The organism is Cryptosporangium aurantiacum (assembly GCF_900143005.1).
In the GTDB taxonomy this organism is placed as follows: domain Bacteria; phylum Actinomycetota; class Actinomycetes; order Mycobacteriales; family Cryptosporangiaceae; genus Cryptosporangium; species Cryptosporangium aurantiacum.
The window spans coordinates 1-57671 of the sequence record NZ_FRCS01000013.1; the positions used below are offsets into that span (position 1 = coordinate 1).

The following is a 57671-nucleotide window of genomic DNA, read 5'->3' on the forward strand; positions in this document are numbered from 1 at the left end:
CACCACCGCCGGTGAACAACCCCACCTCACCGTGCTGGTCCACGCCAGCGACCTGCGCCGCACCCCGGCCGGCCGCACCGTCCTGGCCGACACCCGAGTTTCCGGCCCGGACGGCCCGCTGCCGAACAGCGGTGTGTCCGGCTGGGATCTCGGCTCGGATGCCGACCGGGGCTTCGACCGGATGTGGGACCCGGATACCGACTGCGCCGCGGACCCTGATCAAGCCGCCGACGAGATCCGGGCTGGCGACTGGGACTGGGACGTGGTCACCGACTGGCTCACCGACCCCCAGCACCAACCCCAACCCGCAACCCCCACCGGCAACCACCCCGACACCGGACCCAGCGGCCCCGACACGCACCCCGGCGCCTCCGGCAGCGGGCCCGGCGGCCCGGGTGGCCCCGGCGGCGGCCCGGGTAACGGTGACCTCGGCCGCTCCAGCAGTGGCTCCGGCGGCGACCGGGGTAACAGCGCCAGCCGTGGCTCCGGCGGCGGCCCGGGAAGCGATGGCCTCGGCGGCTCCGGCGGTGGCTCGGGCGGCTCGGGAAGTGGCTCCGGTCGTGGTCCCCGGGTCTGGGTTCCCGGTAGCCGGTGGGTCCCCGGACCCGGCGACGGCGGCCGCACCGACTTCGGCGACACCCTCCCCCTCGAAGCCATCGACCGCATCGCCTGCGACGCCGCGATCAACCGCATCATCCTCGGACCCGACGACGTCCCCATCGCCGTCGGACGCCGCACCCGCCTCGTCCCACCCACCATGCGCCGCGGCCTCGTCGTAAGGGACCAGGGCTGCCGATTCCACTACTGCACCCGCCCACCCCACTGGACCCAAGCCCACCACATCATCCCCTGGACCCACGGCGGACCAACCGACATGAACAACCTCATCCTCCTGTGCGGCTTTCATCACCACCGCGTCCACGACGAAGGCTGGACCCTCCAACTCGACGGACAAGAACTCACCATCCGCCGACCCGACGGCACCATCCTCGACCCACCCGACTAGCGAACCCAACAGCCGAAACAGCCGGGCGGCACCCCGTCACCCGGCCCATCGGCATGCCCACCGACGCCGCGCGGCCATCGGCATGCCTCGAATTGCCAGGCCAGGCGGGTTCTCACATGGAGCGGACCGTCGCGGCGGCGCGGGCCTCGGCGGCGCCGGGGCGGGTGAGTAGGTCGGCGACGAGGGTCGCCGCGTCGGCGACGGAGGTCTCGCGGACGGCCTGCTTCACGCCGGGCACCTGCGCCGGTACGACGCTCAGCTCGCGGGCGCCGAGTCCGACCAGGACGGACGCCGCCCCCGGCGCCGAGGCGAACTCACCGCAGACGCTCACCGTCACCCGCTCCCCCGCTGCCCGGCACACCACGTCGACGAGGCGGAGCACCGCGGGGTCCCACGGATCGCCGAGCGACGCGACGCCGCCGTCGCCGCGGGCGGCGGCCAGCGTGTACTGCGTGAGGTCGTTCGTTCCGATGCTGAACACGTCCACCAGCGGCGCCAGCGCGGACGCCTTGAGCGCCGCGGCAGGCACCTCGATCATCGCGCCGACCCGCAGCCCCGCCGGAATGCCCCTGCCGATACCCCGGACCGCGTCGTCCAGCGCCTCGCGGGCTGCGCGCAGCTCGTCGACGGTGCTGACCATCGGGAACAGCACGCTCACCGGTGTCTCGTGTGCGACCCGGACGATCGCGGTGAGCTGCGCCGCGAACAAATCCGGGCGCAGAAGCGAGAACCGCAGCCCTCGGACGCCGAGGAACGGATTGTCGCCCGGCGGCACCGGCGCGTACGGCAGTGGCTTGTCGCCGCCCACGTCGAGCGTCCGCAGCGTGAGACGCCGTCCGCCGAGCGCGTCGGCGAGCGCGCGGTACGCGGTGACCTGCTCGTCCACGTCCGGGGCGGCGTCCCGGTCGAGGAACAAAAATTCGGTGCGGACCAGCCCGGCCAGGTCGGCGCCGGCCGCTGCGGCAGCGGTGGCGTCGGCGAGACCGCCGAGGTTCGCGCCGACTTCAATCTGGACGCCGTCCCGGGTGCGGGCCGGCCGGTGGGCCTGGGCCGCCGCGGCGGACGCCGTCCGCACGGCGTCGGCGCGGGTGCGTTCGAGCCGCTCCCGGACGTCAGGGGCCGGGTCTAGCACCAGCTCACCGGTGTCGCCGTCGAGCGCGACCGGCGTGCCGTCCGGGACCGCGAGCACCGTGTCCCCGGCCGCCACGACCGCTGGGATGCCGCGGGCCCGCAGCAGGAGGACGCTGTGTGCGGTGGGGCTGCCGTGCGCGAGGACGACCCCGGCGATGCGCGCGGGATCCACCGCGACCGCCTCCACCGGCGTGAGGTCCTCCACGATCAGGACGACGCTCGCATCCGCAGAAGCGTCTCGCCCGGCGCTACTCACCAAGCCCATCCCGGACGCGGCGTCGGCGGGCGCGGCGTCAGACGCTGCCGAATCATCGGCAGGCGCCACCTCACCAGTCGAGTCGAAGCCCGCCGTGGTGGCGGCGGTCGCGACGTCGGCGCGCACGACCTCGCCAGGCGTAGTGGGAGCAGGCGTAGCGGCGGAAGACGCGACCTCGGGGCGCACAACCTCGCCAGGCGTAGTGGGAGCAGGCGTAGCGGCGGTAGGCGCGGGGCGCGTGGTGGCGGCAGATGTGAGGGCGGCCATTACCTGGTCGCGCAGGGCTGCCAGGTCGGCGGCGCGGGCTCGCAGGTAAGGGTTGGCGAGCGCGCTCCAGGTGGCCTCGGCCGCGCCGATCGCCTCGGCCCAGGCGGTCCCGGCATCGGCTCCGGACGTTATCCGCGCGGACGCCGCCGTCCGTAGCTCTGGATCGTCCAGCAGCAGCAGGTGAGCGTCGAAGATGCCGGCTTCGGCAGCGCCCAGTTCGGCGGCGACGCGCTCGCGGACGGTGGTGATCTCCGCGGCCACCGCTGCCAGCGCGCCCTCGAGCCGCTGCTGCTCGTGCTCCGGGCTGCGTGCCGCGGCCACTGGATCTCCCGCAGCAGGACGCAGGGCCCGCTGCCGCACGACCCCGATGACGATCCCTGGGGATGCGGCCAGGGCTCCTGCGCCCGCCAGCAGCGCCACGGTCTCGCCCGACTCAGATGGCCCCTGACCAGCCGGGACCGCCGCAGGCATCCCTGCGGCAAACGGCTCCGCAGCAGACGGCTCCGCGCTAGACGGCACCGCGGCGGAAGGCCCTGCTGCAGGCGATACCCCTGCAGGCGATCCCGCTGCAGGGGAGCCCGCTGCGGACGAGCCCACTGCAGGCGTGCCCGCTACGGGCAATCCCACCGCGGGGGATCCCGCTGCGGGTGGCAGCGCGGACTCGGGTGGAGCCCAGCGCGGACCGGGGGGCGCGCCGAAGATCTCGTGGGCCGCGCTGAGGACGCGGCGCAGTGCGTCCTCAGCGCCCGCTGGGACGCCGACCTCCACCTCGTGTCCGGACAGCGCCTCCAGGGTCGCGACCCGGCTCAGGCTCTCCGCGGGTACCGGCCCGGCACCGGTCGTCAGGTTCCGCAGCGTCACCGGCACCCCGGTCCCGCGCACAGCCCCGATCAGCGCCGCAGCCGGACGGGCGTGCAGCCCTTGCGGATCGGTCACCACGAACGAACCCCGCAGCCCGCCGACCGTCGACGGCGCGTCCGCGCCCCCGGACACCGGCCCAGGCCCCGCGCCTTCCGGCGCCGATCCATGTCCGGCGCCTCCCGGCACCGACGACGGCCCCGCACCCCCCGACACCAACGGCGACCCCACATCTCCCGACACCAACAGCCCCGCCCCCTCCGACACCGACGGCGGCCCCGCACCCCCCGACACCAACGGCGACCCCACGTCTCCCGGCGCCGACAGCCCCGCCCCCTCCGCCGCTGGCGGCGACCCCGCGTCTCCCGGCGCCGGGCGCGACCCGGAGCCCTCCGGCGCCGACGGGGACGCGGCGGGCGGCGGCCCGGCCGCTACCGGCGCACCGAGGTGTTCGGTCTTCGCGATCAGTCCGGCCGCCGCCTCGGCCGCTACTTCGGCCCGTGGCGCTCCTCCGGCCGCTGCGACCACGGCCGCGACCAGCCCCTCGACGAGCGGCGCCGGGCTCAGCGTCACCCGCTCCGCGACGTCCGGATCGAGCAGGTCGAGCGCGAGCTCGGCCGACAGGACCGCGGAGCCGAGGTCCATCAGCACGACCACGCCTGCCGGTCCGGAGACCTCGCCGATCGCCTCGGCGATCGCGACCGCGTCGGTCCCGAGCCCCACTTCCCCGGCGGGCCCTGCGTCGTCGAGACCCGCCGCGACCGCGATCCGCACCGGCGCATCCTGCGCCATCTCCCTGGCCAGCCCCACCGCCGCCCGCGCCAGCGGACGGCTGTGGGACACGGCCACCAGACCGACGATCTCAGCCACCGGCCGAGCCTCCCGCGGTCAGGATGCCACCGGCCGTGCCCGCCGCCAGGACGGCCGCCCGCGACGCCACGACGGTCACAGCCCTCGACCCGACCCGCCACGCCTGCGACGACGACTCCCGAAGCCGCGGCTCTCCGCCTGGCGACCGGCACCCGCGTAGCCACGACGACCTCACGCTCGCGACGGCCACCCCCAGAACGATGGCCACTCCAAGAACGACAGCCACCCCAAGAACGACAGCCACCCCAAGAACGACAGCCACCCCAAGAACGACAGCCACCCCAAGAACGATGGCCACCCCAAAAACGATGGCCACCCCCAGAACGACAGCCACCCCCAGAACGACAGCCACCCCCAGAACGACAGCCGCCCACGCCCCTGACGCCACGACCTCAGCCACTTGCCCCGAGGGTCACCGCGGCCGCCGTGACCAGCAGCGCCGCCGAGGTCGCCCCCGGATCGAGGTGACCGGCGCTGCGCTCACCCAGGTAGCTGGCTCGGCCCTTGCGGGCGACGAGCGGGATCGTCGCGTCCCGGCCGGCGTCGGCGGCGTCCACCACGGCGGCCCAATCCTTGCCCGCTGCCAGCGCCTCGGCGGCCGGGACCAGCGTGTCGAGCATGGTCTTGTCGCCGGGCGCGGCTTTGCCCCGGGCAGCGACGCCGTCGACGCCGGCGCGGAACGCGGCCGGGAAGCCGTCGCCGATTGAACCCGCGGCTCGCAGGAAGAACGTGCCGTAGAGCGGTCCGCTGGCGCCGCCGACGGTGCTGACCAGCACCATCCCGACCTTTTTGAGCAACGCCCCGTCGTCGGGGAACGACGAATCCTCGAGCGCCGCGACCACCGCGGTCAGCCCCCGCGAGAGGTTGGCGCCGTGGTCGGCGTCGCCGATCGCGGAGTCCAACTCTGTCAGCCGCGGCGCCTCCGCCACCACCGACCGCGCGAACTCCCGCACCCAGGCCTCGACGTCACTCACGCGCCCCACCGCAGCCCGGGCGTGTCGACCGGGGCGTCCCACAGCCGGAGCAGCTCGTCGTCGAGGGCCAGCAGCGTCACCGACGCTCCGGCCATGTCGAGGCTGGTGATGTACGACCCCACCAACGATCGCACGACCGGTATGCCCTGCTTGTCCAGCAGCGCGGCGACCTCGCCATAGAGCAAATACTGCTCGATCAGCGGGGTTCCGCCGAGGCCGTTGACGAACGCCAGCACACCCTGGTCCGGCTGGAGCTCGGCCAGTACCGGCTCGACCAGCATCGCGGCCGCCTCGTGCGCCGACGCCATGGGCACCCGCCGCCTGCCGGGTTCGCCGTGGATGCCGACGCCGAGCTCCATCTGGTCGTCCGGGAGGTCGAACGTGGGCTTCCCGGCGGCCGGCACCGTGCACGACGTCAGCGCGAGCCCCATGCTGCGGCCGCGGTCGTTGACACGCTGCGCGATCGCGGCGACCTCGGCGAGCGGACGGCCCTCTTCGGCGGCGGCGCCGGCGATCTTCTCCAGCAGCACGGTGACGCCCACGCCGCGCCGGCCCGCGGTGTAGAGGCTGTCTTCCACGGCGACGTCGTCGTTCGTGATCACGGTGGCGATCTCGACGCCCTCGGCCAGTTCCGCGGCCATCTCAAAGTTCATGACGTCGCCGGTGTAGTTCTTGACGATGTGGAGCACGCCGGCACCACCGTCGGCGAGTTGGGTCGCGGCGAGGATCTGGTCGGGGACGGGAGAGGTGAACACTTCCCCGGCGCAGGCGGCGTCGAGCATGCCGCGCCCGACGAAGCCGCCGTGCATCGGCTCGTGCCCCGACCCGCCGCCGGAGATCAGCCCGACCTTGCCCCGGACCGGCCCGTCTCCCCGGTACACGACCCGGTTCTTGAGATCGACCGCCAGCTTCGGGTGAGCGGCGGCCAGGCCCGCGAGTGCCTCGACCACGACGTCGGCGGGAGCGTTGATGAGCTTTTTCATGCCGATGCTCCTTTGCAGCAGCAGAATCCAGTGTGGTCGTCCGCAGCCCTCGCTCGCTACGGCAGATCGTCGGGGAGCCCGCGGGACGCGACGGCGGCGGCGAGGTCGGCGCCGAGCGCGGGGGCGAACTTGAACAGGTTCTCGCCCCAGACGGCGAGCACCGGTCCGGCGCGCGCGACCTGGATGCCGTCACCCAGCTCGGGCGTCACCGCGCAGTACACGGTGTCGACCGGGGTGGGGTCCACGACGTCGCCGAGGAATTCCGCGACGTAACCGGTGACGACGGGCTCGGCGCGGCGTCTGGCCTCGTCCGGTCCGATTTCCCAGGCGGTGTCCTCCTCGGGTAAGTGGCCGCCGATCGCCCACTGGCCGGGCGCGGCCAGGTGGCCGTAGGTGGTGAACCCGTCCTTCCAGGCGCCGCTGCGTTCGATCCAACAGCGCGGCGGCGGCAGCGCGCCTCCGTCCGGCCCGGCGGTGGCCACCAGCGGAAACGTGAATCGGACGTGGTGCTCCAGCGCGGCGGGGACCGGGAGGCCCAGCGGTGCGGCCAGTGCCGCGGTGCCGGTGCCCGCCGCGATCAGCACCGAGTCACACTGCCAGCTGCCGCCGGTCGAGTGGATCGTGGCCGTGTCCCCGTGGACGGTGATCCGCCGCACAGCGTCCACATGCACGGAGCGACGTACCGCGGCGGTGAGGAACTCGCCGGTGGCCTCGGCCCGGATGACGCCGCCCGCGGGGTCGACCAGGAACGGCCCCGGCGTTCCCGGCCGGGCCGGAAGGCCCGGGACGTCGGCGACGTCGGCATACAGTCCACAGCGGACCCCGGCGGACCGCATCGCGGCGTACCACTCGTCCGCGCCGACGCCGCTGACGACCGTGCTCTCGGCCCCCACCAGCGTGCGGCCCGCCGTCCGCTCCCAGCGGCGCCAGCCGGTCCGGGCCCTGGCGGCGTACCGCACGAGCGCCGGGGTGCCGTGCGCCAGGCGGAAGATCCGGGTGCCGCCGCGCGACCGGCCACCCATCGGCGCACCGGATTCGTAGCACCGCACGCTCACCGGGTACCGCCGCAGGGCGTAGGCGGTCGACAGTCCGACGATGCCGGCCCCGATCACCCCGATGCGCACGGTCCTACCGTAAGCGGCTCACCCGACGGGCGGCAGGGTCGACCACGGGAAGTTGATCCAGCGATCGGTGCGCCGCCAGACGTACTCGCAGTGAACGACCGATTGCGGCTTTTCGTACAGCACCGCGGTGCGTGCCTCGGCGACGTGCGCGGAACAGAACTCGTAGACGACCTCGAGCGTGCGGCCGGTGTCGGCGACGTCGTCCACGATCAGGACCCGCGCGCCGGCCAGGTCGACGATCTCGGGCACCGGCGGCAGCATCACCGGGACCGCGAGCCGCTCGTCCACGCCGGTGTAGAACTCGACGTTGATCGTGGCGACGTTCTTCACGTCGAGCGCGTAGGCCAGCGCGCCGGCGGGCAGCAGGCCGCCGCGCGCGATCGCCAGGACGATCTCCGGGCGGTACCCGTCGGCCGCGACCTGAGCGGCGAGCTCACGGGACGCCGTGCCGAACAGATCCCAGGTGAGCACTTCACGGGCACCAGAAGTCACGCCGAATCGTAAACGCGGCTGGCGGGAAGCCCGCGACCGAGCAACAGTTGCAACAAGGTAATCAACCAGCGAGGAGGCCCTCATGACCGAACTCGACGCCTACTCGCAGATCGTCACCCGGGTCGCCCGGACGGTCGGGCCGCACGTCGCCGCGCTCGCGGTGCGGAGCAGGCGCGGCGAGGGCGCCGGTTCCGCGGTCGTCGTGGACTCCGACGGCCTGATGCTGACCAACGCGCACGTCGTCCACGGCGCGGAGAGCGGACGGGTGGCGTTCGCCGACGGCTCGGAGAGCCGCTTCTCGGTGATCGGCGCGGACCCACTGTCCGACCTGGCGGTCGCCCGGGCGGACGACGCGCCGATCGACGGGATCGAACTGGGCGACGCCGACGCACTGCAGGTCGGGCAGCTCGTCGTGGCGGTGGGCAACCCGCTGGGGCTGTCCGGCACGGTGACGGCCGGGGTGGTCAGCGCGCTCGGCCGGTCGCTGCCGGCCCGCAGCGGTGGCGCGACCCGCCTGATCGAGGACGTGATTCAGACCGACGCCGCACTCAACCCCGGCAACTCCGGTGGTGCGCTGGCCGATGCGAACGGACGAGTGGTCGGGATCAACACCGCGGTCGCGGGCATCGGCGTCGGCCTGGCCGTCCCGATCAACACGACGACCCGGCGGATCCTGACAGCCCTCCGCGCCGACGGCCGGGTCCGGCGGGCGTACCTCGGCCTGGTCACCGCGCCGTTCCCGCTGCCCGACGTGCTGGCCAGGCGACTCGCGGAGCGCAACCAGGGCCGGGCGCCGTCCCGGGGCCTCCGGGTCGTGGAGGTGGTAGCGGGCAGCCCCGCCGACCACGCCGGCGTCCGCACCGGTGACCTGCTGCTGGACGCCGGGCGCGCCCCGGTCCGGGACGCCCAGGGGTTACAGAAGCTGCTGTTCACCGACGCGATCGGCGTGCCGCTGCCGCTGACCGTCTACCGCAACGGGGCGATGGTCGACGTCATCGCGGTGCCCACCGAGCTCCCTAACTGAAGTGCGTCCGGGGCCGTTCCTGCCGCACGCCGTCGAGCGTGACGTCGACCTTCTCGTCGTAGAACGCGGCCAGGCCGGTCACCTTCTGGCTCTCCGGCAGCGGTGACCGGTAGGCCCAGACGACGTTCGAGTGGACGACCCCGGACTCCAGCACCACGTCCCAGTACGTCGCCGCGCCCTTGTACGGGCAGTGCGTGACCAGCGTCGACGGGCGTAGCAGGTCCAACCGCACGTCGGTGAGCGGCAGGTAGTACCGCGGCGGCAGGCTGGTCTCGAACAGGATCCGCGGCTGATGGGAGTCGGCGACGACGACGCCGTCGATGCTCACCTGGACGTGCCGGCTGCTGCTCAGGATGTCCACCCGCTTGTACGGGTCGCGGGGGTGGACGTAGACCGGCTCGTCCTCCTCCAGCCACTCGTCCATCGACGCCCAGTCCAGCCGCACCAGGTCCCGCAGCTCCGGCACCGGGGAGTCCGGGAACAGCACGGCGGCCGACCCGAGCGTCCGGTCGGGCAGCACCACGTCCTGGACGGCGCCGTCGCCGCGGCTGGGCGACCGGCTGACCTCGCCGGTCGGCACCAGCTCGGCGAACACGTCGGCTCGCGGCACGTAGTAGGTCGGGTAGTACGGCTTCTCCCAGACGAAGAACGGGCGCCGGGTGTCGGCGACCACCCGGCCGCCGACCAGCGCCCGGACCCGCTTGAGGCCCGGCTCCACCCGCACCCTCCCGCGCTTCTGTTCGGTCTCGGTGGTCATGCGGCCGCCTCCTCGTCGGGTCGCTCACCGCATTCAACCCCGATTCGGCTCAGCGCACCCGTTTCAGGTCGAGCACGTGCTGGAACCCGGTCTCCCCCGGCCAGGAGACGACCCGGTCCCCGAGCGTGACGCCCATCAGCACGGACGGCGCGTTCCGGACCCGGCCGAGTTCTACCGTCCGGTTCTCGACCAGGTCGATCAGGTCGAGGACCTGCGTCCCGTCGGGGGCCAGGGTCTTGCGGAAGAGCGGTAGGTAGCGGTCGCGGATCGGCGTCAGGGAAGCGAAGTCCGTCCGGTGCTCGGGCCAGGACCGCCGGTCGGTGCCGTCGACGCGGACGGTCGTGACGTGCATACCGTCGTGGCCGAGCGCGACGCACCAGACCGGGCTGCACGAGTCCCGGAAGCTCGTCGCGGTGAACACCGCCGTGCGTCGTTCGCCGGTGCGGGTGTTCCACAGCGTCGTCGGAGTGCCGGCCGGGTGGTGGGGCGCCTCCTGGTTGTGCACGAGCCAGGGCCAGAACACGGTGAAGTACTGATCGGTGCCGGGCAGCAGCGTCGGCGTGCCGCCGACCGCGGGGATGATCCGGATCCCCTCGGGCGTCGGGCCGTAGATGACCCGGTCGCCGTCCAGCGTGAGCGAGAACGTTCCGAGCGTGTTGCTGACGGTGGCGATCTTCTGCAGGTGCGGTGCGTCGAGGCGTGCGCTCCAGATCTCTTCCGGTCCCGTTCCGCGGCTCAGCTGCCAGACCACCCACCTCGAGTTGGCCCGCACCTGGCTGATGTGGACGCTCGCGCTACTGGTCTGCGGGTACTCGACGATCGTCTCGACGCTCTCGGAGTCGTCGCTCAGGATCACCAGCTGCGCGGTCCCACCCGACCCGGGCGTGCTGGCGATCGTGCGCCCGTCCGGGAGCACGGCGTTCACCGAGAGCGGGCGGACTCCGTCGAGCGTCGACGGCACCGTCCGGACCGCGTCCGGCCACCGTTCCTCGGCGGTGGCGGGTGTGGTCGGCGCCGGGGTGTCCCGCCAGGCCCGCAGCGCTCCGACGGCGCCGGTCAGCACGGCGAACACGGTGACGGCGGCGGCCGCAGCCACCAGCGTGCCGCGGCGTCGTGCGTGGCGCCGGGCGACGGTCCGGTGCAGGTCCGGCGGCGGCGGTGGTGCCGCGTGCGCGGCCCGGTTCAGCGTCCGGGTGAGGACGACGTCCAGCGCGACGCCGTCCGGGTGATCACGGTCAGACATGGCGCCTCCGCTCGGTGGTGAGGATTTCGGGCTGCGGTGGTGCGGCGCCGGGCGTCAGGTGCTCGCGAAGCGTCCGTAAGCCGCGCAGCGCCTGGCTGCGGACGGTCGCGCGACTGACCCGCAGCCGCTCGGCGATCGCGTCGTCGCCGAGCCCCTCGTAGTAGCGCAGCACCAGCACCGCCCGCTGCCGTGGGGGCACGACCGACAGTGCCCGCCAGACCCCGATGTCCTCCTCGGCCCGCTCGATGCCGGGATCGGTGGCCCAGCCCTCCGGGACCGCTTCGACCAGCCGTTCTCGCCGGCGTTTGCGCCACCAGCTGACGTGTAGCCGGGCCATCGTCGTGCGGACGTACGCCTCGGGATCGTCCCGGCGGCGGACTCGCCCCCACGCACCGCGCAACCGGACCAGGGCCTCCTGCACCAGGTCCGCCGCGTCGTGCGGGTTGCCGGTGAGGACGAAGCCGTAGCGGGTCAGCGCGGTGGCGCGCTCGGAGACGAACTGTTCGAAGCCATCGGGCTCCGCCACTGGACACACCTTCCCCGTCCTGAGAACTCAGTCCTTCCCAGGACGCGCGGGGCCTCACATCTGTTGCACAGTTTCAGCCGGTGATCTCTCCGACCGTGACCGAGATCGTGGTGGCGTCCCCGCCGCGCTGCACGACGACGTCCACCCGGTCGCCGGGCTCGACCGCGCGCAACGCCACGTAGACGTCCTCCACCGCCTCGACGTTCTCCGCGCCCAGCTTCGTGATCACGTCACCGGCCCGGATCCCGCCCGCCGCGGCGGGAGAACCGGAGGCTACCCGCACCACGACCGCGCCCTTCTCGGCGTCCACGCCGAGCGCGTTGCGCACCGCGTCGGTGAGCTCGGTCAGCGAGACGCCGAGGTACGGGTGGGTCGCCTTGCCGCTGGCGAGCAGCTGGTCGGCGACGTCGACGACCGTCGCGCTGGGGATCGCGAAGCCGAGCGACACCGCGCCGGACGTCGGCGGGATGTAGGCCTCGTTGATGCCGACCAGCCGGCCGCGGGCGTCGAACAGGCCGCCGCCGGAGTTGCCGGGAGAGATCGCCGCGTCGGTCTGGATCAGGTCGACGAGCGGCCGCCCGCCGGTCTGCTCGGCCGGGATCTGGCGTCCGACCCCGGAGATGATGCCCTGGGTGACCGTGTTCTCGAACCCGAGCGGGCTGCCGATCGCGAGCGCCACCTCGCCCGCCCGCGGCAGGTCCGACCGGATCGCGACCGCCGGAAGGTTCGTCCGCTCGGTCCTGATCACCGCGAGGTCGGCGATCTCGTCGGTGCCGACCACGGTTCCGTTGACGGTCGCGCCGTCGGCCAGCGTCAGCGTGACGGCGCGCGTGGTGCCGACCACGTGCTGGTTGGTGACGACCGTGTCCTTGCGGTAGACGACGCCGCTGCCCTGCGACTGCCCCGCGGTCACGGTGACGACGCTCGGCTCGACGACCTCCACCACGTCGGGGATCGACGCCCCGGTCGGCGCCGCCGACACACTGGCGGACGTCTCCGCGGCCGGTTCGGTGTCCGGTGAGCTCTCGGTGCACCCGGCCAGGAGCCCCGCACCGCACACGACCAGCGTGAACACCGCCCACTTCCGCTGCCGGATCATCCGCCGCCTCCCTCTGCGTAATCGCGCAACTACGCTACGCGCGCGTAAACGCTAACCCGGGAGACCCCCTGACGCAGCGGAGGCTCAGCGCCGGCCGGAGGCGACGGCAGCAGCTCAGCGCCGTCGGCGGATGCGGTGCCAGACCGACGCCGCGGCCACCGCGACCCGGGCGATCACCAGGTCGGCGCGGGTGGCCGGACGCCCGTGCGCCACCGCGGTCGCGACCACCGGCACCGGCTCCGGGCCGGGCTCGTCCGGCACCGGACGCGCGGGCTCGACCTGCCGCAACGACGGACGCGGCGCGAGCGCGGCGAGCGAGCGGGCCACCGAGAGCGCCCGCGGGTCGGGCCCGGTCGTCTCGGCGTCGTCGGCCAGACCGGCGAACAGGTCGGCCAGCGCGACGCGCAGTTCGTCGTCGCGCAGGTCCACCTCGGCCGACTGCCGGAAGCGCGACGCCGCGGCCCGCAACTCCGCGACGCCGGTGTCGTATCCGGCCCGGTACTGGTCCCGCAGCGCGTTCCAGTCGACGTCCGTCATCTCACCCTCCGCCGGGATCCTCGACAACCCTCGGTTCCCAGGTAACCACCTTCCGCGGCGGACACTCACCGTCCATTGCGGATCTTCCGGGACGAAAAACCCGACACCCGGCGCATACTTCACAGAAGTGCGCGGGAAGATAGGAACATGACGTCGACACCACCCGACACCGCAGGCACACCGGGGGTGGACGCCCCCGACGGCCGCGGCCGCACCGGGCTCCACCTGACCGGCCGTGACCTGCGGGGCAACCCCCGGGTCGAGATCCTCGACGTCGAGCTGCTCTCGTCGAGCTGGTACGTGCTGCGCCGGAACACGTTCACGTACCGGCACAGCGACGGACGGGTGACCACCGAATCCCGGGAGACCTACGACCGCGGCAACGGCGCGACGATTTTGCTTTACGATCCCGGGCGCCGCACGGTGCTGCTGACCAGGCAGTTCCGCTTCCCCGCGTACGTCAACGGCCACCCGGACGGGATGCTGCTGGAGACCGCGGCCGGGCTGCTGGACGGCGACGACCCGGAGACCGCGATCCGGCGCGAGGCCGCCGAGGAGACCGGGCACACGGTCGGCGACGTCGAGCACGTCTTCGACGCGTACATGAGCCCGGGATCGGTGACCGAACGGTTGAGCTTCTACGCGGCGCCGTACAGCGCGGAGAGCCGGACGTCGGAGGGCGGCGGCGTTGCCCACGAGGGCGAGGACATCGAGGTCGTCGAGTTGCCGTTCGAGGACGCGCTGGCCGCGATCGAATCCGGCGAGATCGACGACGCGAAGACGATCATGCTGCTCCAGTGGGCGGCCCTGCGCGGCCCGTTCCGCCCGGCCTGACGTCCACGCGCCGCCCCAAGCTCGTGGGATGCACTCGACTGCTCGATGCCGGCGGCCTGAGCGCGCGATCAGATCTCGAGGCGGCGGAGCTGGGTGACGATCTGGGCGCGGGCCCGGCGCTGACCGCCACGGCGTTCGATCGCGCCCTCCAGCTCACGGAGCGTCCGCGCGAGCAGCGTCCGGTCGACCGGCCAGCCGAGGCGCTCGCACTCGTCGGCCCATTCGGCGGCGCCGCGGTGCCCGCGCGCCCGGTTGCACCGCCCGCAGGCCGCCAGTTCGTTCTCCAGCCAGGACGGGCCGCCCTTCACCCGCGGCACCAGGTGGTCGGTCGTCGCGCGCACCAAGCGCCCGAATTCCCGGCCGCACCACACGCAGGAGGCACCGTCCCGCGCTATCCGGGCCGCCAGCCGATCGGCACGGCCGACACCGTCGGTCACCACCGGCATCACTTCTCGTCCAGCGTCCATCACGTCCATTAACGCTCACCCGATCCACCCTTGTCCTCTGCTCTTGACAGGAGCGATTCAGGCTCCGAATCTGTTGCGTAGGACGCACAGCGTTCTGTATCACGCACCACCCCCTGCACCCCCTTCCCCGAGGTGCCGCGATGATCCCGGTCTGCCGACTCGCCGATCTGCCCCGTGGGGAGAGCCACCGCCTGGACGACCTGACGCCGCCGATCAGCGTCTTCCACACCGAGGACGGCGAGCTCTACGCGCTCGACGACACCTGCACCCACCAGGACGCCTCGCTCGCCGACGGCTGGGTGGAGGGCTGCGCGGTGGAGTGTCCGCTCCACGCGTCCCGCTTCGACCTGCGGACCGGCGTTCCGGAGGGCCTGCCCGCGAAGGCCCCGGTGCGCACCCACGAGGTGCGGGTCGTCGACGGAACGATCCACGTCGTCCCGTCGACGGCCGCCCCGCACCTGCCCCCGGGCACCCGGCTGCCCGGCGTCCACCAGTAGTTGGAGGTAGCGATGCGAGTGATCATCGTCGGCGCGGGCGTCGTCGGGAGCGCGATCGCCGACGAGCTGACCCAGCGCGGCTGGTCCGACGTCCTGGTGCTCGACCAGGGGCCGCTCTACGCCACCGGCGGGTCGAGTTCGCACGCACCCGGTCTGGTGTTCCAGACCAACCCGAGCAAGACCATGACGAACTTCGCCCAGTACACGGTGGAGAAACTCGGAGCGCTCGGCCCGCACTGCTTCAACCAGGTCGGCGGCCTGGAGGTCGCGACCACCCCGGCCCGGCTGACCGAGTTGCACCGCCGGGCCGGGTTCGCGGCCTCCTGGGGACTGCCCGGCCGGGTACTCGACCCCGAGCGCGCCGCCGCACTCCACCCCCTGCTGCGCCCCGAACGGATCCTCGGCGGCTACCACACCCCCACCGACGGCCTGGTGAACGCCGTCACCGCGGTCACCGTCCAGGCCGAACGCGCGATCGCGCACGGCGCCCGGTTCCTCGGCGGCCACACGGTGACCGCGGTGCTCCGCGGCCCGGACGGCCGGGTCGCCGGTGTCGAGACCGACCGGGGCCGGTTCGACGCCGAGATCGTGATCGGTGCCGCCGGGTTCTGGGGGCCGCGGTTCGGCGCGCTCGTCGGCCTTCCGGTCCCGCTGCTGCCGCTGGCCCACCAGTACACGAAGACCGGGCCCGTCGCCGCGCTCGCCGGGGCCACGAACGACGCGACCGCGCCGATCCTCCGCCACCAGGACGCCGACCTGTACTTCCGCGAGCACGGCGACCGCGTCGGCATCGGCTCGTACGCGCACCGCCCGATGCCGGTCGCCGAGATCCGGACTCACGCCGAGGCAGCGGTCATGCCGAGCGTCGAGGAGTTCACCCCCGCCGACTTCGACCCGTCCTGGGACGACGCGGTCGCGCTGCTGCCGGCGCTGGCCGAGACCAAGGTCGAGGAAGGCATCAACGGGATCTTCTCGTTCACCGCCGACGGGTTCCCGCTGATCGGCGAGCACCGCGACCTTCCCGGACTCTGGATCGCCGACGCGGTCTGGGTGACCCATTCGGCCGGGGTCGCGCGCGCCGTCGCACGGTGGATCGTGGACGGAAACCCCGGGATCGACGTCCACGAATGCGACCTGTACCGGTTCGACCGGGTGCAGCTGACCGAGTCCTACGTGCGGGAACGCGCCGGCCGGAACTTCATCGAGGTGTACGACATCCTGCACCCGCTCGACCCGCCGGCCAACCCGCGGCCGCTGCGGGTCAGCCCGTTCTACCCGCGCCAGGTCGAGCTCGGCGCGGTGTTCACCGAGGGCGCGGCCTGGGAACGGCCGCTCTGGTTCGCGGCCAACGACGGGCTGCCGGAGGTCCGCACGATCCCGGATCGGGACCCGTGGTCGGCGCGGCACTGGTCGAAGACCGCGGGCGCCGAGGCGCTGGTCACCCGCGAGCGGGTGGCGATGTACGACATGACGCCGCTGATGCGGCTCGAGGTGGCCGGGCCCGGCGCGCTCGGGTTCCTGCAGCACATGACGACGAACAACGTCGACAAGCCGCCCGGCGCGGTCACGTACACGCTGCTGCTCGACGAGGCGGGCGGCGTGCGGAGCGACCTCACCGTGGCCCGGCTCGCCCCGGCCCGCTTCCAGGTCGGCGTCAACGGGCCGCTGGACCTGGATCGGCTGCTGCGCCACGCCCCGGACGACGTGCACGTCCGGGACGTCACCGGTGGCACCTGCTGCGTCGGGCTGTGGGGGCCGCTGGCTCGCGACGTGCTGCAGCCACTGACGTCGGCCGACGTCTCGCACGCGGCGTTCGGGTACTTCAAGGCACGGCACCTGACCGTCGGTGACGTTCCGGTCGACGCGCTGCGGCTGTCCTACGTCGGCGAGCTGGGCTGGGAGCTCTACACGTCCGCCGACCTCGGCCTCCGCCTCTGGGACACGCTCTGGGACACCGGTCAGCGGCTCGGCGTGATCGCGGCCGGCCGCAGCGCGTTCAACAGCCTGCGGCTGGAGAAGGGCTACCGGCTGGCCGGTACCGACATGACCACCGAGCACGACCCGTTCGCGGCCGGGCTCGGGTTCGCGGTCCGCAACGACAAAGACTTTGTCGGACGCGATGCGCTGCGCGCCCTCGGCGAACCGTCGTCCCGCCTGACCGTGCTGACGCTGGACGACCCGGCCGCGGTGGTGCTGGGCAAGGAGCCGGTGTACTCCGGTGACACCCCGGCTGGGTACGTGACCAGCGCCTCGTACGGTTACACGATCGGGCGGTGTGTCGCGTACGCCTGGCTGCCCGCGTCGCTGCGGGCCGGGGACGCGGTGACGATCGACTATCTGGGTACCCGGCTGGCCGCCACGGTCGGCACCGAGCCACTGGTCGACCCCGGGATGCTGCGTATCCGGCGATGATGGGGCATCCGGCGCTGAGAGGACCTCATGAACAGCTATGACGTCATCGTCCTGGGCCTGGGCGGGATGGGCAGCGCCGCGGCGCACCACCTCGCGGCGCGCGGGCAGCGCGTCCTCGGGCTCGAGCAGTTCGGCCCGGCGCACGCGCTGGGCTCCAGCCACGGCGGCTCACGGATCATCCGGCAGTCCTACTTCGAGGATCCGGCCTACGTCCCGCTGCTGGTCCGCGCCTACGAACTCTGGGAGGACCTGGAGGCGGCGTCCGGCGCGGACCTGCTGACGCTCACCGGCGGGCTCTACGTCGGCCCGGCGGAGTCCACGACGGTGGCGGGCAGCCTCGCCGCCGCCCGCGAGTGGAACCTTCCGCACGAGCTGCTGGACGCCGAGACGATCCGCGTCCGCTTCCCCACGACGGCGCCGGACGAGGACGTCGTCGGGCTCTACGAGGAGCGAGCCGGGTTCGTCCGTCCGGAGGCGTCGGTCGCCGCCCACCTCTCGGTCGCCGGCCGGCTCGGTGCGGACCTGCACTTCGAGGAGCCGGTCCTGGACTGGTCGGCGCACAGCGGTGGAGTAGCCGTCACCACCGCACGGGGGACGTACACCGCCGGAACCCTCGTGATCTCCCCCGGCGCCTGGGCCCCGCGTGTCCTCGCCTCGCTCGGCCTGCCGCTCCGGGTGGAACGGCAGGTCATGTACTGGTTCCAGCCGGTCGGCGGCGTCGAGCCGTACCTGCCCGACCGCCACCCGATCTACGTCTGGGAGGACCGGACCGGCGTCCAGACGTACGGGTTCCCGTCGATCGACGGTCCGGAGGGCGGCGTCAAGATCGCATTCTTCCGGAAGGGGATCGACACCACACCGGACACGCTGGACCGCGAGGTGCACGACGACGAGATCACCGCGATGGCCGAGCGGGCCGGGCGGGACCTCCCGACGCTCCCCGGGCGCTTCCTCCGGGGCGCGGCCTGCATGTACACGACGACGCCCGACGAGCACTTCGTCATCGCGCCCCACCCGGAGCACGAGCGGGTCGTGATCGCGTGCGGGTTCTCCGGCCACGGTTTCAAGTTCGTGCCGGTCGTCGGCGAGATCCTCGCGGACCTGGCGACCGACGGCACGACCCGGCACCCGATCGCGCTGTTCGACCCGGCCCGTTCCTCCGCGGCGGGGAGCCGGACATGACTCCGCTGCCGGCCACGCTCCCCGGCCGGTACTACACCGACCCGGAGGTCTTCGCCCGCGAGCAGGAGCGGATCGTCGAGCGGATGTGGTTCTGCGCGGTCCGCGCCGACGACCTGGCCGCGTCCGGCGCGTTCCGCACCGTGCGAATCGGGCGGGAGAGCGTCGTCCTGGTTCGTGGGCGGGACCGCGGGATTCGGGCGTTCCTGAACGTCTGCCGGCACCGGGGGGCCCAACTGTGTGTGGACGAGGAGGGTTCGGTCGGTCGGGCGTTCCGGTGCGTGTACCACGCCTGGACGTACGACCTGACCGGCAAGCTGATCGCCGCTCCGAACCTGGCGAGCATGCCCAGCCTGGACAAACAGGCCTACGGGCTGATGCCGGTGCACACCCGCGAGTGGCTCGGCTACGTCTGGGTGTGCCTGGCCGAGGACCCGCCGTCATTCGCCGACGACGTTTTCGGCGCGGTGATCGAACGCCTCGGCGACCTGGCGAGCATCGACGCCTACGACGTGCCGTCGCTCAAGGTCGGGCGGCGGATCCGGTACGACGTCGCGGCGAACTGGAAGCTGATCGTCGAGAACTTCATGGAGTGTTACCACTGCGCGACGATCCACCCCGAGCTGGTCGAGGTGCTGCCGGAGTTCGCGAACGGGTACGCCGCGCAGTACTACGTGGGGCACGGCGCGGAGTTCGGCGACGGCGTCGAGGGGTTCACGGTGGACGGTTCGGCGGGCCTGGACCGGATCCCCGGTGTCTCGGCGGCCCAGGACCGGCGGTACTTCGCGATCACGATCCGCCCGCAGGTTTTTGTCAACCTGGTGCCCGACCACGTGATCCTGCACCGGATGGTGCCGCTGGCCGCCGACCGGACCGTCGTCGAGTGCGACTGGCTGTACCTGCCGGGGGTCGTGGAGTCCGGCGCCGACGTGTCGGCCTCCGTCGAGCTGTTCCACCGCGTCAACCAGCAGGACTTCGAGGCCTGCGAGCGCACCCAGCCGGCGATGAGCTCCCGCGCCTACGCCCGGGGTGGCGTCCTGGTGCCCAGCGAGAACCACATCGCCGGGTTCCACGACTGGGTGCGGGCACGAATCGACTGAGCGCTATTCGGCCCGCACGCCACATTGCCCGTGTCCCCTATCCTCACAGGAAAGTCACGGGTGTGGTCGGCCGCCAGGAGTCTTGAGTGGGGCGTTTCCTTATCTGGCTTTCCGGGGCCAATCGCGAAGTACTGGCGAAAACGCCGGGCGAGGTCGGCAAGTACGAGGGCCTGGGCGGGGTGGTGCTCACTACCGCCAGCATGGCCGCGCTCTCGGCCGGGCTGGCGATCAATCTGGCGTTACAGGCGTCGATCGTTGTCTGTGTCCTGGTCGGACTGTTCTGGGGTCTGGCGATCCTGAACCTCGACCGCTGGCTGATCTCGGCGTTCCCCCGGCGGGACGCGCTGTGGAAGAACTTCCTGCAGGCGCTGCCCCGGTTCCTGATGGCGTTGCTGATCGGCGTCGTCGTGTCGACGCCGCTCGTCCTGCGCGTCTTCAACAACGAGATCAACGACCAGCTGCGCGACACCCAGAACCGGAAGCTCACCGCCGCCGCGCAGCGGATCGTCGCGGCCCACGACATCCCCAAGTGGGAGCAGAAGGTCGCGGACGACACCGCGGCGATCAACGCCCGCAGCCAGGCGGACAAGATCGTCAAGGACCAGCGGGCGGTCCGCGACGCCGGCCGGCAGCTCGAGGCGGCCCGGCGGGAGCGGAAACAGGCGCTGAACAGCGGCGATACGTCCGAGGTCACCCGGCTCGAGACACTGATCAGGGTGCGGGAGGAGCAGTACGGCCGCACCGCGCGCTCCGAGGTCGCCCGCCTCAACAAGCTGGGCAAGCAGAACATCGCCCACGACACCGCGGAGCTCCAGCGGCACCAGCGCGAGCAGAAGGCGGAACTCGCCGCGTCGCGGGAGGCGATCGAGAAGAACCAGGGTCTGCTGGAGCGCATCCGGGCGCTCGGCGACCTGCGGGCCGAACGCGGCGACGTGCAGGCGGCGTACCTGGTGCTGTGGGCGTTCATCACGCTGATCGAGGTGCTACCGGTCCTGCTGAAGTTCCTCATGACGCTGGGTGCACCGAGCCCGTACGAGGTGGCGCTGGTTTCCTACAATCGGGACCAGATCAAGAGCGCCGAGCAGCACATCGAGCATCAGAGCAAGGCACGCGAGGAAGAATTGGCAGCCCGGGCCCGGCTGCGGACGAAACAGACCGAGATGTCGGCAGAACTCGGTGAACAGGAATTGCGTCGTCGCCTCGATCGGGCGAACCAACGCAGTAGCGGGTCCGCCCTATTCGGACCCTGATCGGATAAATATGCTCCGGCGCTCGGTCGCGCTATTCGGCCGCGCGTCGAACCGAGCACGCCGCGACCCCCGAACGGTTGTCGAAATTGGGGCCACGTCGCGGAGTTTTCTCTCTTTCTCGAACCTGAAGAGGAACGGTGAGTGGATTCTTCTCCGTGAGCGCGATCAGCAACCTGCTCGTGCTCGCCGGAATGGTCGCCACCGTCGTCCTCGCCGCCGACCTGCTCCGGCGCCGGGATCGCGCCTGGGCCGCGGTGCCGGTGACCGGCGGCCGGCGCCGGTGGGTGCTCGTGCTGCCGCTGGCGCTGGCCTGGGTCGGCGTCTGGCTGAGCGGCGGCGTCAACGTCGTCTGGGTGTACGCGGTCGGGGCGGGCCTGCTGGCCGCGCTGCTGCTGGGCGTGCGGGTCCTGCAAGCCGCGCACGCCGCCCGCCACGACACGGACGTGTCGGCGCCGGGCCTGGCGATCCTGCTGCTCGTCGTGTCGCTGTTCCACCTCGGGTGCCAGCTGACCGTGCGGCTGAGCCTGATCGCCGACCCCGAGAGCGGGGCCGCGGACGGTGTGCGGAGCACGGTCGTCGAGCCCGCGCTGAAGTCGCTCGGGCTGCCGATCGCCGGGCTGCTGGTGCTGCTCGCGGCCGGCCTGATCGTCGCCCGCCGCGCAGGCCGGCCGCGGCCCGCTGACCGCCCGCGCCCGCCCGACCGGCGCAACGCAGGGGCCGGGGCTGACGCCGGCGCCGGGGCCAGGGCCGATGCCGGGGTCGGCCGCGGCCGGGAGGGCGGTCGCGGCTCGGTCGGGCAGGACCTCCGGGCCGGCTGGGACCGGTGGCGGCGGGCCTGGAAGCAGCGGACCCGACGCAACCCGGTCTGGTCCTGGCTCTGGGTCGGTGCGCTGGTGACCGCGCCGTTCCTCGCGCCGGTGATCGCGCATCCCGGCGGCGGTGCGCTGACGATCGGCGGGGTCGCGACACCGGAGTTCGGCAAGGCCGTCTTCCTCGTCGTGCTCGCGGTCGTCGTCAGCAAGTACAGCGTCGAGGCCGTGGTGTTCCGGCGGATCGGGCTGCGCAACGCGGTCCGGCAGCTGCGGACCGGGCTGCGCACCGAACCGTGGCGCAGCGCGCGCACGTTCGAACGGCAGACGCGGTTCCTGCTCTACCCGATGGCGCTGGTCGGCGCCGTCGCGTTCTGCAGCGCGGTGCGCAGCGACTTCGGGTCGCTGATCCCGGTGCTGGCCGCGACGCTCGGCGTGCTCTGGGCGGCGCTGAGCATCGAGGCACGTGCGACCCCGTTCGACGCACTGACCGGCGAGGCGCCCGGGTTACGGACCCGGCTGCGCGCCTGGACCGGGACCGGCGCGCTGCGCTACCTGCGGCCGTACGGCCTGATCGCGGCGGCGCTGTGCGCGCTCGCCGCGATCGTCGCCCCGTTCACCGACTACGTGAGCGAACGCTTCCTGATCTGGCGGGACCCCTGGGCGTACCGCTGGAACGCCTCGTGTTACCCGCTCCCGGACGGGGCGACGCCACCGGCCGCGGCCCCGCCCGGCACCGAGGTGTGTCAGCGGCTGGGCGTCGCGGACCTGGAGAGCGAACGGTCGCAGGTCGCGCACGCGCTGGCGGCGGTGAACGACGGCGGGCTGTGGGGCCGCGGCCTGAGCGACGTCCTGGTGCCGCGGTTACCGGCCGCGTCCACGGACTTCGTGCTGGCCGCGGCGTGGAACAAGCTCGGTGGGCTGACCGTGCTGGCGTGCGCGGCCGCGATCGTGCTGCTCGGGCTGGCGTTGATCCAGTTCCCGGCCGGCCTGGCGCCGCGGACCGAACCGCAGCCGGGTTCGCCGGACGCGGGGCGGTTCCGCGGATCCCGGCAGCAGCTGACCGTGGCGGCGCTGCTCGGTACCGGGCTGGCGGCGCTGATCACCGGCCAGTTCGTGTTCGTGTTCGCGGCGACGCTCGGCGCGGTTCCGCACTCCGGCATCACCGCGCCGTTCCTGTCCCGCGGGCCGCAGGCCTCGCTGGCGCTGTTCCTCGCGATCGGCGCGGTCGCGGTCGCCGGGTACGCCGGGACGTTCCGGGCCGCGCGGGCCGCCGGGGCACCGACCCGCCGCGCCGGGCAGCGTCCGGTCGCGCAGGCCGGCCTGCTGGCCCGGCTGCCCACCCCGCCCGCGCGGGTCCTGATCGGAGCGAGTTTCCCGCTCTGCCTGGTGATCGGCGTGCTGGTGACCGTGGTCCCGTACCGGGCACCGTGGCCGGATTTCACGTCGCTCTGGGTCGGTTACGACGAGAACCGCCGGGCCTGCGTCTCGGAGCCCGACCCCTCGTACGGGCCGGACGGCCCGACGACCCGTCCGATCGACCCGGCAAAGTGCTCGACCGACCTGGTGGCGGCCAACCGGGCACGGGTCCGGCTGACGATCGGCGACACGGTGCTGGCGAGCACCCGCCGGTCCGGCGTCTGGCGCTGCACGTCGGGCGAGCTGACGCCGGACGACCTGGGCGGCCTGGTCCGGGTCGGCAACGGACCGTCCGGGCTGCTCGACGAGGCCTACTCCGACGTGGTCGGCAGCGGCGCCACCTCGGGGTCCAGCCTGCGCCGCCGCCTGCTGCCCGGTGGCGACCTCCCGGAGGGCGGTCTGACGCTCGGCCTCGATCCGGCGCTGCAGAAGGTCGTCAACGCCGCGATGCGGAAGCCCGGCCCGGACGGCGCCGACCCGCTCGCCGGTGGCCTGGTCGTGATGGACGCCGCGACCGGCCGGGTTCTGGCCGGGAGCAGCGTTCCCGCGCCGCCGAGCCTCGGCCCGTGCACCGGCTCCTCCGTCGGCTCCGGCGCGGACTCCCCGCCGCTCGACGAGCGGGACGACGTCGAAGCCTGGCGGAAGGCGCACCCGGCGGGCGTCGTCGACGACAACGGCGCCATCGAGGCCCGCGAGGGCCTCGACTGCGGCATCGGCCAGCGCGACCCCGACGAGCGACGCAAGTGTGGCTCGTACGACCTGCAGGAACCGACCGCGGGTGAGACCGCGCGCAAGGCCGCCGAGAAGCGGGTCGAGCGGGCCTACGTCGCGGGCAGGCCCGGCGTCACCGACCTGCCGAAGGTCGACGTGAACCGGGTCGTCGGGCGCCGGTTCGGGCTCGGGTCCACGTTCAAGGTCGTGGTCGCCGCCGCCTACCTGCACCGGCCGGGCACCAGCGCCACGGACCTGATCGCGGCGCCGACGACCACGACGTGGGACGGCGACAAGCCGATCCGCAACTTCGGCGACGGCCCGTGCCCGGAGACCAAGAACGGCTCGATCACGCTCGCCGACGCGCTGGCGCACTCGTGCAACACCGCGTTCGTGGAGCTCGCGCGGAAGGTCGGCTGGGACGCGGTCAGCCGGATGGCGACCGCGCTGGGCCTCACCGCCGCCCCGCTCACGACCGACGACGACGGCCGGTTCGCGTACGCCGCGGAGAAGCCGCAGCGGTTCGCCGACCGGGCGTTCGGCAGCGACACCCGGATCCCGACGAACCCGGAGGACGGGTCCGGGCGCGGCCTCAACGCGATCGGCGAGGGCCAGGTGGAGGGCACACCGCTCGCGCTGGCCGCGGTGATGGCCACGCTCGCGAACGACGGGGTGCCGGTCCGGCCGATGCTGGTCACCGCGGTCACCGACCCGGCGACCGGTGCGACGACGCGGGTGACGCCGGTGCGGTCGGCGCCGGCGCTCACCCCCGCCCAGGCCGCCGAGCTGCGCTCCGCGCTGAGCGGGACCGCCGAGTACGGCACGGCGAAGGACCTGTCGGCGGACGGTGCGCTCTGGGTGAAGACCGGCACGCACGAGATCCGGACCGACGACGAGTGCACGCCAACCGTGTACGCGTGCCGGACGTCCTGGCTGGTGGGCGTCGTGGAGAGCCCGCGCGGCCCGGTGTCGTTCGCGGTCGCGCTCGACGCGCCGGACGACACGGTCGGCAGCGCGCGGGCCAGGTGGCTGGTCCAGCAGGTCATCCGGGCGGTCGAAGGATGAAGGGCCGCCGAGGGACAAGGGGCGTCGAGGGACAAGGGGCCGTCGAGTGAGGAGGGTTCCGGTGGACGACCGAGAGCGTCGAGAGAACGCGGCCGAGGTGTACGAGGCCGTTCTCGCGGACGTGAGCCGCTTCTGTTCGGAGCACGGGACCGAGCTGGTCGAAGCCGGTGGGCCGATCCACGTCGTCGTCGAGACCGAGCACGAGCTGGCCGCGGACAGCGGGTTCCGGGCGAACATCGCCGACGCGCTCGCGCAGATCGTCCGGATCAACCTGGGCACCGCGCACGTCGCGGCGGACGTCGTCGGCCGGGACGGGCTGAGCGGGAAGGGGTACCGGCTGCGCCTGCCGGGCCCCGCCGCGCCACCGCGGCGGAGCCGGTTCACCCAGCCGACCACGACGCCGGTCGGGCCGCCCGGATTCCCCGATCCCGACAACACGAGCCCCCCACCAGCGCGAATCGCACCACCGCTGGTGACGTCCGACGCACCGGACGACTCGCTGGTGTCGCTGCCGCCGATCCCCCACGTCGGCCCCGACCCGGCGACCCGCGCGCTCTCCGGCCACCGGACGATCCGCTTCAGCTACGGCGCGGCCCCCTCGTCACCGGCCCTCTCGTCGCAGACACCGAGCTGGTTGTTCACGCTGCGTCCGGCACCGGTCTGGGTGCCGCTGGGACGCGGGCTGGGCGACGCCGGAGAGGGCACGCCGGTGATGGAGCTCAGCCTGCTCCGCTCGATCCCCGGTGGGCGCCTGCTCTTCCTCTGCTACTGGCAGGGCCGGACGCACCTGCTGCGCTCCGGTGCCCGGCCCGACTACCTGATCGCGCTCGACACGCTCGACCTGACCACCGACGACGTCGTGCCGCTACCCCGGTCCGGCGTCCTGCGATGGCGCCACCGCACGAAACCCGGCGTGTCCGTCCTGCAGTACACGATCTCGGCAGAGGAGGCCCGATGAGTGCGGCGCCCGATTTTGACAGCGCCCCCTGGTACCGGGTGTACCTGCCGGTCGGCGGCTGGGCGCTGCCGGTCGACGTCGCCCCGCCGGACAACCGGCAGAGCGTCGTCCGGAAGTACCCGGTGCCCGCGGGCGAGGATCACGGCGCGCAGCTGATCAGCGCGCACGTGCTCTACACCCGGGGCCTGACCGCGGAGGCGCTCCCCCCGCAGGTCGGGAGGGGCGGCCTGCGCGGCGAGCGGGCCCAGTTGCCGTTCAAGAACTGGTTCGTGAAGGCCTACTGGTGCGCGACGCCGGTCGAGGCCCGCTGGCTGATGCGGCACTTCAAGCAGCAGAGCAGCGACATTCTGGACGCGAACACCCGGCTGAACGGCACCGCGCTCCGGCCACCGTGGGCGGTCGCGCCGGTCTGGGTGGTTCCGGCGATGACACACCAGAGCGTCCAGCAGGTCGCCACGACACACCTGGGCGCCGACGCGGAGGGCATCTTCGAGACCTCCGACGCCCGGCTCTGGAGCTGGTTCGGGCTGGACGACAATCCGCAGCCGGAGAACTGCTTCCTGGTGCTGACCCGGTACCTGCCGCAGCCGATGCCGTTCATCGAGGCCGGTGCCGTCCCCCGCACCGATCAGCTGCAGGAGCTGGAGGCGGTCGCCCGCGGCATCGACGCCTGCCACCAGGCCGGGATCGCGCACTGCGACATCAAGCCGGCGAACGTCCGGTCGTACTCGGTGGGCGCGGTCGAGAGCTTCGTGCTGATCGACGCCGACGCGGTGCTGCGGCTCGAGGCCCGGACCGACGACATCCGGCTGACGCTGCCCTACACCCACCCCGGGCTGACGGCGGCGATCCGGGCCCGCCGCCCGATCACCGCCGAGGTGCTCAAGGCGCACGACCGGTACGGGTTCGCACTGGTCGCGCTCGGCGCCGTGGCCGGCACCGCGACGGCCGACGCGGTGATCGCCCGCGCACAGCGCGACGGCAGCCCGATCACCGGCGACGAGGTCCGGGTGATGCTCCGCAGCGCGTGGGGAACGGACTGGGACGGTGTGATCGACCCGCTGGTGGAGCCGTTCGACCAGCCCTACGACGCGTACGGCAACTGGTCGGCGGAGCAGTGGATCACCGACGTCCTCAACGGTCAGGACGGACCCACGTCGCTGGACGCGCCCCCCGGCCCGGTCGACGCCGAGCTGGTGCGGGCCCACCGCGCCGAGATCGACGAGGTGCGTCGCACGCTTCCCGCCGCGTTGATCCCGCCGGACGCCCCGGACGCCGTGCTCAACGCGACCGTGCTGGTCGCCAGCCGGGTCGCGGCGCGCCAGTACCACGCGGCGCGGTGGCCGTGGCTGGTCGGCCTTCCCGTGTTCGCGCTCCTCCTCGTCGTCACGATCATCCGGGAGCTGGTGAGCTGATGTCCTCCCTCCAGCACGTGCTGCACGTCCTCACCGGACGCCGTGCGCTGGACGCCGCGGTCTGGCGCGCCTGCGAACCGGAGCGCAAACGGCTCTCGGCGCTCACGTTTCAACTGGGCGACTGGAGCGGGCCGCTGTCCAAGCGGGCGTCGTCGCACGGCGTCGTGGACACCGCGATCGCGGCCTACCTGGCCGGGGCCGCCCGCGCGGGCCGCAGGGCAGGCATCGCGTCCGGCCTCCGGACCGGCGGGCTGCTCGCGCTCGCGATCCTCCTCGCGGGCACCTGCGCCTGCCTCGTGATCGGACTGCTGCGATGACCACCGAGCCCGCGTTCGAGCCGTTCGACGAGGAGTGGGCGCGCGACACCGAGGCGCCGCGCGAACCCGGGCCGGAGGTCCTCTCCGAGGTCCGCGCCCGGTACGGCTACCGGTGCCCGGCGTGCGCGGCGATCCTCGGCGACGTGCCCGAGGTCGGCGCCGACGGCCGGTACGTCCGGCGTCCCGCGCTGTGCCTGGAGGTCGGGAGCCCGGTGGACCGCAGGCACACCTGGCGGCTGTCGGTGGTCGGCAACCACACCGCGACCCGCAAGTCCTACCAGCCGGCGTTCCACCCGAACAGCATCGAGCACACGTACATCCTGTGCGGAAACGGGCACATCTTCCCGTACTCGGCCGCGCTCGGGGAGAACGAGAAGCACTTCGGCGTCCACTACTGGAACACGGTCGCGGCGATGGGGCCGGTGGCGTCCGGGAAGACCTACCTGCTGACCCGGATGCTCGACCAGAGCCTCACGCACGTCGGCGACTTCCCCGGCGGACGCCGGGACGACCGGGTGACGGTCCGGACGTACGCGGGCGCTCCGCTGGAGGACTACACGCTCAACCAGCGCCGCGCGCAGTACGACGCGACGCTCACCACCGGCCAGCCGATGGGCGCCACCGTCGCGCAGTCGCTCGCGCCGTACCAGATCCTCAACAGCCTGGTCTCCCCGGTCATGTACGACGCGGTGATCGAGCTGCTGCGGGAGACGGTCACCGAGACGATGGTGGACGAGACGAGCTGGGGCACGATGCCGCCGCAGCCGATCATGTTGCGCACCAGGGTCGGCGACGGTGCCGCGGGACGCCACGGTTGGACCTGCGTCGTCGACCTCGCCGGGGAGTTCTTCGAGGACCGCGACGAGCGCAGCGCGGTCGGTACGGTCCGGGAGCGCGCGGTGCTGCGCGGCTACAACGCGCTGGTCTGGGCGATCGACCCGCTGCTCGAGGCGCAGGTGTTCGACCGGTTCGCGCGGTCGGCGCTGGAGGCCCAGGAGCCCGGGTCCTACGACCGCCTGCTCCGCGGCAGCCTGCGGCCGGGCGCCACCAGCGACGACCCGGACGCGGAGAACTTCACCCGGACGGTCCGGGCGCAGCGTCGGCGGGTCCAGCGCACGATCGCCCAGCGGATCACCAAGCTGGAGGGTGAGTTCCTCACCGACGACCACAGCCGGGTCCGGCTGCTGGTGGCGGTCAGCAAGGTCGACATCATCCGGCTGGCGCTCGAGAAGACGATGGACCGCGCACCGGCGCGGCTGGACGACATCGGCAAGCGCGGCGCGTTCAAGGCCGGAATCGTGCACTACCTCGACCACGTGGCACGCAACGTCGGCGAGGTCTACCACCCCGACCCGGACTGCGCCGAGCTGCTGCGGCGCCTGGACGTGCGGCTGGTCGCCGACGAATACGTGCTGCGGGAGCGGCTCTCCGACCTCGCCGACTCGCTGCTCGACCACTACTCCGACGCCGAGCGCTTCTGGCATCTGGTCGAGGAGGGCTCGGCCACCGACGTGCGGCTGGGCGCCGACCCGGACGACCCGTACTACGACGGGCCGGTGCTGCACGTCCCGTCGGTCGGGGAACACCTGCGACGGGCGTTGCAGCCGGGCCCCGCCGACCAGGCCGGGCGGGCCGGTGCCGACGACCCGCTGCTCACCCGCGACCTGGTGATGTCCGCGATGGGCTGCGGCCTGGTCTTCGCGCTCGGGTACGGCGAGGCGATGGTCGGGCTGATGAGCATGCCGTGGGCGGACGTCCGGGTCTTCCTGTGCTCACCGCTGGCGGCCACACCGCAGGAGAGCCCCGGCCGGGACCGGCCCACGATGGACCCGTTCGACGACACCGTCGACTTCGCCGACACCGTCGATCGTTCCGCGTCGCTGACCCAGCTGCTGCTGCGCGTGCTCCGAGGAGTGCTGTGATGGCCGAGACCGTGCGCTTCACCACCGTCGGATGGACCGACACCGGCCAGGGCTGGCGACGGGAGCGGCACTCCAGCGAGAGCGTGTCCGACCAGTACTGGGGGCTGGCGAACGACCACCTCAACCAGTTCGTCCCGCAGCCGCCGGAGAGCCTCCAGGACCTGGCGGGCATCCCGATCTGGAGCCTGTCGTCGGTGTCCGTCCGGTCCGCGGACGACCACTGGTGCTTCACCGTGCAGAGCCGCGGCACCGGGCACCGGGCAGGCACCGTCCAGTTCGGCTTCGTGGACGGCAGGCACCCGGCCTCGGTGGTCTGGCGTGCCGCCGCGACGCTGGTCGGTGACCCGGAGGCCGGCAACCCCGACCGCCTGCCGTGGGGCGCCACGTCGGTGACCGTGCCCAAGGCCGCTCCGGCGGTACCCGGCGACCCGGCGGCGTTCGAGAAGGCCACGGCGGATCTGCTCATCGCGCTGCTGGGCCCGCTCGGGCTGACGATCGTCCCGGCCGGCCCCGAGCTGATGGCGGCCGTGCTCCCGGCTGCGCTCGCGGTCGTGCCGCCGGGCGTCGCCCGCCGGCTGCGCTGGCACACTTGCCTGCTGCAGCCGGCGAAGTCGGCGAAAGCCACCCAGACCACCGTGGTCGGTGAGTGGTCGCCGCAGATGCGCCGGATGGCCGGACCCGCGGCGTCCGAGGTCACCGGGTGGCTCGAGGCCATGAACCGGCCCCGGCCGTCTCCTGGTGCGGACGCGGCCGACCTCGTCGGCCGGGTCGCCCGCGGCCTGGCGACCGGGAGCGTCGCGGATCCGGCCGAGACCGCGAAGACGGACTCGGTGCGCGCCGCGCTGGAGCGGACGTGCGACGCCTGGTACCGCCCCGAGCAGGACTTCTCGCAGCTGCTGAGCGAGGGGTCGTGGAGCACGTTGCTCGCGATGCCCGAGCGCGTACGGCAGTACGCCGCGACCACACCGCACGCCGCCGCCCAGGCGATCCGGACCGGACGGACGAGGCTGGACACCGGCGTCGCCGCGTTGCTGTTCCACGGTCTGGCCGGCCACGTGCAGACCGACCAGACGGTCGCCGACGCCCTGGGCCTGCCGTCGGCGAACGGCGCGCCGTCCGAGGGATACCAGGACTGGCTGGGCCGCGTGGTGCAGGAGAGCCTGACCGACGCCGAGAACGCCGCGCTGATCGAGGCCCTGATCGCGCCGGGCGGTCGCTGGCACGATCACGCGGCCCGGATCGCGGCCGCCCGGCTGTTCCGCGCGATGGGGTACACCCCGGAGACCTATCCGGAACTGTATCCGTTCGACGCGGCCGGGCTCGCCGCCCGGATCGAGCAGAGCGACACGGTGTCCGACGACGTCGGCCGCGTGCTCCTGGCCACCGGCGATCCGCTGGGCGCCGTCCGCGCGGTCGCCGACCACCTGGGCCGGCGCTCGGCCCGGCTGTGCGGCGGTCTCCTCGCCCACGCGCTGCACGCTCCCGCGCGGGCAGCGGGCTTCGATCAGGCCCTGTACGCGCTGGTGAAGGCCTGGGTGGACGAGCAGGCGAGGTCCGGCGGACCGACCCCGCCGGAGTGGTGGGCCCGGATGTCCGCGTTCGCCGACCGGGTCGCTCAGGAGCCCACGCGCGCCGCGTCCGACCGGGCGATCCTGGTGGACGCGGGCCTGGCGAGCCTGCTCGAGCACGGCTACGACGAGCGGGACGTGCTGGTCTCCGTCGCGAACAGCCAGACCTCCACGCTCGGCAGCCACCTGGCGAACCTGGGCGGCGCGGGGACGCTGACACCCGGCACCGCCGCGCTCGTCGCCCAGCTGCTCCCGCTCTGGCAGGACGAGCACCGTGACCTGGTCAGCGCGCAGAACGAACTGGCCGCCACCCGGCAGCAGCTCGCCCTCGCGCAGCAGGAGGCGCGGGCGGCCTCGCGGTCCGGCCGTTCCGATCCCGAGCACGAGGAACCCGGCGAGCGGGCGGACGCGGAACCCGAGCGCCGGAGCCGCCTGTCCAGCCTGTTGCCACCGTTCACACGCGACCCGGGTGACGGTCCCCGGCACCCGGCCGGGGCAGGCATGATCACGGTGGTCGCGGTCACGCTCGTCCTCGTCGTGGTCGCGGTCGGAACGCTCGTCGGTCTGGTGCTCTCCCGCGACGACGACCCCGAGACGCCGAACACGGGCAACGGCACGACGACCACCGCCACCGACGAGACGCCCGCGGTTCCGACCGCCAGCGGGGCGACCTACGACGGCGAGACCGTCACGCTGACCGTGAGCGGCCTGTACTCCCGGCCGGAACAGGTCGTCGTGCTGCTCGCGCAGTACGACCCGAACGATCAGGACGCCGTGGTCAGCGCGATCCCGGCCACGATCGCGCCCCGGAAGGACGATCCGGAGACCTACACCGCGTACGGCACGTTTCCGCCGCACCGGCTCGGGACGCTGCCGGTCAAGGTCTGGGTGCTCGACCCGGTCGCCCGGCCGGAGGACAGCGCGGTCGTGCTGGACGCCCTCCAGGTCGGCAGGGACCAGCGCGCGGCCCGGTTGATCGAGGCCGCGAGCCAGGTCGGCAAGCCCACGACGACCGTGAACGGATAGCGGGGACGCGGGAGAGACGGGCTCCCCCGTGGCGCCCGTCCCTGCCATGAACCCTCTCGGGTGACTCCTATCCATGCGCATTCGGGATGGAACCGACAGCGTCATGTCGGGTACCGGACGATTCGTCGACCACCATCCGGCGGTCAGGCGCGCCGGGTCCCAGCGCCTTCGGGCCGAGCAGCGCCAGCGCCGCGGGCAGCAGCACACCCCGCACGACGGTGGCGTCCAGCAGGATCGCGACCGCCGCTCCGACACCGAGCATCTTGTACTCGATCGCGCTGAGCGTCACGAAGATCGAGAACGCCGCGGTCATGATCACGGCCGCGCTGGTCACCACGCCCGCGCTGGAGGCGATCCCGTCGACGATCGGATCGGGCATCCCGGCGGCTCGGCGCTCGCGGATCCGGCTGAGGATGAACAGGTGGTAGTCCATGCTGAGCCCGAACAGCAGGACGAACAGGAACAGCGGCAACCAGCCGACGACCCCGCCGTAGGCGGTGAACCCCAGCGGTCCGCTCAGGTTCCCGTCTTGAAAAACCCAGGTCAGGACGCCGTACGCGGCGCCGACCGAGAGCAGGTTCAGCACGATCGACGCCGCGGCGACCCGCACCGACCGGAACACGACGAGCAGCAGGACGAACGCGAGCCCGAGGACGAACGCCAGCACGTACGGCGTCCGGCGGGACAGCTGGTCGGCGAAGTCGGCGGCGAACGCGGTCCGCCCGGACACCGCGAAGCGCAGGTCCCCCAGCGCGGCGGGCAGCGTCGTCGTGCGCAGTTCGTCCAGGGCCCTGGTCGACGTGGGGTCGGTGCCGGACCCGGGTAGCGGCACCCTGGCCAGAACGACGTCCCCGTAGCGCACCACCGTGACGCGGTCGATCCCGGCCAGCGCGTCCCGCACCCGGCCGACGTCGGCCGGGGTCTCGCTGTCCGACCACACCACGACCCGGGCGGGCGCGGCCGCACCGGGGAACGCCGCGTCCATCCGCGTCGCGGCGTCGATCGCCGGGACGCTCCGCGGCAGGCTGTCGGTGACCGCGGCGTCCTGGAGGCGCATCCCGGCCGCGGGGGCGGCCATCGTCAGCAGCACGAGCGTCGCGACGCCGCCCCAGAGCACCGGCCGCTTGGTGACCGCGGACGCCAGCCTGCCCCACGCCGCCGACCGCCGTCCGGCCGCGCGCCGCCGCCCCCAGTACGGCAGCCGTCCCCACTCGACGCGGTGCCCGAGCGCGGCGAGCAGCGCGGGCAGCACGGTCAGCGCCCCCAGCACCGCGATCCCGACGACGAGCGCGATGCCGACCGCCGCGCCGCGGAACACCCCGATTCCGGTCCACAGCAGACCGCTCAGGCAGACCACGACGACCAGGCCGGACACCAGGATCACCCGGCCGGACGTGCGCGCGGCGATCCGCACCGCGGTCGCCGTGTCCCGGCCGGCCGCGCGCTCCTCCCGCACCCGTCGCAGCGAGAACAACGCGTAGTCGACGCCGACCGCGACGCCGATCAGCAGCACCATCGTGTTCGCCGCGCTGTTGATCGGCAGCCAGTGGTCGACGACCTGGAGCAGCCCGAACGTCGCGACGACCGCGGTCGCGGTGAGCAGCACCGGAATGCACGCGGCGACGAGCGCGCCGAACACGACGAGCAGGATCGCGACGGTCAGCGGCAGCGAGATCCGTTCCGACCGGCGCACGTCGTCGCCGATCGCGGCGTCGACGGCCGCCGCGAGGCTCTGGTCACCGGCGGGCGCGAACCGGACGTCGGGGTAGCGGTCCGCGACCTGGTCGGCGACCGCGGCGACGTCGTCGGCGCGTGCGGAGGAGCCCTCGATGGGGCCGGCGACCTGGTAGGTGATCAGCGCCGTAGTGCGGTCGGGTGTCAGCCTGGCCGTACCGTCCGGAACGAGGGGTGACCAGACCTCGGCGACGGCGGCACCGCGGAGCGCGGTGACCAGGTCGGTCACCGCGGCCCGGGTGGCCGCCGGGTCGCCGCTCTGCACCAGGACACTCTCCTGGATCGCCTGGACGCCCTCCTGGGCGTCGAGCACCTGCTGCGCGCGGCCGGACTCCCCCGGGTCGACGCTGCGGGCACCCTCGCCGGGGATGAGCGTGCTCACGACCACCGCGAGCGCGACCAGGACCAGCCATCCGGCGATCGCCACGAACCGGTGCCGAGACGACCAGGCGGCGATCCGTTCGACGACCGGAGCGGGCGGCCCGGTGGGCACGTCGGAGGAAGATTTGCGCAGACCCAGCATGACCTGGTGTCCTTTCGCCGGAGGAGCGTTCGGAAGAGAGCTCGCCCGCGAGGGCGAGTGAATGCTTCGTCCACCCGGTCCGCCGAGTTGCCGCTCGACGGACCGGGGCCTTTCTCAGGGCCTATTCCACTTCGGTGAGGACGCGTTCCAGCCGTTCCATCCGGGTGCGCAGGTCGGCCAGCTGCCGGTTGGCCTCCTCCTGGCTACTGACCGCACGAGCGGTGAGGTCCCGGTACTCGGCTTCCCGGGCGAGCGCGGCCTTGGCCCGCCAGGTCGCGAACAGCTGCCAGATCGTCACCGTGACGACGATCGTGATGAACGTGAAGATGCCGACCGCCCCGACGACCTCCGCCATCTCGTGTCCGTCCATGGTCAGGGTCCCTTCGTCGCGGATAGGTCGGGGGTGAGCGTCGGTACGGCGGCCGTGATCGTGTCCGGCGTGAGCTGGTACGCGAACTCGGTCACCTCGTAGTAGTGCAGCGCCTTGCCCTCGTCGGAGAGCTCGAGCTGCGACGTGACCAGCCCCGCGGCCTGCAGTTTGCGCAGGTGGACCTGGAGCAGCGGCCGGCTGATGCCCAGTTCGCGGGCGAGCCGGCTGACGTAGGTCCGCTCCCGGCGCAACGCCGCGACCACCCGCAGGCGATGCGGGTTGGCCAGCGTCGACAGGACGGCGACCAGTTCGTCACCGGTCGGAGGTGAACGCGTCACGCGCCCACCTTAGCCAACCGCATCAGGCACATGCAAAGAAAAGTTTGCGCGTCCCGTTCAGAGGGCCAACCAGGCGGCGGCGTCCCCGGGCAGCTGGCCGTTGAGCGGCTCGTCCGGCGGTGGGCTGGCCAGCAGCACGGTCGCGCGCGGCGGCAGCGTCACCGGCGAGCGGCCGAAGTTCACCACGCAGGCGAACCCGGTGCCGCGCTCGAACGCGAGGACGTCCGGCCCGAACTCGTCGCGGAACCGGAACGGCTCGGTCCGCAGCGCGGGCGTCTCCCGGCGGGTCCGCAGCGCCGCCCGGTACAGCTCCAGCACCGACGACCGGTCGCCGGTCTGCGCCTCGACGGTGAGCGCTGCCCAGGACGGCGGTTGCGGCAACCACGCCGCCGGGCCCGGCCCGAACCCGAACGGCGGCGCGGTGCCGGACCAGGGCAGCGGCACCCGGCACCCGTCGCGTCCGCGTTCGGTGTGGCCGGACCGGCGCCAGGTCGGGTCCTGCAGCACGTCCTCGGGGAGGTCCTCGATCTCGGGCAGGCCCAGTTCCTCACCCTGGTACAGGTAGACGCTGCCCGGCAGCGCGAGCGTCAGCAGCAGTGCGGCCCGCGCCCGGCGGACGCCGAGCGCGAGGTCGGCCTCCCGGTCGAGCAGATCGTCGAGCTGCCGGGTCGGCGCGGTCTGCACGACCCTGGCGTAGCGTGAGACGTGCCGGGCGACGTCGTGGTTGGACAGCACCCAGGTCGGCGCGGCGCCCACCGCGAGGTGCTCCGACAGCGTCCGAATGATGGTTTTGCGCAGGTCGGCGGCCCGCCACGGTGCCATCAGGTAGAGGAAGTTGAACGCGGTGTGCAGCTCGTCCGGGCGCAGGTAGCGGGACAGCCGCTCCGGCTCGTCCACCCAGGCCTCGGCGACGAAGACCCGCGGCGGCCGGTAGGCGTCGGCGACCGCGCGCCACTCGCGGTAGACCTCGTGCACCTCCTCGCGGTCCCAGTGCGGGTGCGCCTCCAGTCCAGGGCCACGGTGGCCGTCGGTGCTGCCGGGCACCGGGAAGCGGCGGCCCGCCAGGTCGGGCAGACCGGGCTCCTTGATCAGCGAGTGCGCGACATCGATGCGGAACCCGTCGACGCCGCGGTCGAACCAGAACCGGAGCGTGTCGACGAACTCGGCCCGGACGCTCGGGTGGTCCCAGTTCAGGTCGGGCTGGGTCGGGTCGAACAGGTGGAGGTACCACTCCCCCGGCTGGCCGTCCGGCTCGGTCACCCGGGTCCACGCCGGACCGCCGAACACACTGGACCAGTCGTTGGGTGGCGCCGCCCCACCCGCTCCCCGGCCGGGCCGGAACAGGTAGCGGTCCCGGGCCGGCGCGCCGGGCCCACTCACCACCGCGTCGGCGAACCACGGGTGCGCGTCCGAGGTGTGGTTCGGGACGATGTCCAGCAGCACCCGCAGGCCGTACCCGTGCGCCTCGGCGATCAGACTCTCCGCCTCGGCGAGCGTCCCGAACCGCGGATCGACGTCCCGGTAGTCGCTGACGTCGTACCCGCCGTCGGTCATCGGCGACGGGTACCACGGGTTGATCCAGATCGCGTCGACGCCCAGGTCCGCGAGGTAGGGCAGGCGGCTCCGGATGCCGGCGACGTCACCGAGCCCGTCTCCGTTCCCGTCGGCGAAGCTGCGGATGTAGACCTGGTAGATCACCGCGGTCCGCCACCACTCGTCGTCAGCCATCCGGTGCCCTTCCCCCGTGGTCCGCGTCAGGCCCGTTCCGCGTCAGGCCCGGTCGGCCTCGTCCGCCGGGGTGGGTTCCTGCTCCGCCGCCCGGCTCCGGACCTCCTCTTCACCCGCGTGCGCCAGCTCCGCCGCGGCCTCCTCGTCCCGGGTGAGGTTGTCCCCGGTCCGCGGGTCGAACAGGTGCATCCGCCGGGTGTCCACCCAGAAGTCCACCTCGGAGTTCTCCCGCACCCGGCTCATCGAGTCGATCGACGCGACGGCCTGGGTGCGCAGCGCCTCGCTGTCCAGCTCCCGGGCCAGCTCGGAGAGCTGCTGGGCGATCTCGTCGGGCGCGTCGAACGGCAGGTAGGCGTACTGCGAGTCGCCGAGCCACTCGGTCACGTCCACCCGGGCGCGGAACGTGTGTCCGGCGTCCCGCTTGGTGGGGTCGACGAGCCGGGCGTCCTCGAAGTATTCCGGGCGGACACCGGCCAGCAGCAGCTCCTTCCCTTCGACCCGGGCAGCCAGGTCGTCGGAGAGGTCCAGTTCGAAGAACGGCAGGCGTAACCGCGCGCCCTCCACGACCGCAGGCAAGAAGTTCATCGGCGGCGACCCGATGAAGCCCGCGACGAACAGGTTCACCGGCTGCTCGTAGAGCTCCCGGGGCGAGGCGACCTGCTGCAGCACGCCCTTGCGCAACACCGCGACCCGGTCGCCGAGCGTCATCGCCTCGGTCTGGTCGTGGGTGACGTAAACGGTCGTGGTGCCCATCCGGCGCTGCATCCGAGAGATCTCGGTGCGCATCTGACCGCGCAGCTTGGCGTCCAGGTTGGAGAGTGGCTCGTCGAACAGGAACGCGTCGGCCTGGCGCACGATCGCCCGCCCCATCGCGACCCGCTGGCGCTGGCCGCCGGAGAGGTTCGCCGGCTTGCGTTGGAGGTGCTCGGTCAGCTCCAGCGTGGCGGCCGCTTCCTCCACCCGCTGCCGGACCTCCTCCTCCGGGATCCCACGCTTGAGCCGCAGCGGGAACGCGATGTTCTCGAACACCGACAGGTGTGGGTAGAGCGCGTAGTTCTGGAACACCATCGACAGGTTGCGGTCCCGCGGCGCTTTCTCATTCACCCGGTTCCCGCCGATGAGCATGTCCCCGCCGGTGATGTCCTCCAGCCCGACGATCATCCGCAGCAGCGTCGACTTCCCGCAGCCCGACGGCCCGACCAGGATCATGAACTCGCCGTCGGCGATGTCGATGCTGACGTCGTTCACGGCCTTGAAGCCGTCGCCGTACTCCTTGACGATGTTGCGCATCTCGATGGCAGCCATGGCGCCCTACCCCTTCACTGCACCGGCCGTCAGGCCGGCGACGATCCGACGCTGGAAGAACAGGACGAGGATGATCACCGGGATCGTGATGATCACCGAGGCCGCCGCGATCGGCGCGGTCGGCTCGGAGAACGTCGACTCGCCGCTGAAGAACGCGAGCGCCGCCGGGACCGGCCGGGACGCCTCGCTCGAGGTCAGCGTGATGCCGAAGATGAAGTCGTTCCAGACCGCGAAGAACGTCAGGATCGCCGCGGTGGCCACCCCGGGGGCCGCGAGCGGCACGATCACTTTCCGGAACGCCTGCCAGCTCGTCGCCCCGTCGACCTGGGCCGCCTGCTCCATCTCCCAGGGGATCTCCCGGAAGAACGCCGAGAGGACGTAGACCGAGAGCGGCAGCGAGAACGACAGGTACGGGATGATCAGCCCGATCCAGGTGTCGTAGAGGCCGATGTTCCGCCACATGTTGAACAGCGGGGTCGCGATCGCGATGATCGGGAACACCGTGATCGCGAGCGCGACCGCCAGCACCAGGCGCTTTCCGGGGAAGTCCAGCCGGGCCACCGCGTAGGCGGCCAGCGTCGCGAGCACCACCGAGATCGTGGTGGCGATCAGCGTGATCCCGATCGAGTTGCGCAACGCGGTCGTGAACAGGTCGGAGGAGAAGACGATCTCGTAGTTCTCCCAGGTGAGCGACGACGGGAGGAACGACTGGTTGGTGATGTCGTCGCCGCCCTTGAACGAGAGGGAGACGATCCAGGCAACCGGGACGATCGCGTAGAGGATCACCGCGATGCCGCCGACGATCCAGGCGACCTCGGCCCTGCGTCCGGGTTTCATCAGTTGCCTCCTCTCTGCTGGGACAGATCGGTCCGGAAGACCTTGACGAACAAGAACGCGATCAGGACGACGATCACCGCGAGGATCACGCTGACCGCCGAACCGAGACCGACCATCACCCGGCTGATCGTCTGCCGGTACGCGAGGAACGAGAGCGTCTCGGTGCCCTGGGCACCGGCGGTCATGATGAAGACGTTGTCGAAGATGCGGAACGCGTCGAGCGTCCGGAACAGCAGCGCCACCATGATCGCGGCCTTCATGTTCGGCAGGATCACCCGCTTGAGCCGCTGCCACGGGGTCGCGCCGTCGACGACCGCCGCCTCCAGGTAGTCGTTCGGGATCTGGGCCAGGCCGGCGAGCAGCAGCAGCGACATGAACGGGGTGGTCTTCCAGATCTCCGCGACACAGATCGCGAACAGGGCCGTCCAGGTGCCGCCGAACCAGTCGGTGTCGCCCAGCCCGAACCACGGGTTGACGAATCCGTAGGTGTTGCTGAACGCGTACTGCCAGGAGAAGGCGGAGACGACCGTGATGATGCCGTACGGGATCAGGATCGCGGTGCGCAGCAGCGTCCGCATGTACAGCGCCCGGTGCATCACCAGGGCCAGCGCGAAGCCGAGCACGAGCTCGACCGAGACCGTGACGATCGTGATCAGTGCGGTGACGCCGAACTGCCGCCAGAACAGACCGTCGGTGAAGATCGTCGCGTAGTTGGCGAACCAGACGAACTCGCGACCGTCGGGGTCGGTGAGCCGGTAGTCGAACAGTGAGAGCCAGAGCGCGTTGAGAATCGGATAACCGGTGACCGCAACCATCACGAACAGCGCGGGGCCGGCCAGCATCCAGCCCAGCTTCCGTTCGTGGCGAGCCCGGTCGGTCAGCGCCGGGCGGGACCGGCGACGCGGGATCGGAGTCGTCTCCGGAGGCGCGGCGGGGATCGTGGTGCTCATCGACGCTCCTAGATCAGCCGCTCGTTGGACAGGACGGCCTCGAGCAGGTCGCCGGTGTTCTTCGCCGACGACTCGGTCACCTCGCCCGGCGGGTGGAAGCCCGCCTGGACCGCGGCCGTGACGTCGCCGTAGTACGGGCTGACCGGTCGCGGTCCCGCGTCGGCCATGCCTTCCCGGATGGCATCGGCCATCGGGAACCGTTCCCGGACCTCCGGGTCGTCGAAGATCGAGGCGATGACGGCCGGGTCACCGGCCGTGAACATGTACGCCTTCTGGTTGGTCGGGGAGAGCACGCAGCGGATCACGTCGACGGCCAGGTCCTTGTGCCGGCTGAACGCGCTGATCGAGAGGCCGAGGCCGCCCGAGGGCGGTGCGCTCTCGCGGTCGGCGAGCACCCGGGGGTAGCGCGCCCACCCGACGTCGTCGAGGAAGCTCTCGGGGAGCGAGCCGTCCTCGACCGCGGTCTGGGCCGCGGCCCAGACGTACGGCCAGTTCACCATGAAGCCGCCGTCCTCGGCCTGGAACGCGGCCCGGGAGTTCTCCTCGCTGCCGGTGCTGAAGCCCGGATAGGCGGCGGACGAGTCGGCCAGCTTCCGCATGATCCGCGCGGCCTCACGGCCCGCGTCGCTGTCCAGCCCGGACTTCACCTGTTCGGCGGGTTTGCCCTCGGAGTCCGGCGTCAGGATCGACCCGCCTGCCGACAGGACCAGCGCGTTGACCCAGACCATCAGGCTCTCGTTGCGGCGACCCTGCGCGGCCAGCGTGACCCCGGCCTTCTCGGCGCCGTCGATGAGCTGGTCCCAGGTCACCGGACCGGCGGCGGGATCGATGCCGGCCTTCTTCAGCACCGACTTGCGGTACCAGAGCAGCTGGGTGTTCCCGTTGGCGGGCGCCGAGTACATCGTGTCCTCGAACATCCCCTGTTCGAGGGGGCCGGCCAGCACGTCGTAGGAGAAGTGCGCGCGCTCTTCGTCGGTGAACGGCCGGAGGAAGCCGGCGTTCGCGAACTCGGCCATGAACGGCGGGTCGATCGAGAGGATGTCCATGCCGCGGTCCTGCGCGGCCAGGCGCCGTAACAGCTGCTCGCGGGCGCCACTCGCGGTGTTCGGCAGAGCCTGGATGTCGATCGCGTAGCGTCCGGCGGATTCGGCGGCGCACTTCTCGACGATCGGTTCCTGGTTGGGGTTGGAACTGTAGAAGGTCAGCGTGGTCGGGCCGCCGGAGTCGTCGTCACCGCACCCGGTGAGAAAGGGGACCAGCAGACCCAGGGCCATCAGCGCCGCGAACCGGCGTACGAACGTTCTCCGTCGCACTGTTCCGCCTCTCTCGCCGTCATTGCCGAGATCGAGCCAGTGACCGTCGAAGTGACACAGGTCACTTTCGGAAGCGTTTCCGAGCAGACTGGTGCCACCCGCCGGGCGGCGTCAAGGGGTGCGTCGAAAGCGGCGTCGGAATCGCCGGAGGCGGTCTGGACAGGATCGGAAACGCTTCCATAAACTCCTCAGCCGTGCCGCAGGCGGGACGGAGCAGTCTGGCCGACATCGCGCGACTGGCCGGGGTTTCCCTGGCTACCGCGTCACGTGCGATGAGCAACGCCTACGGCGTCGCACCGTCCACTCGGGCCCGCGTGCTGCGCATCGCGGAGGAACTCGACTACGTCGTCTCTCCGGAGGCCTCCCGGCTCGCCCGTGGTGCGGTGGGGCGGGTTGCGCTGGTGGTGCCGCACGTCGACCGGTGGTTCTTCGGTGCGGTGGTCAGCGGTCTGGAGGCCGAGCTCAGCGACGCCGGGATGGACGTTCTGCTCTACCACGTCGGCGATGCGGACGATCGACGCGACTTCTTCCACCGGTTGCCCGCGCGGCGCAAGGTCGACGCGGTCGTCGTCGTCGCGTTCGCGGTGGCCGAGACCGAGCAGCGCCGCCTGGAGCGGATGGGTGTGCTCATCGTCGCCGCCGGCGGACAGAACGCGGTCTACCCGAGCGTCCACATCGACGATCGGGAGGCCGGTCGGCAGGCCCTGGACCACCTGCTGTTCCTCGGCCACCGGCGGATCGCGATGATCTCCGCGGTCGACCCCGACGAGGACGCCGCGGCCCGGTCCACCGGCCGCGACGACGCGTACCACGACGCGCTCCGGGACGCCGGCCTGTCCGTCGACGACTCCCTGGTCCGCACGATCGACTGGAGCGGTGTCGCGGCCGCGGACGCGATGGCGACCCTGCTGAGCCTCCACCGGCCGCCGACCGCGGTCTACTGCCACTGCGACGAGCTGGCGCTCGGTGCGATCCGGACGATCCGCCGGGCGGGGTTGCGCGTGCCGGAGGACCTCTCGGTGATCGGGATCGACGACCATCCGCTGGCCGAGCTCACCGACCTGACGACGATCGCCCAACCGGCCCGTGAGCAGGGCGTCCGCACCGCGCACCTGCTGCTGGCCCTGCTCCGGCAGCAGCCGGTCGAGCGGCACGTGGTCGTGCCGACCCGGCTGGTGATCCGGCGCAGCACCGCACCGCCCCGGAGCGGGTGATGCGGTACGTGTTCCGGCCGACGGCCGCCGACGCGGCGGGGTTGCTCGCGCTGCCCTGGGAGCGTCCGCTGGCCGAGTGGGACCCCGAACTCCTGCTCGACGTCCCGCAGCGCGGGATCTCCCGGCACGTGGTCCGGTTCGTCGCCGACAGCGGGCAGGTCTACGCGCTCAAGGAGATCGCCGAGCGGCTGGCGCGGCACGAGTACGCCCTGCTCACCGACTTCGAGGCCGAGGGGCTGCCCACGGTGTCGGTGCTCGGGCTCTGCGTCGATCGCCCGGACGACCAGGAGGCGATCCTGGTGACCCGGTACCTCGAGTACTCGATGTCCTACCGCTACCTGTTCTCCCGTCCGCGCGGGCAGTTATCGATGGAACGGCTGCTCGACCCGCTGGTCGAGCTGCTGGTCCGGCTGCACCTGGCCGGGATCTTCTGGGGTGACTGCTCGCTGTCGAACACGCTGTTCCGCCTGGACGCCGGTCACCTGGCCGCCTACCTGGTGGACGCCGAGACCGTCGAGCGGCACCCGGAGCTCACTCCGGGCCAGCGCCGGTACGACGTCGACCTGGCGAGCGAGCGGATCGGCGGCGAGCTGCTCGACCTCCGGGCCGGGGCGCTCCTGCCCGCCGACGTCGATCCGATCGAGGTCGCCGAGATGCTGCCCGACCGGTACGACGCGCTCTGGGACGAGGTGACGCGGGAGGAGGTGTTCGGGCCGGACGAGCAGCGCTACCGGGTCGCCGAGCGGCTGCGGCGGCTCAACGACCTCGGCTTCGACGTGGCCGAGGTCGAGCTGGTGACGTCACCGGAGGGCACCCGGCTGCGGGTCGACGTCCGGGTCGCCGAGACCGGCCACCACCGGCGCGAGCTGTTCCGGCTGACCGGGCTGGAGGTCCAGGAGGGGCAGGCGCGGCGGCTGCTCAACGACATCCGCTCGTTCCGTGCGTACCTGGAGCAGCGGGACGGCCGGCCGGTGCCGGAGACGATCGCCGGTCACACCTGGCTGAACACCGTCTACCAGCCGGTCGTGGACGCGGTGCCGCCCGGGCTGCTCGCGCCCGCGGAGGTGTTCCACGAGGTGCTGGAGCACCGGTGGTTCCTCTCCGAACGCGCCGGCCGCGACGTCGGCACCACCGCGGCCTTGCGGTCCTACCTGGACCTGCCCGCGCCGTGACGCGAACCCGGGCTCGACGGCGCTGTGACAGCCCGGTTCCGCGAGAATCCGCGCGGTCTCAGCCGAAGTAGCCGAGGCGGTGGCTGATCTCGTCGGCGGTGGCCACCACGGCGGGTGCGATCTCGTGCAGCCGGTCGGCCGGGCAGCGGTAGGCGGGTCCGGACGCGCTGACCGCCGCGACCACCGCCCCGTCGGCGCCCCGTACCGGAGCGGCTACCGCGTTGAGCCCGATCTCGTACTCCTCGACGGTCACCGCGTAGCCGCGCTCCCGGACGTCCGCCAATTGTTCTTCGAGGGCGGAGGCGGACGCGAGCGTCGCGGGCGTGTACGCGGACAGGCCACCGGCCGCGTACGCGGCCCGGCGCTCCGCGGCGGGCAGCGCCGCGAGCAGCACCTTGCCGCTGGACGTGGCGTGCAACGGGGTGAGCTGGCCGACCCAGTTGTGCGTGGTGACGGTCGCCCGGCCGCGGACCTGGTCGACGTTGACCGCGTAGTGCTCGCGGAGCACCGCGAGGTTCACGGTCTCGCCGACCTCGGCCGCGAGACGCTCGCACGCCTGCCGTCCCTGCTGGACGACGTCGAGCCGGGCCGACACCGCGCCGGCCAGCCGCACGACGCCGAACCCGAGCCGGTACTTGCCGCGGTCGGTGGTCTGCTCGACCATCCCGCGGTCCTCGAGCGTCTCCAGCAGGCGGAACGCGGTGGACTTGTGCACGGTCAGTTCGGCGGCGACCTCGCTGACCCCGGCCTCGCCGCGGCGGGCCAGGATCTCCAGGACGCTGATCGCCCGGTCGACGGATTGGACGCCGGGGGGAGCCGTTTCCTCCGACAGGCGCTCACTGTTCCGCATGGCGCAACTGTAATCAGTTCCCTGCCTTGACCCTCGCGCACCAGGCGAGAAAACTGTTGCTCCACAGGGAACCTGTTTCCACTAGCGCAACAGCGGGGGCGATGCCGTGCCCGGCCTGTTCATCGACGGACTGTGGACCTCCGGGTCGAGCGGCGGCAAGGACGACGTCCTCAACCCCGCCGACCGGAGCGTCGTCGCGCAGGTCGACGTCGCCGATCCGACGGACGTGGACGCGGCGGTCACCGCGGCACGGCGGGCGTTCGACGCCGGGGACTGGGCGCACGCCGCGGTCCGTGACCGCGCGGCGGTGCTGCTCCGGGTCGCCGACCTGCTCGCCCGCGCCAAGGACGAGATCGCCCGGCTGGAGACCCTCGACACCGGCAAGACGCTGGTGGAGAGCGAGCTGGACGTCGACGACGTGATCGCGGTCTTCCGGTACTACGCCGCGATCGCCGACAGCGACCCCGGGCGCCTGGTCGACACCGGGCAGCGGGCCGTGGTCAGCCGCATCGTCTACGAGCCGGTCGGCGTCTGCGCGCTGATCACCCCGTGGAACTACCCGCTACTGCAGATCTCCTGGAAGGTCGCGCCCGCGCTCGCGGCCGGGAACACCGTGGTGATCAAGCCGAGCGAGGTCACGCCGCTCACCACGATCCGGCTGGTCGAGCTGCTGGCCGACGCCGGGGTCCCGGCCGGGGTCGTCAACCTGGTGCTGGGCGCCGGTCCGGTCGGTGCGTCGCTGGTCGCGCACCCGGACGTCGATCTGGTGTCGTTCACCGGCGGGGTGGCCACCGGAAAGGGGATCCTGCGCGCGGCGGCCGACACCGTGAAGCGGGTGACGGTCGAGCTCGGCGGGAAGAACCCGAACATCGTGTTCGCCGACAGCGACTTCGAGACCGTCGTCGACTACGCGCTGACCGCGGTGTTCCTCCACTCCGGACAGGTGTGTTCGGCGGGGGCGCGGCTGCTGGTCGAGGCGCCGATGCACGACGCGCTGGTCGCCGAGATCGCGGCCCGCGCCGAGCGGATCGTGGTCGGGAACGGGCTCGACCCGGCGTCGGAGACCGGGCCGCTGGTGTCGGCAGCGCACCGCGACAAGGTCGAGGCGTACGTGGCGGCCGGACTCACCGACGGAGCACGGCTGGTGGCCGGTGGGCGCCGCCCGGAGGATCCCGCGCTGGCGAACGGGTTCTTCTACCGCCCGACGGTGTTCGACGGCTGCCACGCGGACATGCGCATCGTCCGCGAGGAGACGTTCGGCCCGCTGCTCACCGTCGAAACGTTCTCGTCCGAGGCGGAAGCCCTGGCGTTGGCGAACGACACGCAGTACGGGCTGGCCGGCGCGGTCTGGACGACCGACGCCGCTAGGGCCGAGCGGGTCGCGCGCGGCCTGCGCGCCGGCACCGTGTGGATCAACGACTACCACCCGTACGTGCCGCAGGCCGAGTGGGGCGGGTTCAAGCAGTCCGGGAACGGCCGTGAGCTGGGCCCGAGCGGCCTGGCCGAGTACCGCGAGGCGAAACACATCTGGCAGAACACGGCGCCGTCGCCGCAGCGCTGGTTCAAGGGGTGAGCTTGTTCGACTATGTGGTGGTCGGCGGTGGCAGCGCGGGGTGCGTGGTCGCTTCCCGGCTCTCCGAGGATCCTGGTGTATCGGTGTGCCTGCTGGAAGCGGGGCCGTCCGACGTCGGCGACGAGAAGATCCTGCGGCTGAGCGACTGGATGTTCCTGCTGGAGTCCGGCTACGACTGGGACTACCTGGTCGAACCGCAGGAGCGCGGCAACAGCTTCCTCCGGCACTCGCGCGCGCGGGTGCTGGGCGGCTGCTCGTCGCACAACTCGTGCATCGCGTTCTGGCCGTTACGAGAGGATCTGGCGGCCTGGGGCCTGCCCGGCTGGGGTTTCGACGAGTGCCTGCCGCTGTTGCGGCGGCTGGAGGACACGGTGCGGATCCGGACCGTGCCGCCGCAGGATCCGTGCGGTGTCGCGCTGCTGGAGGCGGCGGCGCAGGCCGGGTTGCCGACCGTGTCGTTCGACGCCGGGGCGACCGTCGTGAACGGGGCGGGCTGGTTCCGGATCAACGCCTCCGACGACGGCATCCGCAGCTCGTCGTCGCACGCGTACCTGCATCCGGTGCTCGAGTCCCGGCCGAACCTGACCGTGATCACCGACGCGTGGGCGTCGCGCGTTCTGCTCTCCGATCGGCGAGCCACCGGCGTGGAGTACCTGGCCGCCGACCGGGTGCACCGGTTGACCGTGTCCGCCCGCCGTGAGGTGATCGTCTCCTGCGGAGCGATCGACACGCCGAAGCTGCTGATGCTGTCGGGCATCGGGCCGGCGGAGCACCTGCGCGAGGTCGGGGTGGACGTCGTCGTCGACGCACCGGGGGTCGGCGCGAACCTCGACGACCACGTCGAGGGCCTGGTGATGTGGGACGCGGCGAAACCGATGGTCAGCGAATCGACGCAGTGGTGGGAGATCGGCCTGTTCGCGGCGACCCGGGAAGGGCTCGACCGGCCGGACCTGATGATGCACTACGGGTCGGTGCCGTTCGACCTGAACACCGTGCGGTGGGGGTACCCGACCACCGAGAACGGCTTCTGCCTGACGCCGAACGTGACTCAGGGCCGGTCGCGGGGCACCGTGCGGCTGCGGTCGCGGGACTTCCGGGACAAGGCCCGCGTCGACCCGCGGTACTTCACCGACGACGAGGGACACGACGAGCGTGTGATGCTGGCCGGGCTACGGCTGGCCCGGACGATCGCCGCGCAGCCCGCGCTGGCCGGGTGGGTCGGCCGGGAGCTGGCACCCGGCCCGTCAGCGGTGACCGACGACGAGTTGCTGGATTATGTTCACAAGACGCACAACACCGTCTACCACCCGTCGTGCACGGCTCGGATGGGCCGGGACGACGATCCGTACGCGGTGCTGGACGCCCAGCTGCGGGTTCGGGGCGTGCGTGGCCTGCGGGTGGCGGACGCGTCGGCGATGCCGTTGCTCACCACCGTGAACCCGAACCTGACGACGATGATGATCGGCGAGCGCTGCGGGGACCTGATTCGCGCGTCGACCGGGTAGTTCTGCTCAGGTGCCTGTTGCCGGGGTTCGAAACTGTGGCTTCATGACCCCCGAACGACCCGACGATCCCGCGCACGCCGCGGAGCCGGCGCGCGCATCCGCGACGCCGCACGCCGACGCGGAGCCGGCGCGCGTGGCCGCGGAGCCGGCGCACGGCGCCGCGGAGCCGGCGCACGGCGCCGCGGAGGCTCGCGTGGCCGCGGAGGCGGCGCGTGCATCCGCCGCGGAGGCGGCGCGTGCCGACGCGGAGCGGGCGCGCGCCGACGCGGCGCTGGCCGCGGCCGCGCAGGCCTACGAACAGGCCACCGCACGCGCGCGCGCCACCCGCGCCGAGGCCGAGCGCGCCGACTGGTTCGCCGCCGAGGCCTACCGAAGCTGGACCGCCGCCTCGGCGTACCGGGCGCACCTGCAGGCCCAGCGGGTCGCGGGCGCGCGTCCGGTCAGCCCGCCGGTGTGGGTGCCGCGGGAGGGCGACCCGGCTCCGCGGCCGGAGGCGTCGACCCGGTCCGCGCAGACCGTGCTGCTCACGCTCGGTGGTGTGCTGCTGGCGGTCGCAGCGGTCGTGTTCACGGTGGTCGCGTGGGGTGCGTTCGGCATCGGCGGCCGGGCCGTGATCCTCGCCGGGATCACCGCGGTGACGTTCGCCGCCCCGGCCGTCCTGCACCGGAGGGGCCTGGCGTCGACCGCCGAGACGTTCGCGATGCTCGGCCTCGTGCTGCTCACGCTGGACGGGTACGCGGTGTGGCACGTGGGATGGGCGCCGGCCACGGTGGACCCGGTCGGCTACGCCGGCCTGGTGGTGGGGGTCGCCGCGGTGGTCGCGCTCGGGTATCCGGCGCTGGTGCCGGTGCGCACGGTGCGGCCGGCCGGTCTGGTGCTGACGCACGTCGCCGCCGTGCTCCTCGTCTGGCCGGTGGCGGACGCCGTGGTGCACTGGGCGGTGCTCGGGTTGGCACTCGTCGCCGTCGACCTGCTCGTGCGCCGACGCGCGGCGGTCCCGGCGGGCGCGGCGGTCCCGGCGGGCGCGGCGGGCGCGGCGGTCCCGGCGGGCGCGGCGGGCGCGGCGGTCCCGGCGGGCGCCGCGCCGGCCGGGAGCGCGGCGCTGCGTGGGGTGGCGGGGCTCTGTGGTGGTCCCGCGGCCGTGCTCACGCTGGTGGCCGGGGTGCTCGCCGCCGCGTCGTCGTCGCCGTTGCCCTGGCCGTCGAGCGTCCCGGAGTGGATGGTCGGAACGCTGGTGCTCGTCGGGCTGGCGGCCGCGGTGCTGGCGGCAGCCGAGACCGTGCGGACCGGGGTGCCGGTGGCGCGGGGGTTCGCGGCGGCGCTGGCGGTGCCGGTCGCGCTGGTGGGGCCGGTAGTGCAGTGGGTGCGGTTCGGCCCGGACGGGTGGGGGCTGACCGGGTTCGCGGTCGCTGCCGGCCTGGGTGCGGTGGTGACGCTGGCCTTACGGACGCCGTGGCGGGTAGGCGCCGGAGCGACGTCCACCGTGCTCGTCGGCGTCGCGGCGATCCCGCCCGCCGCGGCCGTCGCGTTCGCGCTGTTCTCGACGCTGGCCGACCCGGACCTCTTCTGGAAAGCGTCGCCGACCGACGTCGTGTGGGCCTACCCGGAAACCCGGTCGACCTGGGACGTCGTCGTGGCGCTCGGCGTCGTGCTGGCGGCCGGAGCGATGCTCGCGGTGGCGCTCCGCCGGGTTGCGTGGCGTCGCGCCGCCGGCACCGCCGGGGCGCTGGCCGCTGCCACGGGTGCGGTGCTCGTGCCGTCGGCCGCGACCGCGTCGATCGCGGTGACGGTGCTGGCAAGCGGTGCGGTGGCCGCGGTGGCGATGGCTCTCGGCGCGCTCCGCGGCGGTGCGGTCGCGGCGTGGCTGCTGCTCGCGCTCGGCGGGGCCTCCGGCGGGTACGCGGTTCTGGCGGCGCTCACCTCCCGGGACGTCACGCTGGTGACGCTCGGCGCGCTCGCGGCCGGGTACGGGCTGCTCGCCGTGTTCGCGACCTCCCCGCGGCGGCAGGGCTACCTCACCGGCGTCGGGCTCGGTCTGCTCGCAGGCTTCGGCGCGGCGGCGGCAACGGCGGCCACCGCGGACGCGTCCGGCTGGGCCGGTGGCTCCGGGCCTGCCGGGGTCGCGATCGGACTGACCGGCGTGGTCATGCTGCTCGTCACGGTGTGGACGCGGACACGCCGCCCGCTGACCGCGCTGGTCGCCGCGGTCGTCGCCGGGGTCGCGGGGTACCTCGGGCTGGCGCTCGCCGGGTGGGCGCTGGAGTACGCCGGGTTCGTCCGCACCGTGGACCGGTCGGTGCTCGCGCTGCTGGCCGTGGCCGCCGGGGTCTTGGCGGCGACCGCTGCCCGAGCCGTGGCCGCCGGCGTCTCGGCGGCGACCGCCGCCCGAGCCGTGGCCGCCGGGGTCTCGGCGGCGACCGCTGCCCGAGCCGTGGCCGCCGGCGTCTCGGCGGCGACCGCCGCCCGAGCCGCGGCCCCGGCCACGGAGCGGTGGGTCGGCGCGGTGGCCGCGGCGCCCGGGCTGGTGATCGCGGCCGGAGCGCTGATGCCGACCCTGCGGACGATCGTGGTCGCGCCGCTGACCTGGGTCACCGCGGTCTGGCAGGGTGCCCCGGCGGACGCCGCGCTGCTCGGACCGGACCAGGAGTTCGCCGGCACCGCACTCGACCCGCTCGCGGTGCTGGTGCTCGGCGTCGCGGCGATGGCGCTCGTCGGAGTGCGGTGGCCACGGGACCCCCGGACGCTGCTGCGGTTCGGCATCCCGGCGGCGGCACCGGCGATCGCGGAGCTGGCCCCCGCGCTGCACGCACCCTGGCCGGTCGCGCTCGTCGTGCTGCTCGCGCTGTCCGCAGCCGGAGTCACGATCGCCTGCTACCCCGGCGGCGTCGGCGCCGCGCCCGGGTCGCTCGGGGCCACGGTCGCGGGTGTCGTGCTGGCCGCGATCGCCGGACTCACCGCGGTGGCCTGGTCGCTCGCCGACCGCACCGCCACGCTCGCCGTCCTCGGCACCGTGCTGGCCGGCACCGTGCTGGTCACGGTGTTCGTCCGCGCCCCGGCGCCGCGCCGCGTCGCGGCCGCCACCGCCAGCGCGACGGTTCTCGCGCTGGCGTTCGCGATCGGCGCCTCCGCCGACGTCCCCGCCGCGTACCTGCTGCTCGTCTTCGCCACGATCCTGGTGCTGCCGGGCCTGTTCGGCGGGCCCCGCGTCGTCACCGACGTGCTCGACGCCGGAGCCGCGGTGACCGGTGCGGTCGCGCTGCTCGCCGCGGTCGTGCTGTCGCGCCCCGACCAGCCGGTCCTCGCGCTCACCGCGACGCTGCTCGCCGTCCCGATGGGCCTGGCCGGCCTCCGGGCGTCCCGCCGCTGGTGCCTCGTGATGATCCCGTTCGTGGAGCTCGGCGCGCTCTGGGCCTGGCTCGTCCTCGCCGACGTGGCCACCCCCGAGGCGTACACGCTGCCGGCGGCCGCGCTCACCGCCGCGTTCGGGCTCTACACCCAGCACCGACGTCCGTCGCTCTCGTCCTGGGTGACACTCGGACCGGCGCTCGTCGTGGCCGCGGTACCGACGTCGGTGGTCGCACTGTCCGCGGGAGTGCTCGGGCTGCGGGTGTTGCTGCTCGGCACCGTCGCGCTGGTGGTGACGCTCGCCGGTGCGGTGACACGTCGGCAGGCCCCGTTCCTCGGCGGCGCGGTCGTCCTGGTGCTGGTCGCCGCGCGGGCGCTCGCGCCGGTGCTGCCCACGCTCGCCGACACGCTCCCGACCTGGGTGCCGCTGTCGGTCGCCGGTGCGCTGCTGATCGGCGTCGGCGCCACCTACGAGCAGCGGCGCCGCGACGCCACCCGCCTCGCCGGCTACGTCCGCGACATGCACTGAGAAACCTGTCCAGATATCGACGTATCGCGCGCCCGGGATACGTCGATATCTGGACGATCCGTTAGCGGAACCGCGTCAGCAGCGAGGTGACGCAGGACGTTCCGAACTCGACGGCCTCGACCGGGATCCGCTCGTCGACACCGTGCACGAGCGACGAGAACGCCATCGAGGTCGGAAGCGTCATCGGCGTGAATCCGTACGTCTGGATGCCCAGCTGCGCGAAGAACCGTCCGTCGGTCGACGCCGGCATCAGCAGTGGCACCGGCGTGCCCGACGGATCGTGCTCACGCAGCACGGATGCCAGCGTGTCGAACAGTTCGAGGTTCGGCTCCATCTCGACGGGGTCGTACCGGAAAACGTCCAGCTCGACGTCGTCCCCCAGCAGTGCAGTGAGCTCAGCCAGCAGATCGGCGGGCCGGAAGCCGGGCAGCAACCGACCATCAAGATCGATCTGGGCCTCGGTCGGGCGGACGTTCACCGCGCCGCCGGACGCGGAGACGATGTTGGGCGTCGCGGTGTGGGAGAACATCGGCGCCAGCGTCAGCCCGATCTCCCCGGCCGCGGCGAGCATCCGGCCGGTGAGCGCAGGCCGCAACAGCAGCCGCGCCACTCGGCCGGCCGGTGCGGGCAGCTCCGCGGCGATCGCCTCGATCATCGTCCGGACGACCGGCGTGACGTGGACCGGCAACCGGCGCCGATCGAGGCGCCGCAGCACCTCGGCCAGGCGCGCGGTGACGCCGCCCGGACGGGCCAGCGACCCGTGGCCGCCCGGGGCACGAAGCGTGGCGCGGATCCGGCAGATCTGCTTCTCCGCGACCTGGATCGGGTAGAACCGGCGGCCGGCGATCTCCATCGTGAAGCCGCCGAACTCCCCGATCGCGTACTTGACGCCGTCGAACAGCTCGGGCCGGTTCTCGACCAGGTATTTCGCGCCGCGGTCGCCGCCGGCCTCCTCGTCGGCGAGCAGCGCGAGGACGACGTCACCCGGCGGCTGTGTTCCCTCCGAGAGCGTCCGCAGCAACGCGACGAGCATCATCACGACGCCGCTCTTCATGTCGAGGGCGCCGCGGCCCCAGACGAACCCGTCCGCGATCTCGCCGGAGAACGGCGGGTGCGTCCAGCCGTGGTCGCTCACCGGGACGACGTCCAAATGGCCTTGCATGAGCAGCGGGGACGCCGCGCCGCGGCCGGGCACCCTCGCGATCAGGTTCACCCGGCCGGGCGCGGACTCGACCAGCGTGGTCGACACCCCGGCGTCGCGGAGGATCCCGTCCAGGTAGCCGACGAGCTCCGCCTCGTTGCCGGGTGGGTTCGTGGTGTCCACCCGGATGAGGCGCTGCAACAGTTCAACGGGCTCCGGAACGTCCACGCCCGCAGCTTAAGCCGCCCCACCGCGGTTGTTCAGCTATGCGGCCTGCGCCCAGCTGCGACGACGTCAGCCAGCGGAACACCACGCCGCTCTGCCTCGGCGGTCAGCCGCCGCAGCACGTTGTCGGGAAGATCGAGGGTCACGGCCATGTCGCGAAGTCTACGCCACAACCCCGACTCATACCAACAACTTCACGTGGTCACTAGCTCCGCCGGGTAGCTGCCGGACAGCCAGTCGGCCAGCAGCGCCACTCGGGCCGCGCGCGTATCGAAGCCGTGGATCACCGGCGCCTGGTTGTACGCCATCGCATCCGACGTCCGGCGCAGCTTCACGTACTCGCCGCACGCGTCAATCGCGTATCGCTCCATGTCGTCCTGGAGCGCTCCGACCACCGTGATGCCGCTGTCGGCTCCGATCCGCTCGAACAGCGCGACCGCCTCGCGGCGGTGCTGCTTGCCGAGGTTGCGGCCCAGCTCGTCCAGGACGAGCAGCAGCGGGCGGCCGGTTCCGCTGGCCAGCGCCGCCGCGCAGACCAGCTTCACCGCCTTCTCGTCCATCTGTGCGGTGTTGCCGCGCCGGTCGTAGGCGACCACCGGGTTGCCCTCCGCGCGACGCCACACCGGCGTGATCTCCCAGTTCCAGCGCTTGGTCGGGTCGGCGGGCGGCTCGGGCTCGACAAACCGGAGCCCGGCGCCGTACCCGCCGTACGCGCGGTCGAGCTCGTCGAACTTCGCCCCGACGGCGTTCAGGCGGGCGGTGATCGCGCGGGCCAGCGACGCCCGGACGGCCGCGGCGGCCTTCGCGGCCTCCTCGTGCCCGAGCGCGGCGGCGTCTCGGGCGCGGCGCTTCTCGACCCGCTCGTCGGCCAGGCGGGAGCGCTGATGGGCGTCCTCGTGCGCCTTGAGCGTCAGGTGGTCGCGGACCGCGTCGAGGAGCGCGGGAAACGTCTGTTTCTGCCGGTCGGCCTGGCCGCGGCCGGGCGTCGCCCGTTCCTCGGCGAGCGCGGTGACCTCAGCCGGGACCGGATCACCCGGCCGGAAGCAGAGTGCCAGCATCTCGGCGAGCACCGACTCGGCCGACCGCCACCAGTCGTCCTCGTCGAACAGCTGCTCGTCGTCGGGGAGCTCGGCGAGGTGGTCCTGCGCCGCGTCGACCGTGCCGCCCCACGCCTGCAGCAGCGAGTCGAGGTCGATCACGCGCCGCCGGGTCTCCAGGCGGTCACGCTCGACGCGGAGCACCTCGCGCGCGTCCTCGATCCGGCGGCGGTTGCCCTGCAGCGCCTCGGCCGACTGCTGCCGGCCGGTCTCGGCGAGGCGAGCCAGGTCGTACTCGTGGCGGGCGGCGCGCAACTGCGGTGCGAGCGCGTCCTCCCGGTCCGTGACCTCCTCCAGCTCGCGGCGGTGCGCGCGGATCCGCTGGCGCTTACCGGCCGCGGTGACCGCGGCCCTGGCGGCCGCCACCCGCCGTTCGGCGACCGCGACGCGGCGCTCGGCGTCCGCGAGCCGGGTGTCGGCGTCGGCGAGCACGGCGGTGGCCGCGTCCATCGCGTCGGCCGCCCGGGTGATGCGGGCGACCCGCCCGGTCACCGGCGCGGTGAACCCGCCGACGACGGTCGTCCGGCCGGTTGTGACGGCGTCGGCGTGCACGGTGGCGGCGGATCGCAGCTCAGAGAGGAAGGCCGAGAGGTCGAACGCGGTCCCACCCGCCGGCACCTCGGCCCCAGCCGTGCCCGACGCGCCGGCGGTGCGCGTGGCCCCCGCCGCGCCGGCGGTGCGCGTGGCCCCCGCCGCGCCTGCGGCCCCCGCGGCCCCCGCGGCGCCCGCGGCCACGAGCATCGACCCTGGCAGGCCGGCGAGCGCCTCGGTCGCCCCGGCGAGATCCGCGGCGTCCACCACCACGGCCTCGCGGTACGGCCAGAGCAGCGGCTCCCACGTCCCCCGTTCGTCGTCACCGATCATCACCGCGTCGACCAGCGCCGACGCGGCGATCCCGGCCTCCCGCAGCGCGGTGAGCTGCTCGGCCGCGACGTCGTCCCCGGCTTCGGCCGTGGTCAGCGCTGCCTGCGCGTCGCCGAGCGTCCGGGCCGCGATCGCCCGCGCACCGATCGCGGCCGTACGGGCCGCCACCGCGGTCTCCCGCTCGTCGGCTGCGCCTGCTTCGTCCCGCCCGTCGGCGTCCCGCGCGGTTGCCTCGAGTTCGTCGGCTTCCCGGCCGAGCCGCTCCAGGCTCGCGGTCAGCGCCCGGCGCCGATCACGGAGCTGCTGGTGGTCGCCGTCCACCGCACCGAACGCCTCCTCGGCGCGCCGCAACCGGTCGCGCAGCGCGACGTCATCGCCGAGAACATGCAGCTCCTCGGCGATCCCGGCGATCCGCTCCTTGTGCGCCGCGTCGTCAGCCGCGATCCGTTCCAGGTCGTCGTCGATCGCCTCGAGTTCGTCGGCCGCCCGCGCGACCAGCACCGCCGCGCGCGACCGCCACCGACCACGAGCCACCGCCTCGCGGTCGCGGGCCTGCTCGCGCCGGGCGATCGCGGCTTCGATGTGGTGGGCCTGCTCCTCCCACTCGACGAGCTTCTCCTCCGCGTCGGCGGCCTTCTCCCGCTCGGCGTGCTCGGTGTTGCGGTGCCGCTGCTCGTCGGCGATCTCGTGGTCGAGGCCGGTGAGCGCCGCCACCGCGGAGAAGATGCGGTCAGGTTTGAGCTCGTTGAGCGGCTGCGCGAGCAGGTTCGCGGTCGCCGACGGCCGGACCGACGTCGACAGGAACGACACACAGCGGATGTGCTCGCCGAACAGGACCCGAGACAGGTCACGGGCGTTGTAGTCGCGACGCCCGGCGCGCGGCGGGAGCGCTGCCCACAGCCCGTCGGCCTGCCGTTCGCGCTCGGACTCCGTCGTCGCGGTCGGCAGGTGCAGGCCCGAGGTCCACCGGACCAGCAGGTGCGGTGTCTCCCGCGAGATCCGCAGCCAGACCGTGAGCGTGCTCGCGGCCAGCGCGTCCGGGGTGGTTGCGTTCGCGTCGGCGAACACCCCGATCACGTAGCCGTGGTCGGCGCTGGCGTACTCGCGTTCCTGGGCGGCGATCTCCGCGGAGAACAGCAGGTCGGCGGACTCGCGCGCCCCGGACGCCAGCCGCCACTGCTCGTCGCCGTGCAGCAGCGTGAGCGCGGCGATGAACGACGACTTGCCCGCGCCGTTGGAGTCCTTCGGGCCCTGGCCGGCCACCGTGATCAGGCAGCCCGGCACCAACGGCACCGGGTGCGTCGACAGCCGCGAGACACCGATCAGCTGGATCCCGATCGCGGCCCGATCCCCCACGACGTCCAAGTGGTCGTCGATCCTCACCGTTCTCCTCTGCTCGCTCGAATGGCTGCCGCCAGCGGACTCCCCGGCCCCGCGGCCAGCACCAGCTCCTCCTGCAGCAGCCGACGGGCCGCCGGGGTGAGCCGGTGGAACTGCGCGCCCGGGACGTACGCCGCCCCGTTCTCGCCCGACCGCACCGTCCGGATCAGGTCGGCGGTCCGCAGGCGCTGCAGAGCCTCGTTGAGCTTGCCGCGGGCCAGCTGGGTGTGGCTGCGCAGCTCGGCAACCGTGGTGGGGACCGCGGACGCCCAGCTGTCGTCGGTGAGATGTCCCTCCGACCGCGGGATCGCCACCGAATGCACCAAAATCGTGGTGAGCACCGCCCGGTCGTACTCGGGCAGCGCGCCCCAGCCGCGGGCCACGAGTTCTTCGCGTGCGGCGTCGGAAAACCCGCTCGTCCACAGCCGACCCGAGACCCGCACCAGGTCGCGACCGGTCCGGTGCAGCACCGCCCGGAGCGTCTCGCGCAGCGCCGGATCGCGCAGCGCCGCGAACCCGATCTCCTCGACCGGTTCGCGGCCGTACTCGACCGCGGCCCAGGCCGCGACCACCTCGTCCCGCTGGCGTTCGGACAGCGTCCCGAGCAGTTCGTCCGCCGGATGCGTCATCGGCTGTCCCCCGCCGCGTTCGGCTCTCCGTCTTCACTGCATTCGGACGTCACACCGCGCGCCACCGCAGGCCCAGCCGCGTCCGGCGCAGGCTCCGCGGGCGCCGCAGCGGGCGCAGGCTCGGCGGGCGCGGGTGTCGCGGGTGGGAGCGGCATCGTGCGGCAGAGTTCGCGCAGCGCCTCCGTCTCGGCGGGCGCCCAGGTCGCCACCCGGGGCCCGAGCCGGATCGTCCCGGCCCGCTCCTCCCAGCGCAGCCACCCGGACTCCGCGAGCTGCCGGAACGCCTCCACCGCGAACCGGTGATGCGTGGCCGAGCTCCGGGTCGGCAGCAGCTCGGCGAGCACCGCGAGTACCGCCGCGACCGTCGTCGGCCGCCCCGGCCACGGCTCGGCGGCCAGGTCGGTCCAGCAGCACCGTAGGCACACCGCGAGCACCCGGCTCGCCTCGTTGCGGTGGTCCAGCGTGGGCAGTCCCAACCGCAGATCGCGCAGCGCGGCAGGCGTCACCGCGTCCGGACCGACCGGAACCCACCAGGCGCCGGTCGCACCGGGCTCGACCAGCCGTCGGAAACCCTCCGGCGCGGGAACGCCTGGCGGCAGCAGCAACGGCCCCTCGGCCCGCGCCCGCGCAGCCCACAGCGCGGCCTCGTCGAGCGCCCCGGTACCCCGGGACGCCCCAGTCAGCTCACTCATCCGGCGACCAGCACCCGGCTGAACCGGCCGCGCCCCCGCCACGACGGAACCCCGTCCGCCTCGACCAGCAGGCCGTCACCCCAGGTCAGCGCGTACGGCAGTGACGGGTGCTGCGAGGCGGCGGTCAGGTCGGCCAGCAGACGGCGGGCGGTCGCCCAGTCCCCCGACCCGCCGACCAGCTCCTCGACCTCGACCTCGTCCCGACCGGCCAGCGCGGCCTCCGCCCTGGCGGCCAGGTCGACTGCCTCCACGTCGTCGGCT

Annotated in this window: 45 protein-coding genes (1 of these 45 running past the window's edge); 19 read left to right on the plus strand and 26 right to left on the minus strand. The window is 73.0% G+C overall.

The window, feature by feature from the left end; all coding sequences use genetic code 11:
• Nucleotides 1–1006: HNH endonuclease (locus BUB75_RS48260; protein ID WP_218617910.1), on the plus strand; the 1006-nt coding region annotated here is incomplete at its 5' end.
• A 112-nt stretch (nucleotides 1007–1118) separates the two neighbouring features.
• Here BUB75_RS48260 and BUB75_RS32655 read toward each other — a convergent pair.
• From BUB75_RS32655 to BUB75_RS32680, 6 genes are read right to left on the minus strand one after another with little or no spacing between them, the layout of a single operon-like run.
• Nucleotides 1119–4388, minus strand: a complete 3270-nt coding sequence (locus BUB75_RS32655; RefSeq protein ID WP_073262552.1) for a putative PEP-binding protein — start codon at nucleotides 4386–4388, stop codon at nucleotides 1119–1121.
• Nucleotides 4381–4788 carry a hypothetical protein gene (locus BUB75_RS32660; RefSeq protein WP_073262554.1) on the minus strand — a complete coding sequence of 136 codons (408 nt, stop codon included), beginning with the start codon at nucleotides 4786–4788 and terminating at the stop codon, nucleotides 4381–4383. Before BUB75_RS32660 ends, BUB75_RS32655 begins: the two co-directional genes overlap by 8 nt.
• Complete coding sequence (gene dhaL / locus BUB75_RS32665; protein ID WP_218617911.1) at nucleotides 4781–5362, minus strand: dihydroxyacetone kinase subunit DhaL; 582 nt, start codon at nucleotides 5360–5362, stop codon at nucleotides 4781–4783. Before dhaL ends, BUB75_RS32660 begins: the two co-directional genes overlap by 8 nt.
• The gene (dhaK, locus tag BUB75_RS32670) at nucleotides 5359–6345 is read right to left on the minus strand and encodes a dihydroxyacetone kinase subunit DhaK (protein WP_073262557.1); all 987 of its coding nucleotides are present in this window, start codon (nucleotides 6343–6345) and stop codon (nucleotides 5359–5361) included. The genes dhaL and dhaK overlap by 4 nt, the downstream gene beginning before the upstream one ends.
• Nucleotides 6346–6401: 56 nt before the next feature.
• On the minus strand, nucleotides 6402–7469 hold the full coding sequence (locus BUB75_RS32675) for an FAD-dependent oxidoreductase (protein WP_073262559.1): 1068 nt from the start codon (nucleotides 7467–7469) through the stop codon (nucleotides 6402–6404).
• 18 nt (nucleotides 7470–7487) lie between these two features.
• A complete protein-coding gene (locus BUB75_RS32680; RefSeq protein ID WP_073262561.1) occupies nucleotides 7488–7961 on the minus strand; it encodes a phosphoribosyltransferase in 474 nt (157 codons plus the stop codon).
• 82 nt (nucleotides 7962–8043) lie between these two features.
• Between BUB75_RS32680 and BUB75_RS32685 the strand changes: the two genes are divergently transcribed.
• On the plus strand, nucleotides 8044–8985 hold the full coding sequence (locus BUB75_RS32685; RefSeq protein ID WP_073262563.1) for a S1C family serine protease: 942 nt from the start codon (nucleotides 8044–8046) through the stop codon (nucleotides 8983–8985).
• On the opposite strand, the gene BUB75_RS32690 is transcribed toward BUB75_RS32685, so the two are convergent.
• From BUB75_RS32690 to BUB75_RS32710, 5 genes are all read right to left on the minus strand, one after another.
• Nucleotides 8978–9742, minus strand: coding sequence for a DUF427 domain-containing protein (locus BUB75_RS32690; RefSeq protein WP_073262565.1), 765 nt, complete (start codon nucleotides 9740–9742; stop codon nucleotides 8978–8980). The genes BUB75_RS32685 and BUB75_RS32690 overlap by 8 nt on opposite strands.
• A 49-nt stretch (nucleotides 9743–9791) precedes the next feature.
• On the minus strand, nucleotides 9792–10985 hold the full coding sequence (locus BUB75_RS32695) for a hypothetical protein (protein WP_073262567.1): 1194 nt from the start codon (nucleotides 10983–10985) through the stop codon (nucleotides 9792–9794).
• On the minus strand, nucleotides 10978–11511 hold the full coding sequence (locus BUB75_RS32700) for a SigE family RNA polymerase sigma factor (protein WP_073262569.1): 534 nt from the start codon (nucleotides 11509–11511) through the stop codon (nucleotides 10978–10980). The genes BUB75_RS32695 and BUB75_RS32700 overlap by 8 nt, the downstream gene beginning before the upstream one ends.
• A 73-nt stretch (nucleotides 11512–11584) precedes the next feature.
• On the minus strand, nucleotides 11585–12610 hold the full coding sequence (locus BUB75_RS32705; RefSeq protein WP_073262571.1) for a S1C family serine protease: 1026 nt from the start codon (nucleotides 12608–12610) through the stop codon (nucleotides 11585–11587).
• 114 nt (nucleotides 12611–12724) lie between these two features.
• Nucleotides 12725–13147 carry a hypothetical protein gene (locus BUB75_RS32710; protein WP_073262573.1) on the minus strand — a complete coding sequence of 141 codons (423 nt, stop codon included), beginning with the start codon at nucleotides 13145–13147 and terminating at the stop codon, nucleotides 12725–12727.
• A gap of 147 nt (nucleotides 13148–13294) precedes the next feature.
• On the opposite strand from BUB75_RS32710, the gene BUB75_RS32715 reads away from it, so the two are divergent.
• The gene (locus BUB75_RS32715; protein WP_073262575.1) at nucleotides 13295–13981 is read left to right on the plus strand and encodes an NUDIX domain-containing protein; all 687 of its coding nucleotides are present in this window, start codon (nucleotides 13295–13297) and stop codon (nucleotides 13979–13981) included.
• A gap of 68 nt (nucleotides 13982–14049) precedes the next feature.
• Here the strand turns inward: BUB75_RS32715 and BUB75_RS32720 are convergent, their stop codons facing one another.
• Entirely contained in the window at nucleotides 14050–14448 is a 399-nt protein-coding gene (locus BUB75_RS32720; RefSeq protein WP_218617912.1) for an HNH endonuclease, read from the minus strand.
• Nucleotides 14449–14588: 140 nt separating this feature from the next.
• On the opposite strand from BUB75_RS32720, the gene BUB75_RS32725 reads away from it, so the two are divergent.
• The 11 genes from BUB75_RS32725 (at nucleotide 14589) to BUB75_RS32775 (ending at nucleotide 32096) form a co-directional block, all read left to right on the plus strand.
• Nucleotides 14589–14945, plus strand: a complete 357-nt coding sequence (locus BUB75_RS32725; protein ID WP_073262579.1) for a bifunctional 3-phenylpropionate/cinnamic acid dioxygenase ferredoxin subunit — start codon at nucleotides 14589–14591, stop codon at nucleotides 14943–14945.
• Nucleotides 14946–14957: 12 nt separating this feature from the next.
• Complete coding sequence (locus tag BUB75_RS32730) at nucleotides 14958–17357, plus strand: GcvT family protein (RefSeq protein WP_073262581.1); 2400 nt, start codon at nucleotides 14958–14960, stop codon at nucleotides 17355–17357.
• Nucleotides 17358–17384: 27 nt separating this feature from the next.
• On the plus strand, nucleotides 17385–18539 hold the full coding sequence (solA, locus tag BUB75_RS32735; RefSeq protein ID WP_073262583.1) for an N-methyl-L-tryptophan oxidase: 1155 nt from the start codon (nucleotides 17385–17387) through the stop codon (nucleotides 18537–18539).
• Entirely contained in the window at nucleotides 18536–19636 is a 1101-nt protein-coding gene (locus tag BUB75_RS32740) for an aromatic ring-hydroxylating oxygenase subunit alpha (RefSeq protein WP_073262585.1), read from the plus strand. The genes solA and BUB75_RS32740 overlap by 4 nt, the downstream gene beginning before the upstream one ends.
• A gap of 86 nt (nucleotides 19637–19722) precedes the next feature.
• Complete coding sequence (locus BUB75_RS32745; protein WP_073262587.1) at nucleotides 19723–20886, plus strand: DUF4407 domain-containing protein; 1164 nt, start codon at nucleotides 19723–19725, stop codon at nucleotides 20884–20886.
• A 137-nt stretch (nucleotides 20887–21023) separates the two neighbouring features.
• The gene (locus BUB75_RS32750; protein ID WP_143175553.1) at nucleotides 21024–24890 is read left to right on the plus strand and encodes a penicillin-binding transpeptidase domain-containing protein; all 3867 of its coding nucleotides are present in this window, start codon (nucleotides 21024–21026) and stop codon (nucleotides 24888–24890) included.
• Nucleotides 24891–24951: 61 nt separating this feature from the next.
• Entirely contained in the window at nucleotides 24952–25848 is an 897-nt protein-coding gene (locus BUB75_RS32755) for a hypothetical protein (RefSeq protein WP_073262591.1), read from the plus strand.
• Nucleotides 25845–27263, plus strand: a complete 1419-nt coding sequence (locus BUB75_RS32760) for a serine/threonine-protein kinase (protein ID WP_143175554.1) — start codon at nucleotides 25845–25847, stop codon at nucleotides 27261–27263. Before BUB75_RS32755 ends, BUB75_RS32760 begins: the two co-directional genes overlap by 4 nt.
• Nucleotides 27263–27580, plus strand: a complete 318-nt coding sequence (locus tag BUB75_RS32765; protein WP_073262595.1) for a hypothetical protein — start codon at nucleotides 27263–27265, stop codon at nucleotides 27578–27580. Before BUB75_RS32760 ends, BUB75_RS32765 begins: the two co-directional genes overlap by 1 nt.
• Nucleotides 27577–29502 (plus strand): hypothetical protein, encoded by a 1926-nt coding sequence (locus BUB75_RS32770; RefSeq protein WP_073262597.1) that lies wholly within the window; start codon nucleotides 27577–27579, stop codon nucleotides 29500–29502. The genes BUB75_RS32765 and BUB75_RS32770 overlap by 4 nt, the downstream gene beginning before the upstream one ends.
• Nucleotides 29502–32096 (plus strand): hypothetical protein, encoded by a 2595-nt coding sequence (locus tag BUB75_RS32775; RefSeq protein ID WP_073262599.1) that lies wholly within the window; start codon nucleotides 29502–29504, stop codon nucleotides 32094–32096. The genes BUB75_RS32770 and BUB75_RS32775 overlap by 1 nt, the downstream gene beginning before the upstream one ends.
• A 67-nt stretch (nucleotides 32097–32163) precedes the next feature.
• Here BUB75_RS32775 and BUB75_RS32780 read toward each other — a convergent pair whose 3' ends face one another.
• The 8 genes from BUB75_RS32780 to BUB75_RS32815 all read right to left on the minus strand — a co-directional run bounded on the left by BUB75_RS32780 (nucleotide 32164) and on the right by BUB75_RS32815 (nucleotide 41194).
• Nucleotides 32164–34353: an MMPL family transporter gene (locus BUB75_RS32780; RefSeq protein WP_073262601.1), complete on the minus strand. Its 2190-nt coding sequence runs from the start codon at nucleotides 34351–34353 to the stop codon at nucleotides 32164–32166.
• Between the two features lie 121 nt (nucleotides 34354–34474).
• Nucleotides 34475–34723: a hypothetical protein gene (locus BUB75_RS32785; RefSeq protein ID WP_073262603.1), complete on the minus strand. Its 249-nt coding sequence runs from the start codon at nucleotides 34721–34723 to the stop codon at nucleotides 34475–34477.
• Nucleotides 34724–34725: 2 nt separating this feature from the next.
• Nucleotides 34726–35061 carry an ArsR/SmtB family transcription factor gene (locus tag BUB75_RS32790; RefSeq protein WP_073262605.1) on the minus strand — a complete coding sequence of 112 codons (336 nt, stop codon included), beginning with the start codon at nucleotides 35059–35061 and terminating at the stop codon, nucleotides 34726–34728.
• Between the two features lie 57 nt (nucleotides 35062–35118).
• Nucleotides 35119–36789: a glycoside hydrolase family 13 protein gene (locus tag BUB75_RS32795; RefSeq protein WP_073262607.1), complete on the minus strand. Its 1671-nt coding sequence runs from the start codon at nucleotides 36787–36789 to the stop codon at nucleotides 35119–35121.
• 42 nt (nucleotides 36790–36831) lie between these two features.
• Entirely contained in the window at nucleotides 36832–38094 is a 1263-nt protein-coding gene (locus BUB75_RS32800; RefSeq protein WP_073262609.1) for an ABC transporter ATP-binding protein, read from the minus strand.
• 6 nt (nucleotides 38095–38100) lie between these two features.
• On the minus strand, nucleotides 38101–38931 hold the full coding sequence (locus BUB75_RS32805; RefSeq protein ID WP_073262611.1) for a carbohydrate ABC transporter permease: 831 nt from the start codon (nucleotides 38929–38931) through the stop codon (nucleotides 38101–38103).
• The gene (locus BUB75_RS32810) at nucleotides 38931–39881 is read right to left on the minus strand and encodes a carbohydrate ABC transporter permease (protein ID WP_073262613.1); all 951 of its coding nucleotides are present in this window, start codon (nucleotides 39879–39881) and stop codon (nucleotides 38931–38933) included. The genes BUB75_RS32805 and BUB75_RS32810 overlap by 1 nt, the downstream gene beginning before the upstream one ends.
• Before the next feature lie 8 nt (nucleotides 39882–39889).
• The gene (locus BUB75_RS32815) at nucleotides 39890–41194 is read right to left on the minus strand and encodes an extracellular solute-binding protein (RefSeq protein ID WP_084741986.1); all 1305 of its coding nucleotides are present in this window, start codon (nucleotides 41192–41194) and stop codon (nucleotides 39890–39892) included.
• Between the two features lie 272 nt (nucleotides 41195–41466).
• On the opposite strand from BUB75_RS32815, the gene BUB75_RS32820 reads away from it, so the two are divergent.
• Nucleotides 41467–42408 (plus strand): LacI family DNA-binding transcriptional regulator, encoded by a 942-nt coding sequence (locus tag BUB75_RS32820; RefSeq protein ID WP_245806353.1) that lies wholly within the window; start codon nucleotides 41467–41469, stop codon nucleotides 42406–42408.
• The gene (locus tag BUB75_RS32825) at nucleotides 42408–43580 is read left to right on the plus strand and encodes a DUF4032 domain-containing protein (RefSeq protein WP_073262617.1); all 1173 of its coding nucleotides are present in this window, start codon (nucleotides 42408–42410) and stop codon (nucleotides 43578–43580) included. Before BUB75_RS32820 ends, BUB75_RS32825 begins: the two co-directional genes overlap by 1 nt.
• Before the next feature lie 58 nt (nucleotides 43581–43638).
• On the opposite strand, the gene BUB75_RS32830 is transcribed toward BUB75_RS32825, so the two are convergent.
• Nucleotides 43639–44430 (minus strand): IclR family transcriptional regulator, encoded by a 792-nt coding sequence (locus BUB75_RS32830; RefSeq protein ID WP_073262620.1) that lies wholly within the window; start codon nucleotides 44428–44430, stop codon nucleotides 43639–43641.
• Between the two features lie 106 nt (nucleotides 44431–44536).
• Between BUB75_RS32830 and BUB75_RS32835 the strand changes: the two genes are divergently transcribed.
• The 3 genes from BUB75_RS32835 to BUB75_RS32845 are packed head-to-tail and all read left to right on the plus strand — an operon-like array spanning nucleotide 44537 to nucleotide 51382.
• Nucleotides 44537–46003 carry an aldehyde dehydrogenase family protein gene (locus tag BUB75_RS32835; RefSeq protein ID WP_073262623.1) on the plus strand — a complete coding sequence of 489 codons (1467 nt, stop codon included), beginning with the start codon at nucleotides 44537–44539 and terminating at the stop codon, nucleotides 46001–46003.
• Nucleotides 46004–46005: 2 nt separating this feature from the next.
• The gene (locus tag BUB75_RS32840) at nucleotides 46006–47508 is read left to right on the plus strand and encodes a GMC family oxidoreductase (RefSeq protein ID WP_084742037.1); all 1503 of its coding nucleotides are present in this window, start codon (nucleotides 46006–46008) and stop codon (nucleotides 47506–47508) included.
• A gap of 43 nt (nucleotides 47509–47551) precedes the next feature.
• On the plus strand, nucleotides 47552–51382 hold the full coding sequence (locus tag BUB75_RS32845; RefSeq protein WP_073262627.1) for an SCO7613 C-terminal domain-containing membrane protein: 3831 nt from the start codon (nucleotides 47552–47554) through the stop codon (nucleotides 51380–51382).
• A gap of 61 nt (nucleotides 51383–51443) precedes the next feature.
• Here the strand turns inward: BUB75_RS32845 and BUB75_RS32850 are convergent, their stop codons facing one another.
• The 5 genes from BUB75_RS32850 to BUB75_RS32870 all read right to left on the minus strand — a co-directional run.
• Nucleotides 51444–52751, minus strand: a complete 1308-nt coding sequence (locus tag BUB75_RS32850) for a M20/M25/M40 family metallo-hydrolase (RefSeq protein ID WP_073262629.1) — start codon at nucleotides 52749–52751, stop codon at nucleotides 51444–51446.
• A 191-nt stretch (nucleotides 52752–52942) separates the two neighbouring features.
• Complete coding sequence (locus BUB75_RS32855) at nucleotides 52943–56092, minus strand: coiled-coil domain-containing protein (protein ID WP_073262631.1); 3150 nt, start codon at nucleotides 56090–56092, stop codon at nucleotides 52943–52945.
• The gene (locus BUB75_RS32860; protein ID WP_073262633.1) at nucleotides 56089–56718 is read right to left on the minus strand and encodes a hypothetical protein; all 630 of its coding nucleotides are present in this window, start codon (nucleotides 56716–56718) and stop codon (nucleotides 56089–56091) included. The genes BUB75_RS32855 and BUB75_RS32860 overlap by 4 nt, the downstream gene beginning before the upstream one ends.
• A complete protein-coding gene (locus BUB75_RS32865) occupies nucleotides 56715–57410 on the minus strand; it encodes a hypothetical protein (RefSeq protein ID WP_143175555.1) in 696 nt (231 codons plus the stop codon). Before BUB75_RS32865 ends, BUB75_RS32860 begins: the two co-directional genes overlap by 4 nt.
• Nucleotides 57407–57671: the 3' end of a hypothetical protein gene (locus BUB75_RS32870; RefSeq protein WP_073262636.1), read on the minus strand. Its footprint extends 953 nt past the window's final position; only the last 265 of its 1218 coding nucleotides appear in the window; the start codon falls outside the window, past its right edge; its stop codon occupies nucleotides 57407–57409. The genes BUB75_RS32865 and BUB75_RS32870 overlap by 4 nt, the downstream gene beginning before the upstream one ends.

Coding starts and splice junctions, on each gene's coding strand:
- dhaK (WP_073262557.1), bottom strand. CDS start 6,345: ATGAAAAAGCTCATCAACGCTCCCGCCGACGTCGTGGTCGAGGCACTC.
- BUB75_RS32685 (WP_073262563.1), top strand. CDS start 8,044: ATGACCGAACTCGACGCCTACTCGCAGATCGTCACCCGGGTCGCCCGG.
- BUB75_RS32690 (WP_073262565.1), bottom strand. CDS start 9,742: ATGACCACCGAGACCGAACAGAAGCGCGGGAGGGTGCGGGTGGAGCCG.
- BUB75_RS32695 (WP_073262567.1), bottom strand. CDS start 10,985: ATGTCTGACCGTGATCACCCGGACGGCGTCGCGCTGGACGTCGTCCTC.
- BUB75_RS32705 (WP_073262571.1), bottom strand. CDS start 12,610: ATGATCCGGCAGCGGAAGTGGGCGGTGTTCACGCTGGTCGTGTGCGGT.
- BUB75_RS32710 (WP_073262573.1), bottom strand. CDS start 13,147: ATGACGGACGTCGACTGGAACGCGCTGCGGGACCAGTACCGGGCCGGA.
- BUB75_RS32715 (WP_073262575.1), top strand. CDS start 13,295: ATGACGTCGACACCACCCGACACCGCAGGCACACCGGGGGTGGACGCC.
- BUB75_RS32720 (WP_218617912.1), bottom strand. CDS start 14,448: ATGGACGCTGGACGAGAAGTGATGCCGGTGGTGACCGACGGTGTCGGC.
- BUB75_RS32725 (WP_073262579.1), top strand. CDS start 14,589: ATGATCCCGGTCTGCCGACTCGCCGATCTGCCCCGTGGGGAGAGCCAC.
- BUB75_RS32730 (WP_073262581.1), top strand. CDS start 14,958: ATGCGAGTGATCATCGTCGGCGCGGGCGTCGTCGGGAGCGCGATCGCC.
- solA (WP_073262583.1), top strand. CDS start 17,385: ATGAACAGCTATGACGTCATCGTCCTGGGCCTGGGCGGGATGGGCAGC.
- BUB75_RS32740 (WP_073262585.1), top strand. CDS start 18,536: ATGACTCCGCTGCCGGCCACGCTCCCCGGCCGGTACTACACCGACCCG.
- BUB75_RS32760 (WP_143175554.1), top strand. CDS start 25,845: ATGAGTGCGGCGCCCGATTTTGACAGCGCCCCCTGGTACCGGGTGTAC.
- BUB75_RS32765 (WP_073262595.1), top strand. CDS start 27,263: ATGTCCTCCCTCCAGCACGTGCTGCACGTCCTCACCGGACGCCGTGCG.
- BUB75_RS32770 (WP_073262597.1), top strand. CDS start 27,577: ATGACCACCGAGCCCGCGTTCGAGCCGTTCGACGAGGAGTGGGCGCGC.
- BUB75_RS32775 (WP_073262599.1), top strand. CDS start 29,502: ATGGCCGAGACCGTGCGCTTCACCACCGTCGGATGGACCGACACCGGC.
- BUB75_RS32780 (WP_073262601.1), bottom strand. CDS start 34,353: ATGCTGGGTCTGCGCAAATCTTCCTCCGACGTGCCCACCGGGCCGCCC.
- BUB75_RS32785 (WP_073262603.1), bottom strand. CDS start 34,723: ATGGACGGACACGAGATGGCGGAGGTCGTCGGGGCGGTCGGCATCTTC.
- BUB75_RS32795 (WP_073262607.1), bottom strand. CDS start 36,789: ATGGCTGACGACGAGTGGTGGCGGACCGCGGTGATCTACCAGGTCTAC.
- BUB75_RS32800 (WP_073262609.1), bottom strand. CDS start 38,094: ATGGCTGCCATCGAGATGCGCAACATCGTCAAGGAGTACGGCGACGGC.
- BUB75_RS32805 (WP_073262611.1), bottom strand. CDS start 38,931: ATGAAACCCGGACGCAGGGCCGAGGTCGCCTGGATCGTCGGCGGCATC.
- BUB75_RS32810 (WP_073262613.1), bottom strand. CDS start 39,881: ATGAGCACCACGATCCCCGCCGCGCCTCCGGAGACGACTCCGATCCCG.
- BUB75_RS32820 (WP_245806353.1), top strand. CDS start 41,467: ATGAGCAACGCCTACGGCGTCGCACCGTCCACTCGGGCCCGCGTGCTG.
- BUB75_RS32825 (WP_073262617.1), top strand. CDS start 42,408: ATGCGGTACGTGTTCCGGCCGACGGCCGCCGACGCGGCGGGGTTGCTC.
- BUB75_RS32830 (WP_073262620.1), bottom strand. CDS start 44,430: ATGCGGAACAGTGAGCGCCTGTCGGAGGAAACGGCTCCCCCCGGCGTC.
- BUB75_RS32845 (WP_073262627.1), top strand. CDS start 47,552: ATGACCCCCGAACGACCCGACGATCCCGCGCACGCCGCGGAGCCGGCG.
- BUB75_RS32860 (WP_073262633.1), bottom strand. CDS start 56,718: ATGACGCATCCGGCGGACGAACTGCTCGGGACGCTGTCCGAACGCCAG.
- BUB75_RS32865 (WP_143175555.1), bottom strand. CDS start 57,410: ATGAGTGAGCTGACTGGGGCGTCCCGGGGTACCGGGGCGCTCGACGAG.